A 55,983-nucleotide genomic window follows, 5' to 3' on the forward strand; every position below is an offset into this window, starting at 1 on the left:
GGTCATCGAGGGCACTGTGATCCGTCTGCAGGTCGAGTCCCTGCCCAGCGGCGCGAGGCCGAAGCCGATGTGGCTGTGGTGGTCGGGCACCGACGCCACCGCCACCCAGGTCGACCTGCTCTGGCAGGTCTTCCTGCGGCGCTTCGACATCGAGCACACTTTCCGGCTGTTCAAGCAGACGCTGGGCTGGACCTGCCCGAAGATCCGCACTCCTGAGGCGGCTGACCGGTGGACTTGGCTGATCCTCGCCGTCTACACCCAGCTGCGGCTGGCCCGCCCGCTGGCGGCCGACCTGCGCCGACCGTGGGAGAAGCCAAGTCCGCCGAACAGGCTCACTCCGGCTCGCGTCCGCCGCGACTTTCGGCACCTCCGCCCGCAGGTGGCCTGCCCCGCCAGAGCACCGAAACCCTCCCGCCCCGGCCCGGGACGACCACCCGGCCGCAAGAACACCCGCCCCACCCCGCGTCACGACGTGCACACAGTCTCCAAACCAAGCGCCGGGAAGCAGCGAACGAAGAAGTCAACGAACCCACGACCCCGCCGCACAGGTTAAAGATCAAGCTAGGGCGTGTTGCGAAAGTCCCGTCGTTCGCCCGAAGGGCGGGCCTCGCGGCGTCAGGTGCGTGCTCTCGGCGTGCCGGGCGGAAGCCCTCGTACTGGATGTACTTGGGGTTTCGCCCGGTGCGGCGAGAGTGCGTGCATGGCGTCGCGAGGCAGGCGGGACTTTCGCAACACGCCCTAGCCGACCACCCGTCCGTTGAGCACGACCCGCCGCGGCGTCGCCAGCACCCGTACGTCCTCCCGCGGGTCGGTCTCGTACACCACGAGGTCGGCGGGGGCTCCCTCGTCCAGCGCGGGGCGTCCGAGCCAGGTCCGGGCGGCCCAGGTGGCTGCCGAAAGGGCCTCCAGGGGCGGGATCCCGGCGGTCACCAGCTCGGCCACCTCGCCCGCGGCCAGGCCGTGGGCCAGCGAGCCCCCGGCATCGGTGCCGACGTACACCGGGACACCGGCGTCGTACGCCGCCCGCACCGTGTCGTAGCGCCGCTCGTACAGCCGGCGCATATGGGCCGACCAGCGGGGGAACTTCGACTCGCCGCCGTCCGCCAGTCCCGGGAACGTCGCGATGTTCACCAGCGTCGGCACGATCGCGACCCCCCGCTCCGCGAACAGCGGGATCGTCTCCTCCGTCAGCCCCGTCGCGTGCTCGATGCAGTCGATGCCCGCCTCGACCAGGTCCCGCAGCGAGTCCTCGGCGAAGCAGTGCGCCGTGACCCGGGCACCGAGGCGGTGGGCCTCCGCGATCGCCGCCTCCACCGCCTCCCGCGGCCAGCAGGCCGACAGGTCCCCCACCTCACGGTCGATCCAGTCGCCCACCAGCTTCACCCAGCCGTCGCCGCGCCGTGCCTCCTGGGCGACGTAGGCGACCAGGTCGTCCGGCTCGATCTCCCAGGCGTAGTTGCGGATGTAGCGGCGCGTGCGCGCGATGTGCCGGCCGGCCCGGATGATCTTGGGAAGATCGTCCCGGTCGTCGATCCAGCGGGTGTCCGACGGGGAACCCGCGTCCCGGATCAGCAGCGTGCCCGCGTCCCTGTCCGTCAGCGCCTGCTTCTCCGAGACGTCCTCGGGGACCGGGCCGTGCGCGTCGAGGCCGACGTGGCAGTGCGCGTCGACCAGGCCGGGCAGCGCCCAGCCCTCGACGGTACGGACGTCGCGGGCCCCGGCGGGGCGGTCGTACGAGATCCGGCCGTCGACCACCCACAGCTCGTCGCGGACGTCCTCGGGCCCGACGAGCACCCGTCCCCTCACGTGCAGCACCGCGTGATCGCTCATGTACTGCACCTTAGTTGGCGTTCGCCTGCTACTGCTTCCGGCCGACCTGGTCGGAGGTCTCCTCCTCCACCTCGGCCCTCGCGGGGTCCAGGAGCCGGGAGAGGAAGTGCCGGGTGCGCTCGTGGCTCGGGTCGCCGATGACCTGCTCGGGGGTGCCGTCCTCGACGATCACGCCGCCGTCCATGAAGACGACGCGGTCGGCGACCTCGCGCGCGAAGGTCATCTCGTGGGTGACGACCATCATCGTCATGCCCTCCTGCGCCAGCCTGCGCATCACGGCGAGGACGTCGCCGACCAGCTCAGGGTCGAGCGCCGAGGTCGGCTCGTCGAACAGCATCACCTCGGGGCCCATGGCGAGGGCGCGGGCGATGGCGACACGCTGCTGCTGACCGCCGGAGAGAGAGGAGGGGTAGGCGTCCGCCTTCTCCGACAGACCGACCCGCTCCAGGTTCTCGGCGGCGATCTTCGCCGCCTCGGCCTTGTCCCGCTTGAGGACCCGGCGCTGCGGAAGCGTGAGGTTCTCGGTCACCGTGAGGTGCGGGAAAAGGTTGAACTGCTGGAACACCATGCCGATACGGCGGCGTACGGCGTCGATGTCCACATCCGGGTCGGTGACCTCGGTGCCGCCGACGAAGACCTGGCCCTTGGTGGGTTCCTCGAGGAGGTTGACGCAGCGCAGCAGGGTGGACTTGCCGGAGCCGGAGGGGCCGATGACGCAGACCACCTCGCCCTGGCCGATCTCCAGGTCGATGCCGCGCAGCACCTCGTTGTCACCGAAGGACTTGTGCAGGTCGCGGACCGTGATCTCGGGGGTGCTGCTCACTTGGTGGCTCCCTGGGCCTTGGCCTCCATACGGCGGACGACGAAGCCGAGCGGGATCGTGACCAGCAGGTAGCACAGGCCGGCGACCAGGATCGGCGTGGAGTTGGCGGTCGTGCTGGCAAGGTCGCGGCCGAACTTGGACAGTTCGCGCTCCTCCAGCGTGACGCCGAGGAACAGCACCAGCGAGGAGTCCTTGAAGAGCAGGACGAGTTCGTTGGTGAGCGGCGGGAGGATGATCCGGAAGGCCTGCGGGACGATGATGGAGATCATCGCGCGAGTGGGCGAGAAGCCCAGCGAACGCGCCGCCTCCATCTGGCCCTTGGGCACGGCCTGGATGCCCGCGCGGATCGTCTCCGCCATGTACGCGGCCGACACCAGGCCGAGTGCGAGGGCGACCTTGCCGTACGTGCCGCCGATGATCTCCGTGCCGGGGAAGGCGAGCGGCACGGCGACACCGACGAAGATGAAGATCAGCAGCGCGGGCAGGCCGCGGAAGATCTCGATATAGACGCCGGCGACCCAGCGGTACGGGCCGACGGACGACAGCCGCATCAGTGCGAGGAGCATGCCGAGCACCAGGCCGACGACGAAGCCGGACAGCGTGTACAGCACGGTGTTCTTCAGCGCCAGCGTGATGACGTCCGGGAACATCTGCCGGGCGATGTCCACCTGCGCGAACTGGTTCTGCAGCCGTCCCCAGTCCGCCGTGAGCGCGAAGGCGATCACGGCGGCGACGAAGACGGTGTACTGGACACCGCGCGACACCCTGCGCTTCTGGGTCCGGGTCAGCCCCTTCCTACGGGGCTGCGCGTCGGCCCTGGCCGTGTCCGTCGTGTGGGTCATGAGGCGGCGGGCGAGGCGACGGACGGGTTGTAGGGGCCGATCCACTGCTCGTACAGCTTCTTGTACGTGCCGTCGGCCTTCGCGTCCTTGATCGCCTTGTTGATGGCGGCGAGGAGCTTGGTGTTGCCCTTCTTCACCGTGAAGCCGTACTGCTCACCGGTGTTGATGTTGCCGACCAGCTTGAAGGCGTCGGCGTTGGCCTTGTCCTTGAGCCAGCCCTGCACGACCGGGTAGTCGATGACGACCGCCTGGACCTGGCCGGTGCGCAGGCCGTTGAGGACGGCGTCGGAGGACTCGAAGGAGATCGGGTCGAAGCCCTCCTTCTTCGCGTAGTCCTCGCCGGTGGTCTGCGCCTGGGCGCCGAGCTTCCTGCCCTTGGCCTTGACGTCGGCCAGCGAGGTGATGCCGCTCTTCTTGTCGACCAGGACGGCCTGGGTGGCGTCGAAGTAGGGGTCGGAGAAGTCGACGTGCTTCTTGCGCTCGGCGGTGATGGTCATGCCGGCCGCGGCGAGGTCGCACTGGCCGGAGTTGAGGAACGCGCCGGTCTTGAAGTTCTCGAACGGCGTGTCGACGATGGCCTGCTTCACCCCGAGGTCCTTGGCGACCAGGTCGATCATCGAGACGTCGAAGCCCTGCACCTTGCCGTCGATCTCCGACTGGAAGGGCGGGTACGGCAGGTGGGTGCAGGTGGTGAGCTGACCGGCCTTGACGAGTTCCACCCCACCGGCGGCCGACTTGCCGGCGCTGCCGCCGCTGCCGCTCGAGGTGCAGCCGGCCACGAGCAGTACGCCGGCCGTCGCGGTGGTGGCGGCCAGGATGCGGGCCCGGCGCCCGAAGAGCGTGTTCACGGAGGACCTCTCTGTGGGGAATCTCGACTTCCCCTGTGGGGGGATGAGCGGGTTCCGATTATAAGGAGCAGTTTGGGTTCCTCAAACCAATCCGATGGCCGGAGGGCCTTCTCACCTCAGAAGCGATCGGCAAACGGGTGACGACGGCCGCCGGTTACCCTCAAGACCGTCATCGACACCGACATCGACATCGCACCGACGTCGCCCCCCGCACCGACACCGACACCGACACTGTCGGCCTCCGCGAGCGAAGAGAGCACCGCCGTGACCCATCCCCTCCTGGACCTCCCCCCGCTGAGCGCCGCCCGCTTCGCCTCGATCGAGGACCGGGTGGCGCGGCTGCTGTCCACCGAGCAGGACGTCGTGATCATGCAGGGTGAGGCGCTGCTGCCGCTGGAGGGGGCGATCCGTGGGACCGCCGGGCCCGGGACGACCGCCCTGAACGTGATCACGGGGCCGTACGGGCAGACCTTCGGCGACTGGCTGCGGGACTGCGGGGCGACGGTGCACGACCTGGCGGTGCCGTTCCACACGGCGGTCACGGCGGAGCAGGTCCGTGAGGCGCTCGCCGAGCACCCGGAGATCGACTTCGTGTCGCTGGTGCACGCGGAGGCGGCGACCGGGAACACGAACCCGGTGGCGGAGATCGGGGCGGCGGTGCGGGAGCACGGCGCGCTCTTCTATCTGGACGCCGTGGCCTCGATCGGTGCGGAGCCGGTGCTGCCGGACGCCTGGGGGGTGGACCTGTGCGTGATCGGGGCGCAGAAGGCGATGGGCGGGCCGGCGGGGGTGTCGGCGGTGTCGGTGAGCGAGCGGGCGTGGGCGCGGATGGCGTCGAACCCGGGGGCGCCGCGCCGGTCGTATCTGTCGCTGCTCGACTGGAAGGAGCGCTGGATCGACGGCGGCCGGAAGGCGCTGCTGCACGCTCCGGCGCAGCTGGAGATGCTGGCGCTCGAGGCGTGCCTGGAACGCCTCGAGGCGGACGGACTGGAGACGGTGATGGCCCGGCACCGGTCCGCGGCGGCGGCGACGCGGGCGGGGGCGGTCGCGCTCGGTGGCGGTCTGGAGCCGTATGTGTACGAGGCGTCGGAGGCGGCGCCGGTGGCCACGACCTTGCGGGCACCGTCCGGTGTGGTGGCGGCGGAGCTGGTCGCGCGGGCGCTGGAGGGTGACCCGGGGGTGCCGTTGGCGGCGGGCGGGGGTGCGCTGGCGAAGGAGATGATCCGCGTCAACCACTACGGGGCCGACGCGACGGCGGAGGCGGTTTCGGCGAGTGTCGCTGCGCTGGGGGCGGCACTGGGGGAGCTCGGGGTGGATGTGGACGTGGAGCGGGCTCGGGGGGTGGTCGGGGAGGTGTGGGGCTAGCTGTGCGTCGGGGCGGGAACCGAGGGGTTCTCGCCCCCGCCGCCCTCACCCTTCCCATCCCCGGGGGCTCCGCCCCCGGCCCTCAACCGGGGACCGCGTCTCCTGACCCTGCCGGGGCTGCCACCTCCAGCCCTGAGAGCCGCCGCCACCCGGCCGCGCCCGCGTCTCCGCACCCAGCCGCCCACGGCCTCGCTTCAGGGACCCGCCCAGACGCCCCGCGTCGTCGAAACGCCGGACAGGCCGATAGCGCCGCCCGGGATCCGACTCCCGTAGTCGCCGCAGATCGGACTTGCCGGGAACGAATCGGCGGAGTGACCGGAGCCTGGAATCGACATTGCCCTCCGGGCTTCTTCCAGGTAATTCTGGAATTCCATTCCAGGTAGCTCCCCGTATTCTTCTGCCCGCTCTTCTCCGACCTAAACGCAAAGATTCTGCGAACACCGTCCGGGGTAATTCGGGCAGATCTCGTGTGTGTTACCGGGGTGTGATCGACTCCACAAGGCAGGCGTTTCGTCCGGTAATGTCGGCACATATCCTCAGCAACCGCAGCCGGTCCGCGCGTACGTACGCGCCCGCGCGATAACACATCCTCCGCCCATCCGTAACCCCACCCGGCGATGCAATTTCGAATTTCCATGGGTAAATTCAATCGGCATGACCGCCGCACAAGCAGACCTGTCAGCGGAATTCCTGGAAGTGTCGGAGGGGCTACGGATCGACCGTCCGGAGGTGGCGGACGGTGCCGCTCTCTGGCGTATCGCCAAGGACTCCGAAGCCCTCGATCTGAACTCCTCCTACAGCTATCTGCTGTGGTGCCGTGACTTCGCCGGCACCTCGGCCGTGGTGCGCGCCGAGCCCGGCGGGCGGCCCGTCGGGTTCCTCACCGCGTACCTGCGGCCCGAGCGCCCCCGCACCCTCCTCGTGTGGCAGGTCGCCGTGGACGCCGCGTACCGCGGGCGCGGCCTAGCCGCCCGCCTGCTCGACGCGGTCGCGGCACGGGTCGCCGCCGAGCACGGCGTCACCGCCATCGAGACCACCATCACCCCGGGCAACACCGCCTCCGAGCGGCTGTTCACCTCGTTCGCCGACCGGCACGGCGCGACCGTCGAGCGTGAAGTGCTCTTCGACACGCGCCAGTTCCCGGACGGACCGCACGACCCGGAGGTCCTGTACCGCATCGGGCCCCTCAAGCACACCGCCTGATCCCCCCACCCCCATCCCCACCCCCAGTCCGACTCCCCCTCCCCCACACACCGAGGAGCGTTTTCGTCGTGACCATCACCCAGCCGGACCTCAGCGTCTTCGAGACCCTCGAGTCGGAGGTGCGCAGCTACTGCCGCGGCTGGCCCACCGTCTTCGACCGCGCACAGGGCAGCCGCATGTACGACGAGGACGGGCACGAGTACCTCGACTTCTTCGCCGGCGCCGGATCACTCAACTACGGCCACAACAACCCCGTGCTGAAACGGGCGTTGATCGACTATCTGGAGCGGGACGGCGTCACCCACGGGCTCGACATGTCCACCGTCGCCAAGCGTTCCTTCCTGCAGACCTTCCAGGACGTGGTGCTGCGCCCGCGCGACCTGCCCTACAAGGTCATGTTCCCGGGGCCGACCGGCACCAACGCCGTCGAGTCCGCCCTGAAGCTGGCGCGCAAGGTGAAGGGACGCGAGGCCATCGTGTCGTTCACCAACGCCTTCCACGGGATGTCCCTGGGGTCGCTGGCCGTCACCGGCAACGCCTTCAAGCGCGCCGGCGCCGGCATCCCGCTGGTGCACGGCACGCCGATGCCCTTCGACAACTACTTCGACGGCACGGTCCAGGACTTCCTCTGGTTCGAGCGGCTCCTGGAGGACCAGGGATCCGGTCTGAACAAACCCGCCGCCGTGATCGTCGAGACCGTGCAGGGCGAGGGCGGCATCAACGTCGCGCGCCCCGAGTGGCTGCGCGCCCTCGCCGAGCTGTGCGAGCGGCGGGACATGCTGCTGATCGTCGACGACATCCAGATGGGCTGCGGCCGCACCGGCGCCTTCTTCTCCTTCGAGGAGGCCGGGATCGTGCCGGACATCGTCACCGTGTCCAAGTCGATCAGCGGCTACGGGCTGCCGATGTCGCTGTGCCTGTTCAAGCCCGAGCTGGACGTCTGGGAGCCGGGCGAGCACAACGGCACCTTCCGCGGCAACAACCCGGCGTTCGTCACGGCCACCGCCGCTCTGGAGACCTACTGGAGCGACGGGTCCGCGATGGAGAAGCAGACCCGGGCGCGCGGCGAGCTGGTCGAGCGCGAGCTGGCCTCGATCACCGACGAGAACCGCGCCGACGTGAAGGAGTACCGCGGCCGCGGGCTCGTGTGGGGCCTGGAGTTCCACGACAAGGAGCGGGCCTCGCGGATCGCGCGCCGCGCGTTCGAGCTCGGGCTGCTGGTGGAGACCTCGGGTCCCGAGAGCGAGGTCGTCAAGCTGCTGCCCGCCCTCACCATCACCCACGACGAGCTGGACGAGGGTCTGGGCATCCTCGCCCGCGCCGTCCGCGAGACCGCCTGAAAACCCCTCAAGAGGAGGCACACAGTACCGTGATCGTCCGTTCGTTCAAGGACATCGAAGGTACCGACCGGCATGTGAAAGCCGCGTCGGGCACCTGGGAGAGCAAGCGCATCGTCCTCGCCCGGGAGAAGGTCGGCTTCTCCCTGCACGAGACGATCCTGTACGCGGGCACCGAGACGTCGATGTGGTACGCGAACCACATCGAGGCGGTCGTGTGCGTCGAGGGCGAGGCGGAGCTGACCGACAACGAGACCGGGAAGACGTACACGATCACGCCCGGGACCATGTACCTGCTGGACGGGCACGAGCGGCACACGCTGCGCGTGAAGCAGGACTTCCGCTGCATCTGCGTCTTCAACCCGCCCGTGACCGGCCGTGAGGACCACGACGAGAACGGCGTCTACCCCCTGCTCACCGAGGAGGTGTGAATCACCGATGACCCTGACCACCAGCACAGCCGTCACCGATCTCTACCCCAGCCGCGGCGCCACCGAGGTGTCGGTCCCGCGCCAGGACCCGGTCGTGTGGGGCGCTCCGGGTACGCCGGGGCCGATCTCGCTGACCGACCTCCAGGCGTACGAGCGCGACGGCTTCCTGGCCATCGACGAGCTGATCACCGAGGACGAGGTCGCCGTCTACCGGCAGGAGCTGGAGCGGCTCGTCACCGATCCGGACATCCGCGCCGACGAGCGGTCGATCGTGGAGCCGAAGTCGAAGGAGATCCGGTCCGTCTTCGAGGTGCACAGGATCAGCGAGGTGTTCGCGAATCTCGTGCGCGACGAGCGGGTCGTCGGACGGGCGCGGCAGATCCTCGGCTCGGACGTGTACGTCCACCAGTCGCGGATCAACGTCAAGCCGGGCTTCGGTGCCAGCGGCTTCTACTGGCACTCCGACTTCGAGACCTGGCACGCCGAGGACGGTCTGCCGAACATGCGGACGGTGTCCGTCTCGATCGCGCTGACCGAGAACTACGACACCAACGGCGGCCTGATGATCATGCCGGGGTCGCACAAGACGTTCCTCGGCTGCGCCGGCGCCACGCCCAAGGACAACTACAAGAAGTCGCTGCAGATGCAGGACGCGGGCACCCCGTCCGACGAGGCGCTGACGAAGATGGCCTCCGAGTACGGCATCAAGCTCTTCACGGGCAAGGCCGGTTCGGCGACCTGGTTCGACTGCAACTGCATGCACGGCTCGGGCGACAACATCACCCCGTTCCCGCGCAGCAACGTGTTCATCGTCTTCAACAGCGTGGAGAACGCGGCGGTGGAGCCCTTCGCGGCTCCGGTCCGGCGCCCTGAGTTCATCGGGGCGAGGGATTTCACGCCGGTGAAGTGAGCCGGGCCCCGGCCGGGGCCCGGGGGTCGCCCCCCCGGAGATCACAGCATCGGGGCGAGGGATTTCACACCGGTGAAGTGAGCCGGGCCCCGGCCGGGGCCCGGGGGTCGCCCCCCGGAGATCACAGCATCGGGGCGAGCGACTTCACACCGGTGAAGTGAGCCGAGCCCCGGCCGGGGGGTCATCCCGTGAAGTGACCCCGGGTGCCCGGAGCCCGTCGTGCGAGGGGCTCCGGGCACCGCCGGGTCAGCCGGACAGCACGTCCAGCAGGCGATCGACGTCGGCGGGCGTGTTGTAGAGGTGGAAGGCCGCCCGCAGGTTGCCCGCCCGGTTCGAGACCTCGACGCCCGCGCGGCTCAACTCGCCCTGCCGGTGGCCGAGTCCGGGCAGGGACACGATCGGTGAGCCCGGTGCGGGGACCGGTTCGTGGCCGAGTGCGCCGAGGCCCTTGAGGAACCGGTCGGCGAGGGCAAGGTCGTGGGCCCGTACCCGCGCCACGCCCACCTCCTCCAGCAGCTCCAGGGAGCGGCGGGCGCCCGCGTACGAGAACAGCGCGGGGCTCTCGTCGAACCTCCGCGCGGAGCGGGCGAGTTCGGCGACCGGTCCGTAGCAGCTGTCCCAGGGCTCCTCCCCCGCGACCCAGCCGGCGAAGAGCGGGGGGAGTGAGCCGAGGTCCTCCGGGACCACCAGGAAGGCCACGCCGCGCGGGCAGAAGAGCCACTTGAAGGCGACGGCGGCGACATAGTCGTACGCGTCCGCGTCGAGGTCCAGCCAGCCGACGGCCTGGGACGCGTCCACGTACGTACGGGCGCCGTGCTCCCGGGCCGCCGCGCCGATGGCGGACAGGTCGGCGATCCGGCCGTCGGCGGACTGCGCCGCGCTGACCGCGACGAGGGCGGTGCCGGGCCGTACGGACTCGGCGATCCGCTCCAGCGGCACGGTGCGGACCCTCAGGTCGCGGCGCATGTGGAAGGGGTTCACCACCGAGCTGAAGTCGCCCTCGGCGGTGACGACTTCGGCACCCTCGGGCAGCGAGGCGGCGATCAGCCCGGTGTAGACGGCGACCGAGGCCCCAGCGGCCACCCGGCGGTCGGGAACCCCGGTCAGCCGGGCGAAGGAGGCGCGTGCGGCCTCCACGTCGGCGAACATGTCGGTGGGCTGCCCGACGGCGGCCGACTCCACGGCGGTCCGCAGGGCCTCCACCGTGCGGGCCGGCAGCAACCCGGTTCTCGCGGTGTTCAGATAGGTGTTCTTCGGGGCGAACTCGGCGCGGACGAGGGTCTCGAAGGTCTCCATGGGACCACTGTGCGGCCCGTGGAAGTCCCAGTCCATCGCCTATTTGTGCGTGGTTCCATCAAGGAGCCCTTATATGTCCGCCTGACCTGCGGGTCCTCAGTGCTGCGGCACCGCGCAGCCATCCGGGCCGCAGGCGTCCGCGTCACCCTCGTCGATCAGCCGGAGCGGCGGACGGTCGCCCCAGGCCTGGGTCAGCGCCTGCGCGAAGACCTCCGCGGGCTGGGCGCCGGAGACGCCGTACTTCCGGTCGAGGACGAAGAAAGGGACGCCGTTCGCGCCCAGCTCGGCGGCCTCGCGCTCGTCGGCGCGCACGGCGTCGGCGTAGGCGGTGGGGTCGGCGAGGACCTTGCGGACGTCCTCGGCGGCGAGCCCGGCCTCCACGGCGAGCTCCACCAGCCGCTCGTCGCCCTCGGTGAACAGGGACCGCTCCTCGGCGAAGTTCGCCCGGTACAGGATCTGGATCAGCTCGTCCTGCTTGCCCTGCTCCTTGGCGAAGTGCAGCAGGCGGTGCATGTCGAAGGTGTTGCCGTGGTCGCGGCCCGTGGTGCGGTACTCGAGGCCCTCGGCGGCGGCCTGGGCGCCCAGGTTGTCCTCACCGGCCTGGGCCTGCGCCTCGCTCATCCCGTACTTCTTGGCGAGCATCGTGAGGACCGGCTGCACGTCGTCCTTGGCGCGGTGCGGGTCCAACTCGAAGGAGCGGTGCACCACCTCGACCTTCTCCCGGTGCGGGAAGGCCTGGAGCGCCTTCTCGAAGCGGGCTTTTCCGACATAGCACCAGGGGCAGGCGATGTCGGACCAGATCTCCACGCGCATGTCTTCGGCTTCTCTCCAGGTCGTACGGGTACGGAGCCTCCCTCCGCAGGCTGTGTGAACGTTCAAGCGCTCGGTTTCATTCCCCCGCGACACCGGGGACGGTGTACCGGAGGTGGACGTGGTGGTCGTCCTCGGCGCGCGGGTTCTCAGGGTCGGGGACCCAGCCGTGGCGGGCGTAGAAGACCTGGGCGCGCCGGTTGTCCACGTGCACGTCGAGGACGGCCGTCCGCTTGCCGTCGGCCTGCCACTCCTCCACGCAGGCCGCGTGGAGTTCGGTGCCGATACCGCGGCGCCAGTGACCGGGGTCGACGTGGAACTGGAAGAGCTTGACCATGTCGGCGGGGGCTCCCTGCGGGGTGCGGAAGGACGCGATGCCGACGAGGCGCCCGTGTTCGACCGCGCACAGCACATGCCCGTCGGGCCGTTCGATGGCGTCCCGCCAGGCGGCGAGCCAGTCGGTGCCCTCCTGCGGCAGCCCCTTGGGGTAGTACGTCGCCCGGGCCCGCACGTGCAGATCGGCCACGGCCGGCGCCTCGGCGGGCAGGGCGGTGCGGATCACCCGGCTCCCGGTCACACGCTCTTCGATCATGCAACGGAGGACGTGGCGGCGGCCGGGGCGGTTCCGAGGCGGCTGAACTGGGCGCGGTAGGCGCTCGGCGTCAGGCCCGTCCGGCGGACGAGATGAGCGCGCAGCGAGTCGGCGGTGCCGAGGCCCGAGGCCTGGGCGATCCGGTCCATGGGGAGGGTGGTCGTCTCCAGGAGTTCCTTGGCCCGCTCGATGCGCTGGTGGAGCAGCCACTGCAGGGGGCTGACCCCGCTCTCGGCGTGGAAGCGGCGGGTGAGGGTGCGCACGCTGACGCCCGCGTGCCGGGCCAGGTCGGTGAGCGTGAGCGGCTTGTCGAGGTTGCGCATGGCCCAGCCGCGGGTGTCGGCACAGGCGTTGCCCTGTTCGGGTGGCAGCGGCGTCTGGGTGAACTGGGTCTGGCCGCCGGGGCGCACGGGGGCGACCAGGGCCAGCCGGGCGACCCGGTTGGCGACGGCGGCGCCGTAGTCGGTGCGGATGATGTGCAGGCACAGGTCGATTCCGGCGGCGTATCCGGACGACGTCACGACCTGGCCGTCCTGGACGTACAGAACGTCTCCCTGGAGGTCCACCTCCGGGTACCGCGTGCGCAGCTCATCGGCGTGCTCCCAGTACGTCGTGGCGCGGCGGCCCGCGAGCAGGCCCGCCTCGGCGAGCAGGAAGGCGCCGGTGCAGATGGAGGCGATGCGCTTGTTCGCTGCGGCCGCCCCGCGCAGGGCGGTCACGACCCGCGGGTCCGGCGCGTAGGCCGATCCGGTGCCCGCGACGACCACCGTGTCGGCCTCTCGCAGGGCCTCGAGGCCGTGGCACACGTACAGGTCGAGGCCGCCGGTGGTGGGGACGGGACCGGGCTCCGGGGCGCAGATGACCACCTCGTAGCCCGGGCGTCCGTCGACCTCGGTCTTCGTGAACAGCAGCTCGGGGATGGCGAGGTTGAACATCGAGACGGGGGACGCCGCGATGACGGCGACCCGGCGGACCCCTCGCTCGTCGACCATGGCCAAAACCTCCGGACGTATGGCATTCGGGCCACTACTGTACGCCGCCGGAGATCCGCACAGTGAAAACATGTCGACGAACCAGACGATGACGAAGGCACAAGCAGGCCGTGCCAAGCGGCAGTTGCGATCGGCTTCGCCCGCGCTCACCCTCACCGCCGCACTGCTCGGCTTCGCGATCATCACGCTCGACGCCTCCGTGGTGAACGTGGCGCTCCCGGCGATCGGGACCGAGCTGAAGTCCGGTCTGTCGGGGCTCCAGTGGGTCGTCGACGCCTACACGCTGGCGTTCGCGGCGCTGATGCTGTCGACGGGGGCCTTCGCGGACCGGGCCGGGGCGAGCCGGGCCTTCGGGGCGGGCATCGCCGTGTTCACTCTGGCGTCGGCAGCATGCGGAGGAGCACCGAACCTGGCGATGCTGATCGGGGCACGGGTGGTGCAGGGCGCGGCGGCGGCCGTGGTCTTGCCTGCCTCCCTCGCGCTCGTGCGTCAGGCGTACCCGGACGCGGCGCGGCGGGCGCGCGCTGTGGCCGTGTGGGCGGCGGGCGGTTCGGTGGCGGTCGCCCTGGGCCCGGTGGCCGGCGGGGCGCTGACGACGGCGTGGGACTGGCGGTGGATCTTCTTCGTCAATCTGCCGGTGGGCGCACTGGCGCTGCTGTTGCTGCTCCGCACACCGCGCTCGCAGTCACAGCCGGCGCCCTTGGACGTCCCCGGTCAACTGACGGCGGTCGTCGCGCTCGCCGCGCTGACCTTCGCGGTGATCGAGGGCGGTACGACGGGCCTGGTGGCGCTCGCGGTCGCCATCCTCGCGGGTGTGGCGTTCAAATGGATCGAGACCCGGCAGGCGCACCCCGTCGTACCGCTCGGGCTCTTCCGCAGCCGGAACGTCCGTGTGGCCGTCGCGGCGGGGGCGGCGTGCAGCGTGGCGTTCTACGGTGTGGTGTTCCTCTTCTCCTTGTTCTTCCAGCAGGTGCAGGGGCGTTCCGCGCTGTCCGCCGGGCTGATGTTCCTTCCGATGACGGGGCTGATCTCGGTGACCAACATCCTGTCGGGCAAGCTGGCGGGGCGGTACGGCGCCCGGTTGCCGATGCTGCTGGGACAGTGGCTGGCCGTGGCGGGGCTGCTGCTCCTGCTGTCCGTCGACACGTCGACGCCGTCCGCCGCGGTGGCCGTCCTGCTGGTCCCGACGGCCCTGGGCTGCGCCCTCACGGTGCCGCCGCTGACGGCGACGATGATGGAGGCGGTTCCCCCGGAGCGCGCGGGCCTCGCGGCGGGCGTGCTGAACTCGGCCCGTCAGGTGGCCGGGGGCCTGGCCATCGCGGTGTTCGGTGCGCTGGTGGGCCGGGGCTTCGAGGCCGGGATGCGGTGGGGGCTCGCGGTGTCGGCGGTGCTGTTCACCACGACGGCCGTGGCCACGCTGCGCCTGCGGCGCCCGGCCGGCTCGTCATGAACCGTCCCGCAGGTCCTGCGGCCAGTGCGGGCGGTACTCGATCCCGTCGTACGTCACCACACAGCCCTCGCCCATCGGCGACTGGGCCATGAAGCCGACCAGCGCCGCGTCCGTCTCCTTCTCGTCGCCCAGGGTGAACAGCCGGACGAACGTCCACCGCTTCCCGTCCCGCGAGGCGTGGAAGGCGAAGGCCCGCCCGGTACGGCTGACCCGGAGCCACACCGAACTCCCCTCCACGGCGAAGGAGTTCGCGTCGTCGGAGTGCCCCCGTGTCACCACGGTGCACACGGTGGGCACGTCCGGCGAGTACTCCAGGCACAGCTTCGCCCACGCCCGCTCGCCGACGTGGACGTAGAGCACACCGGCGTCGAAGGCCGCGGCGAAGCCGACGGTGACGCGGGCGATCAGCTGGAAGTCCCCTTCCGGCGCCCCGAGCAGCCGGGGCGCGTCGGAGGCGGCGTCCAGGGACTCACCGGTGGGCGGCACGAAACGATCCTGCCGGGCCCCGGCCCAGCCGGTGAGCACCCCGTCCTCGTACGACCAGTGGCCTTCGGGCCCGTACGTACGAAGGAGGAAAGGGAGTTCGGGAAGTTCGAGGTCCATTGGCAGAGTGTCCCAGGTGCCGAGGTAGGGGGCAGTGCTTTTCGGGGGCGTGGGGATGCGACGCCCCGCGCGGCTTGGCCGCGCGGGCGCGACCGACCGCGGAGGCGCCGCACCCCGCAACGCCCCTACGGCACAAACCGCGATGAAACGGTCACCGCTCCAGACGGCCGTTGAACCGCCGCGGCAGACCCAGCGGGTTGTCGTCCCGCAGCTCCGGCGGAAGCAGGGCCTCCGGAGCGTTCTGGTACGCCACGGGCCGCAGCCACCGCTCGATCGCCGTACCACCGACCGAGGTGGACGTGGACGTGGTCGCCGGGTAGGGACCACCGTGGTGCTGAGCGGGCGCCACCGCCACCCCGGTGGGCCAGCCGTTGACGAGGACGCGCCCTGCCAGCGGGGTCAGCTCCTGCAGGATCTCCGCGCCACGCCCCTCCCCCGCCGCCTCCTCGCTCGACAGGTGCACCGTCGCGGTGAGGTTGCCGGGGAGCCGGCCCAGGACTCGCTTGGCCTCGTCCTCGTCCTCGTAGCGGGCGACGACCGTGATCGGGCCGAAGCACTCCTCGAGGAGCAGGTCGTGCTCGCCCTCCGTGGTGAGCTTCTCGGCCGGGACGGTGAGGAAGCCCGCGCTCACGGTGTGCTCGCCGCCCGGGCCGGCGGTGACCGGGGACTCCACGTCGGGGAGCGCCGCGCGCTCGGCGACCCCGGCGACGAAGTTGTCGCGCATGCGGTGGTCGAGCAGGACGCCGGCGTCGGTGTCGCTGACCGCCTCGGTCAGGGACTTCACCAGGCGGTCGCCCGCCGCTCCCGTGGGGGCGAGGACGAGGCCGGGCTTGACGCAGAACTGGCCGACGCCCAGCGTCATGGAGCCCGCGAGACCCGCGCCGATCGTCTCGGCGCGCTCGGCGGCGGCGGCCTCGGTGACGACCACCGGGTTGAGCGAGCCGAGTTCACCGTGGAACGGGATCGGGACGGGGCGGGCGGCCGCCGCGTCGAAGAGGGCACGGCCGCCGCGTACGGAGCCGGTGAACCCGGCGGCGGCGACCAGCGGGTGCTTGATCAGCTCGATGCCCGCCTGGAAACCGTGGACGAGACCGAGCACGCCCTTCGGGATGTCGTGCCGCTCGGCGGCGCGGCGCAGGGCCGCCGCGACCAGTTCGGACAGGGCCGGGTGGTCGGGGTGGGCCTTGACGACGACGGGGCAGCCCGCGGCGAGCGCGCTCGCGGTGTCGCCGCCGGCCACGGAGAAGGCGAAGGGGAAGTTGGAGGCCGAGTACACGGCGACGACGCCCAGCGGGACCTTGTAGCGGCGCAGGTCGGGGATCGGCGGGGTCGCCGTGTCGTCGGGGTGGTTGATCACGACGTCGAGGAAGGCGCCCTCGTCGACGATGTCCGCGAAGGCACGCAGCTGGTAGCAGGTGCGGGCGAGCTCGCCGCCCAGCCGGACCGGACCGAGGGCGGTCTCCGCGTCCGCCGCCTCGACGAGGTGGTCCTTGGCCGCCTCCAGCTCGTCGGCGGCGGCGCGCAGGAACGCCGAGCGGACCGTGCGGTCGGCGAGGGAACCACGCGCGTCGTGGGCGGCCCGGACGGCGGCGTCCACCTCCTCAGCTGTGGCCTCCACCGCAACCTGTTCACGCTGCTTCCCGGTTCGGGGGTCGACACTCCAGACTGGTGCTGCTGCCACCGCGGGTCCCTCCAGATGTCATGCCGCAGTTCTTACGTCATCCACCGAGGACGTTCGATATACTGAACGCTGTCTCTGATGATGAATATGCTGCTCGGAGACTATTTCCCGGCGAACGAAGGGGTCAAGGGCGATGTCGGCAGGCGAGACAGGCGGCGGGGCGCAGGTCAAGTCCGCGGTGCGGACGGTCGAATTGCTCGAGTACTTCGCCGGCCGCCCCGGCATGCACTCGCTGGCCTCCGTGCAGGAGGCCGTCGGATACCCCAAGTCCAGCCTGTACATGCTGCTTCGCACGCTCGTGGAGCTGGGCTGGGTGGAGACGGACGCGACGGGCACGCGGTACGGCATCGGGGTGCGGGCGCTGCTGGTCGGCACGTCGTACATCGACGGCGACGAGGTGGTGGCGGCGGCCCGCCCGACCCTGGACCGGCTGTCGGACGACACGACGGAGACGATCCACCTGGCGCGCCTCGACGGCACGAACGTGGTCTACCTGGCGACCCGCCAGTCGCAGCACTACCTGCGGCCCTTCACCCGGGTGGGGCGCCGGCTGCCCGCGCACTCGACGTCGCTGGGCAAGGCGCTGCTGAGCACGTACACGGACGAGCAGGTCCGCAAGATGCTCCCGGAGACGCTCCCGGCGCTGACCGAACACACCCTCACGGACCGTGAGAAGCTGATCGAGGAGCTGCACCAGGTCCGGGAGCAGGGCTTCGCCGTGGACCGGGAGGAGAACACGCTGGGGCTGCGCTGCTTCGGGGTCGCGATCCCCTACCGCACCCCGGCCCGCGACGCGATCAGCTGCTCGGTCCCGGTGGCCCGCCTGACCTCGGCCCACGAACAGATGATCAAGGACGCCCTCTTCGACGCGAGGGACCGTCTGACGCTCGCCACCAGGAGGCTGTGAACCATGGAGGTCGTGCTCCGCGAGGTCCATGACAGCGACCTGCCGGTCTTCTACCGGCAGATGAGCGATCCCGAGGCGGTCCGGATGGCCGCCTTCACCCCGGAGGATCCTGCCGACCCGGACGTCTTCGACGCCCACTGGAAGAAGATACGGTCCTCGTCCGACGTCCTCGCCCGCACGGTCCTGGCGGACGGCGACGTGGTGGGGAGCGCGGCGGTGTACGGGGAACCGGGCGAACGCGAGGTGACGTACTGGATCGACCGCGCGTACTGGGGGCGGGGCGTGGCGACGGCCGCGCTGCGGGGGCTGCTGGCTCAGGTGCCGGAACGCCCGCTGTACGCACGGGCGGCGGCGGACAACGCGGGGTCGCTGCGCGTGCTGGAGAAGTGCGGGTTCCGTGAGAGCGCGCGAGCGAGGGGCTACGCGCAGGCGCGGGGCGAGGAGATCGACGAGGTCGTGCTGACGCTGGACGCCTGAGCCGTTCATGAGCGCGGGATGAGAAAAGGGGCGTTCGGGAACGATCCCGCCCGTCCCGTTCGTCTTCCCTGGCGCGATGAACAAGACGATCAGGCGCGCATCCGTCTTCGTGCTGGCCCTGGTGTTCGCTCTGCTGGTCAGGGCCACCTGGGTGCAGTTCTACGACGGCAAGGCGCTCGCGGACGACAAGGACAACCGGCGAGGCGCGATCGAGACGTACTCGCAGCCGCTGGGGAACATCATCGTGGCCGGGAGGTCGGTCACCGGCTCGGCGCGGACGACCGGCGGCGACCTCGCGTACAAGCGCACCTACACCAACGGCAAGCTGTACGCCTCGGTGACGGGCTACGCCTCGCAGAGCTATGCGCCGACCCAACTCGAAGGCATCTACCAGGACCTGCTCGACGGCACGGACCCCCGGCTGAAGACCGTCATGGACACGATCACCAACCAGCGGGCCGAACCGGGCAACGTGGTGACGACGATCGACCCGGACGTGCAGAAGGCGGCGTACGGCGCACTCGGCGACAAGAAGGGCGCCGCCGTCGCGATCGACCCGAAGACCGGCCGCATCCTCGCGGTCGTTTCGACCCCGTCCTACGACCCGTCGTCGCTGACCGACGCCAACACCGCCGGGACGGCCTGGAAGCAGCTGAACGCCGATCCGGACAAGCCGCTCACCAACCGCGCGCTGCGCCAGCCCCTGCCGCCGGGATCGACGTTCAAGCTGGTGGTGGCGGCGGCCGCGCTGGAGGACGGACTCTATTCGTCGGTGGACCAGAAGACGGTCAGCCCGAACCCGTACCGGCTGCCGCTGTCGACCGACGAACTGTCCAACGAGAACCCCTCCGCCCCCTGCGGCAACGCCTCGATCCGGGTGGCCCTGGAGTACTCGTGCAACAACGTCTTCGCGAAGATGGCCGTCGACCTGGGCGGGGACAAGGTGAGGGCGATGGCCGAGAAGTTCGGCTTCAACGACGACCAGCTGGACGTGCCGGTGCGGGCCTACACGAGCGTGTACCCCTCGAAGATGGACCAGGCGCAGACGGCCCTGTCCGGTATCGGCCAGTTCGACGTGACCGCGACCCCGCTGCAGATGGCCATGGTGTCCGCCGCCCTGGCCAACGGCGGTGAGCTGGCCGATCCGCACATGGTGTCGCAGATCACCGACAGCGGCGGCGATGTGCTGAAGGACTACGACAACGACACGTCCACGAAGCGGATCGTCAGCTCCTCGACCGCCGCCCAGCTGGAGTCCGCCATGCAGACGGTCGTCGAGAAGGGCACGGGTACGAACGCGCAGATACCGGGCGTCACCGTGGGCGGTAAGACCGGTACCGCGCAGCACGGCGAGAACAACAGCCAGGTGCCGTACGCCTGGTTCACGGCGTACGGCAAGTCCGACGCGACGGGCAAGGAGGTCGCGGTCGCGGTGGTGGTCGAGCAGTCGGACGCGGCACGTTCCGAGGTGAGCGGCAACGGGCTGGCGGCGCCGGTGGCCAGGGCCGTGATGCAGGCGGCGCTCAAGAGTTGAGTGCTGGAAGCCCCCGGCCGGCGATGTCCCCGCCGGGGGTTCGGCCCGCGGCGCGACCGCAATCCAATGCGGCGTCCTCCGGGAATCACCGCACGCCGAGGATCTGCTCCACCGGGTCGATCGCGAAGTACACCAGGAACAGCGCCGAGACGCCCCACAGCAGCCAGTTGACCTCCTTGGCCTTGCCGAGGACCGTCTTGATGACGACGTACGACAGGAAGCCGGCGCCGATGCCGTCGGTGATCGAGTACGTGAACGGCATCGCGGCGATGGTGAGGAACGCCGGGATGGCGATCTCGTACCGGTCCCAGTCGATGTGCTTGACGTGCGTCATCATCAGGAAGCCGACCGCGATCAGGGCGGGCGCCGCCGCCTGGAGCGGCACGATGGTCAGCAGCGGCGTGAGGAACAGCGCGAGGCCGAACAGGCCGCCGGTGATCAGGTTGGCGAACCCGGTGCGCGCGCCCTCGCCCACGCCGGCGGCGGACTCGATGTACGCGGTGTTGGAGGAGGCGGAGCCCACGCCGCCGGCGATCGCGGCGGCGCCGTCGATGAACAGCACCCGGCCGATGCCCGGCACCTGGCCCTGCTCGTCGAGCAGCCCGGCCTCCGCGCTGATGCCGACGATGGTGCCCATGGCGTCGAAGAAGTCCGACAGGATCAGCGTGAAGATCAGCAGGACGACGGTGATGGCGCTCGTTTCACCGAAGGCGCCGAACAGGCTGAAGTGACCGACGAGCCCGAAGTCGGGGGCCGCCACCACCTTGTCGGGGAGCTTCGGGGTGGTCAGTCCCCAGCTCTTGATGTCGGCGACGGCGTTGATGACGATCGCGACGACCGTCATGGTCACGATGCTGATCAGGATGGCGCCCTTCACCCTTCGGGCGAGCAGCGCGATGGTGAGCAGCACGCCGAGACAGAAGACCAGGACGGGCCAGCCGGTCAGGCGCCCCACGGCGCCCAGTTGCACCGGCACGGTGGTGTTCGCGGCGTCCGGGATGCGGCTGACGAACCCGGCGTCGACGAAGCCGATGAAGGCGATGAACAGGCCGATGCCGACGCCGATGGCCTGCTTCAGCTGTTGCGGGATCGCGTTCATGATGGCTTCGCGCAGTCCGGTGAGCACCAGGACGCAGATCAGGACGCCCTCGATGACGACGAGGCCCATGGCGTCGGCCCAGCTCATCAGGGGGGCGAGCTGGAAGGCGACGACGGCGTTGAGACCGAGGCCGGCGGCGATGGCGAGCGGCAGGTTGCCGCCGACACCCATGATGATCGTCATCACACAGGCCACCAGCGCGGTGGCCGTGACCAGTTGGCCGGTGTCCAGTTGGTGACCGAACTTGTCCTTGGCGCTGCCGAGGATGATCGGATTCAGGACAAGGATGTAGGCCATCGTGAAGAACGTGGCGAGGCCGCCGCGTATCTCACGACCGAAGGTGGAGCCCCGTTCGGAGATCCGGAAGAACCGGTCGAGGCCGTTGGCCGCCGGGGGCGCGGCACTTGACCGGCCGGCCACCTTCTGTGTGTCGGGCATGACAGGACTCCTTGTTGCCTGTTGAACCGGTGCGGGATGCTGGCTGGATTGTTCCCGTGGTGAGCCCGTTTCAGGTTTTCTCCGTGTTACGGAATCGGAGAATTCGGCCCGCCATACGACGTTCGAAGCTCCGTACGGACGCTGCTACGCTTCCGGATCTCGTCCCGGACCGCACTCCGGACGTCCACATGGCACTTACACCACATACACAGGTGCCCGCAGAGGTGCCGGAGCCGCAGCGAGGAGAGGTCGCCCGTGGGCACTGTCGTCGACGACGCCGCCTCCGTGGAGTTCCACGCCTTCTTCGAGCGGCACTACGCCGAACTCGCCCGGCTCGCCCATCTGCTGACCGGTGAGGCGGACGCCGCGGACGACCTGGCGGCCGACGCGCTGCTCGCGCTGTGGCACCGCTGGGACCGGGTGCGCGCCGCCGACCACCCGGTCGCGTACGCGCGCGGGGTGGTCGCCAACCTGGCCCGCACCCGGATCCGCAGCGCGGTGCGCGAACGCCGCCGGATCACCCTCTTCTGGTCCCAGCGCGAGGAGAAGGCCGAGAACCCGGACGTCCCGGCGGTCGTCGACGTCCAGGAGGCCCTGCGCCGCCTGCCGTTCCGCAAACGGGCGTGCGTGGTTCTGCGGCACGCCTTCGACCTCTCCGAGAAGGACACGGCGCTCGCGCTGGGCATCTCGGTGGGTACGGTGAAGAGCCAGACGTCGAAGGGGATGGCTGAATTGCAGCGGCTCCTGGGCACCGTCGAGGCCCCCCGGCGCGTTCACGCCGCGGTGGTGCGCACTGGAGGAAGGGACCGATGACTACGCCGCGGGACGACGAGCTGCGCGCCAGGCTGCACGCGGCGGCCGAGGCGCACGAGCCCGACCGCGCGCGCATCCTGGCCCGCGTCGAGCGCGGCATGGCCGCGCCGTTCCGTCCGAGCCGCCGGGCGACGCGTCCGCCGCTGTGGGGCTGGGTGCGGGTCGTGGGCGCCACGGCCGGGGTCGCGGGCGTCCTCGCGGTGGGCGGCTACGCGGTCGCCTCGGCGGTCAAGGACGACACCCCCGCCCAGCAGACGGTCGCCGTCTCGCCCACGCCGACGCCGTCCCCGGCCGCGACGAGCCGCGCACCCGTCCGCCCGGCCGAGCCGACCCCGGGCAGGGGCGCGTCCCACGCCCCGGGCGGGCAGAGCCCTTCGGCGTCGGCGTCCCCGAAGGCCCCCGCGACCACCACTCCGCCGGCCGCCTCCGGCGTCCAGGACGGTCCGCTGTGGTCGGACGGCTCGGTGGACCCGCACAGCAACGACTTCTGGGCACAGAGCAACCTGACCCTGAGGACCAGCGAGCCGCTCACCTCGCTCACCGTCGAGTTGAAGGTCGCGCAGACCGGCGGGGTGTCCTCGACGGGCTCCTGGCGGTCGCTTCCGGAGCAGGACTTCACCTTCACGGTCGCCGAGAAGGACGGCTTCCTCGTCTACACCTGGGTGCTCCGACAGGGCCGTACGGCCCCGGCGGGCCAGTGGGTGTTCGCGGGGCAGTACGACCACGACCGCGGCGGCCGGGACGCCAGGGGCGACAGCTACACGATGACGGCGACGGCGGGTGGTGAACACCTCGCGGTGAAGGGCGACTTCGCCGCGCAGGGCGACGGCGCGGGCGGCGGCTCGTAGGAAGCGGCGGCCAGGAGGCACACGAAGGCGCCCCCGCCGGTTCCGGTCGGCGAGGGCACTACCTGGTCGCCGCCGTGGCCCAAGAGGGTTGCCGCACAGCTCCCGAAAGCGATCGAAATTTTCGGTCCCCCCGCACCCCTCACACACCGATTGACCTTCTGTCCCTCACTGGTGACACTCCGATGGCAGTGCAGCCAACAGAATCCATCAGACTCCCACAGGATGTGTCATGCGACCCCGCACCGCCCGCACGCTCCTGGTCCCCCTCCTCGCCCTCCTGCTGGGCCTGCTCGCCGCGCCACCCAGCCCCGCACACTCCGGAGCACCGCCCGTGAACCACCCCAAGTACGCCGGCTACCTCTTCGCCTACTTCACCGGCGAGGGCACCGCCGACGGCGAACAGATCCGCTACGCGCTCAGCCGCGGCAACGACCCGCTGCACTGGCGGGAGCTGAACGGCGGCAAGCCGGTGCTGACGTCCACGATCGGCGAGAAGGGCCTGCGCGACCCGTTCGTCATCCGCTCCCCCAAGGGCGACAAGTTCTACCTCATCGCCACCGACCTGCGGATGTACAAGAACAGCAGCGGCAGCTGGGACCACGTCCAGCGCCACGGCAGCAAGTCGATCATGATCTGGGAGTCCACCGACCTGGTCCACTGGACCGACCAGCGCCTGGTGAAGGTCGCGCCCGACAACGCGGGCAACACCTGGGCGCCCGAGGCCTACTGGGACGACTCGCTCGGTGAGTACGTGGTCTTCTGGGCCTCGAAGCTGTACGCCGACGACGACCCGGACCACACGGGCTCGACGTACAACAAGATGCTGTACGCGACGACGAAGGACTTCCGCACCTTCAGCGCGCCCAAGGTCTGGGACGACCCCGGCTACTCGGTGATCGACTCCACGGTGGTCAAGTACAAGGACACCTACTACCGCTACACCAAGGACGAACGGGACCCGTCCTCCAGCTCCCCCTGCTCGAAGTTCATCACCGCCGAGAAGTCGACGTCGCTGACCTCGACGAAGTACGACTTCGTCGCCGACTGCGTCGGCAGCGGCGCGATGGACCGCGGCGAGGGCCCGACGGTGTTCAAGTCCAACACCGAGAAGAAGTGGTACCTGTTCATCGACGAGTACGGCGGCCGGGGCTACGTCCCGTTCGAGACGACCGACCTGGACTCCGGCAAGTGGACCCCGTCAACGAACTACCAGCTGCCGGCGAGCCCCCGGCACGGAACCGTGCTCCCGGTGACGCAGGCGGAGTACGGCCGCCTGCTGGCCGCCTACCCGGCGACCGGCACCTCGGTGGTGGACGCGACGGCGCACGGCCAGAAGGGGTACGCGGTCGTCACCGAGGCGTCGGGCAAGGTGGTCCTGCCGATGGACCCGGACGCGGACCTGCGGCACCTGGCTCCCAGACTGTGGCTGGGCGAGGGCGCGACCGTCACCCCGCCCTCCGGCACCCGCCGTGACTTCCGCACCCCGCAGACGTACAGCGTCACTGCCGCCGACGGCACGAAGCGCACCTGGACGGTGGAGGCGGTGCCGACCCGCAGCCCGGTCCTGCCCGGCCTGAACGCCGACCCCGACGTCGCCTACCTGGACGGCCAGTACTGGATCTACCCGACGAGCGACGGCTACAACGGCTGGAGCGGCACCAGCTTCAAGGCGTACTCGTCGAAGGACCTGGTCCACTGGAAGGACCACGGCGTCATCCTGGACCTCGGCCCGGACGTCTCCTGGGCGGACAAGTACGCCTGGGCGCCGGCGATCGCCGAGAAGAACGGCAAGTACTACTTCTACTTCTGCGCCGAGCAGCAGATCGGCGTGGCGGTGGCCGACACGCCCGCGGGCCCGTTCAAGGACGCGCTGGGCAAGCCGCTGGTCGCCAAGGGCGGGAGCCTGAAGGGCCAGATGATCGACCCGGCGGTCTTCACGGACGACGACGGCCAGTCGTATCTGTACTGGGGCAACGGCCACGCGTACGTCGTCCCGCTGAACGCGGACATGACGTCCTACGACGCCTCCAAGGTGAAGGAGATCACCACGGACGACTTCCGTGAGGGATCCTTCGTGGTCAAGCGCAACGGCACGTACTACTTCATGTGGTCCGAGGACGACACCCGCAGCGAGAACTACCACGTCGCCTACGCCACCGGCCCGTCCCCGCTCGGCCCGTGGACCAAGCGGGGCACCATCCTGTCCAAGCGCCCCGAGTACGGCATCCTCGGCACCGGCCACCACTCCGTGGTGAACGTGCCCGGCACCGACGACTGGTACATCGTCTACCACCGGTTCGCGCTGAACGGCCCCGGGAAGTCGGGCGGGGACGGCATGCACCGGGAGACGACCGTCGACCGCATGGAGTTCGCGGCCGACGGCACGATCCTCCCGGTGGTGCCGACCCTGCGGTCGGTCCCGCCGGTGCGGTCTAGCTGACGAAGTACGTCGGGTTGGGCAGCTTGTACGTCCGGTCGGCGTAGCCGCCGTCGAGGTCGGAGTACTGGTCGCCGAAGTTGGCGATGATGTCGTACCCCAGGTCCTCGATGTGCTCGCGGGTGCCGGACTTGTACTGGACGGTGGTGCACTTCCAGGCGCCCGGGGCGGCGCAGCCGCTCAGGTAGGACGGCGGGTTGGCCGCGTCCTTGAGGAACATGTGGTCGGCGTCGAGGTTCACATCGGCGCCGACCTTCTTCAGGTTCTCGACGGCGGCGGAGCGCTGCGCCTCGCTCAGCCCCGAGTTGTAGAAGACCTCGACGCCCTTGGACGCGGCGTACCGGACGAGTTCGGGGCTGCCGAAGACCGCGGGACGGTCGGCCTTGTTCACGTACGCGGCCCAGGTCGCCGAGTTGTACGTGTAGTTGTAGCGCTTCTCGTAGTCGAGGCTGAGCAGCAGCGTGTCGTCGATGTCGAAGACGACGGCCGGCTTCTCGCCCCGGTGGTGCGCCTTGCGGGCGGCCTTGTCGATGTAGCGCTTGGCGTCGGCGTCGATGCGCGCCAAGTCCTTGGCGTACGGGCTGTCCGGGGACGCCTGGTAGACACCGCTTGCGTCGGCCGTGGTGCCGTAGTAGGTGTCGATGTCCTTCACCAGGAGCCCGATGTTGTAGGGCTCGTGGGTGGAGTTCGCCGTCGACTGACCGGCGGTGGCCGCGCCGGCGCCGTAGAGGGCCCCGCCGGCGAGGGCACAGGCGGCGACGAGGGCCGCGATACGAAGTGGCTTATGCATGACAGGCTTTCTACGCGCGTCACCACCGTGAGCGCGAGGCCCGTTGCCCGATCGATACCTTCTCGACCGGCCAACGGGCCCAAGCGGTGCCACTTCCGGGTCAGTTCATGGTCGCGCCGATGGTGGTGCTGCCCGTGGTCAGGAACGTGGTGTCGGGCAGGGAGCCGTCGGACTTGCGGGCGTTGTACGTGGTCGACGCGTCCGTGGACCTGAAGGCCGGGGTCGAGACGCCGGAGTCCCAGTTGTTGCCGGCCGACGTCACCTTGGAGCCCTTGCTGACCAGGCCGCTGCCGTTGCCGACCGCCAGGTTCTTGCCTAGCTTGGCGGAGCTGGTGGCGAAGTAGTAGCCCCACTTGGCGTTCGCGTAGGCAGTGGTGCGGTTGATGACGATCGCGCCGGTGTTGGAGTTCTCCGTGAAGCCGTTGCCCGCATTGTCCCAGGCGGCGGAGTTGTTGACGACGTGGGCGACGGTCACGCCGTTGCCGCCCAGTTTGTAGCCGTTGCCGTTGCCCTCGAAGGCCGGGTCGTTCCAGCGGTTCTTGCCGTTGCCGAAGGACCACGTGTGCTCGATGGTGACGGAGGACGAGAACGACCACAGGTCGATGCCGTCGTCGGAGTTGTTGTAGAGCCGGGCTCCCGTGACCAGGTTGCCGGTGCCCGAGCCGAACTTGATGGCGACACCGTCGGCGTTCTGACCGTGGTTGGCCGCGTCGTAGTTGCCGTAGGAGTCCAGGTTCTTGACCGTGTTGTTGACGGTGCCGTCTCCGGTGAGCGTGAAGCCGGAGTCGCCGCCGTTGATGGTCTTGATGTTGTTCCAGTTGGTGCCGGTGCAGGACTGGCAGACGACCGCGCTGTCCGGGGAGTTCTGGAAGGTGATGTCGGAGACGTTCCAGTAGTCGGCGGTCAGTTTGAAGATCCATGAGCCGGAGGGCAGCTTGGAGCCGTCGATCTTCACCGTCTCCGAGCCGTACGCGGTGAGCGTGATCGGCGTCGAGGACGTGCCGTTGGCCGTGGACTGCAGGGTCGCCGTCGGGTAGTAGGTGCCGCCGCGCACCTGGATGACGGTGCCGGCGGTGGCGTTCTTGATGGCGTTCGACAGGTCGGTCGAGTTGCTGACGACGACCGTCGCGGCCTGCGCCTGGGTGGGGAGCACGGCAAGACCCGCGCCGAACGCCAGGGCGGCGCCCAGGGTGAGAGCGGTGCGACGAGACATGGAGTGCGGTCCTTTCGTCTCGGGGAAGGGTTGGGGGGTGGTGCGTCAGTGGGGTACGCGGGGCCTCCAGTCGCCGAGATAGGTCCGCCGCGTGTGGAGCGCGGCTTCCTCGTCCGTGAGCCGGGGGCGGTTCTCCGGGACGGTGATCACGGCGCCGGGTCCGGTGTTCCGGTACTCGCGGAAGCGCATCGACTGCCAGGGATAGGCGTCCCGCATGTCGGTGTAGGGGGCGACCGCGTCGATGCCGGGTCCTAGCCAGGTGTCCCGGACCACCAGCGACGGCCAGGCGGTCGTCTCGTACGACGGCACCCAGGGCCGGGCCAGCTTGTACGCCCCGTCCTCGGCGCCGGAGGTCACCCGGCAGCGGACCGCGAGGAATCCGCGCGGGTTGGCGCGGGCCGTGGAGGGCGCGAAGACCATGCCCTCCGGCCTGAAGGTGACGTCCCGGTCGAGCGTGTGGAAGTGGCAGCGTTCGAAGACGGCGGTGGCCCGGCCGAACACGAAGTCGACGTCGCCCTCGATGTGGCAGTCCCGGTAGTACTGCCGGTCGAACGACGTCAGGGCGGTGGTGTCCGCGAACAGGGTGTCCTGGTGGGCCAGCAGCCGGACGCGGTGGAAGAGGGAGCGGTCCCCCGTCACGTACGCCGCGACCGCCTGCGTGCCCGTGATCTCCGGGTGGTCGGCGCGCAGCCAGTCGTTGGCGAGGGTCAGGTCGCGCACGGTCAGGCCGGGCGCGGCCGAGGTGAAGGTGGCGGAGCCGGCCGTGCCGTAGGTGCCGGAACCGTCCGGTTTCTGCGTGCCGTTGGCGTTGTCGTAGACGATGACGGTGTCCCGGGGGTCGCCCGTGGCGCCGCGCAGGGTCAGCTCGCGTGCGGCGGCAGGCACGCTGACGACTTCCCGGTACGTTCCCGGGTGGACGACGATCGTCCACCCGGGCCCGGTGACCGCGTCCACCGCGGCCTGTACCGAACCTCCGGGGCGTACGTGCAGGACCCGGGGTGCGGCGGACGCGATGGCGGGGGTGGTGCCGGCGGCCAGCAGGCCGCCGGCGATCCCGGTCAGCAGGGTGCGCCGGTCCATGTCAGCACCCCTTCCACCAGGGGGTCCAGTCGCCGAGGTACGCCTCGCGGGTGGCCGACCGGGCCTCCGTGTCGGTGAGCTGGGGCCGGTTTGCGGGGACGCTGATCGCGGCGCCGGGTCCCGTGTTGCGGTACTCCGCGAACCGCTGGTTCTGCCAGGGGTAGGAGTCGGACATGTTGGCGTACGGCGCTACCGCGTCGATGCCGGCGCCGAGGTGGGTGTCCCGTACGGTCAGCATCGGGCGGGCGGTGGGGTCCGAGCCCGGCACCCACGGACGCGCGAGCTTGTAGTAGGCGTCCGGGGCCTCGCTGCTGATCCGGCTCCTGGTGACCAGGTAGCCGCGCGGGTCGGCCTCGGCGGTCGACGGGGCGAAGACGAAGCCGTAGGGGGCGCCGGACAGGTCCGTCCGGTTCAGGGTGCGGAAGTGGCAGCCCTCGAAGACGGCGGTGGCCCGGCCGAACACGAAGTCGACGTCGCCCTCGACGTAGCAGTCCCGGTAGTACTGCCGGGCGAAGCTGCCGAGCGCCATCGAGTCGGCGTACAGCGTGTCCTGGTGGCCGAGGAACCGGCACCGCTCGAAGGCGCTGCGGTCGCCCTGCACCTTGACGGCGACGGCCTGCGTGCCGGTGATCTCGGGGTGGTCGGCGCGCAGGAAGTCGTTGGCGAAGGTGAGGTGCCGGGCGGTGAAGCCGTCGGCCTGCACGGTGGTGGTGGCCGAGCCGGTGGTGCCGTAGGTGCCGCCGCCCGGCTTGGGCGTGCCGTTGGCGTGGTCGTACACGACCACCGCGTCCCGGGCGTTCCCGGAGGCGCCGATCCAGGTCATGCCGGTGCGGGTGGCGTCCACGACGACCGTCTCGCGGTAGGTCCCCGGCGCGATGACCAGCGTGTACCCGGCGCCGTTCGCCGCGGCGACGGCGGCCTGCACGCCGGTGAAGTCCCCGGCGCCGCCCGGGTGGACGTACAAGGTCTTCCCGGTGAGGCGGGCGGACGGCGAGCCGTACCGCCCGAACGCGGAGTCCGCCCGGGCGGGACCCGCGAGGCCGAGCGCGACGGCGGCGCCGGCACTCGCGGCGAGGAAGGCTCTGCGTCCCACGGTGGCCGCCACGGTCAGCAGGCCTTTCCCGCACCCGCGCGGTGGTCGACGATCCCCGGAACCGCCCGGGCCGGGTCGACCTCGGTGCGCAGGGTCGGCGTCCAGCCGGCACCCGACTGCAGCGTCTCGCCGGGGATCTCCGCGTTGTGCACGGCGATCAGGTCGGTGAGCGTGCCGTTGACGTAGTTGTCGGCGGCGGTGACCGGCGCCTCCTTCCACTTCTTCAGGATCTTCCCGGCGCCGACCCCGTCCCGCAGCGTGAACGCGTTGTGCTCGGCGACGAGTTGGGACTCCATGCCGATGCCGTAGCTGTAGGAGTAGCCGTCGCCCGCGACGAAGTGGTTGTTGTAGGAGTCGACCTGCCCGAAGCGGACGCGCGGTGCGCGCTCGACCAGGTTCGCGAACAGGTTGTGGTGGAAGGTGACCTTCAGGTGCCCCCGGTCGACGGCGGCGGTGGAGGCGCTGTCGCTGTTGCCGATGAGGATCGTCTTGTCGTGGTCGGCGAAGACGTTCCAGGAGGCGGTCACGTAGTCGGCGCCCTTGACGATGTCCAGTTCGCCGTCGTGCTGCTCGTAGATGCGGCCGTAGTAGTACGGCAGCGTGCTGTCCGGGTGGTCGCCGTCGGTGAAGGTGTTGTGGTCCATCCACACGTGGGTGGAGCCGTAGACGACCGCGCTGTCGTACTCGGAGTTCCAGTTGCCGTCGGCGGTGTCGGTCGGGTCCCACTGCGGGAAGCAGTCCAGGGGGCTCTCGAAGGTCAGGTTGCGGACGATGACGTTGTCCACGCCCTTGATCTGGAGGCTGGCGCCCTTGAAGCCGGCGTCCTTGCCGATGCCGACGATGGTGGTGTTGGCCGGGATGTTCGCCTTGATGTAGGCGTCCTGGTTGGCGGCGGAGGCGCGGCGCAGGCCCTCGGGGCTGTTGTCGGGCTCGCCGTCCAGGGTCTTGCTGCGCCCCCACGTCTCGGGGGCGTAGGTCTTCAGGTAGGTGTCGAAGCCGTAGCCGGGCACCGCGAAGGACGCGCAGCTCGGCCCGTCGGCGTCGATCGTGCCCTTGACCTTGACGATCTTCGGGGCGGAGCCGCCGTCGGCGAGGGCGGCCTTGAACTCGTCCCAGGTGGTGACGGTGTACACGTGGGCGGCGTCGGCTGCCGCGCCGCCGGTGGTGCCGGTGCCGTAGGAGCCCCAGCCGTCGTGCGCGGCGAGGGTCTGGCGGCCGAGGTCGCGGGGCTGGGCGGCGTGCGCGGCGGGGCCGGTCACGGTCAGGACGAGGGCGGTGCAGCCGATCAGCGCGGTCGCCGTGACTGTGGCATGGCCATGCCATTTCTGTGGACGCATGGTGCGGCTCTCCTTGAGTGAAGGGGTGGGTCAGGCGGTGGCAGCCGGCGGCCAGGTGATCCAGGACTCGGGAATCTCCTCGTCCAGCCGGCGCACGTCGCGCGGCGCGAGCACCTGCGTACGCAGCAGCTCCCGCGCCACGAGCCGTGCCACGGCGATCGCGCCGGGCGGGTTGAAGTGCGTGTTGTCCTGCTCGGTCGCCGTCCAGTTGAAGTACTTCTTCGTCTCCTCGACCCCCAGCCTCTGCCACAACGCCAGCGACAGCGCCTGGATGTCGAGCAGCGCCACCTGCTCCTGAGCGGCGAGCGCCCGCATGGCCGCCGGATAGTCGCCGTGGGTCGGCATCGCCTTGCCTGCCGCGTCGAACTTGCGTCGCTCGACGGACGTGGCGAGCACGGGCCGCGCCCCGCGGGCCCGGGCCCCGACGATGTACCGGCGCAGGTAGTCCTGGTACGTCGTCCACGGCTCGGTGTACCGGGCGGGGTCGTTGACCTTCTCGTCGTTGTGCCCGAACTGGACGAGCAGGAAGTCACCGGGCCGGATCACCGAGAGGATGGCGTCGAGCCGGCCTTCGTCGATGAAGCTCTTCGAACTGCGCCCGTTCATCGCACGGTTCGCGACCACCAGGTCCTTGTTGAGGAAGAACGGGATGGCCATGCCCCACCCGGTCTCGGGGGCGGCGTCGGCGTACTTCTGGGCGGCGGTGGAGTCGCCGGCGATGTAGAGGGTGCGGCTGCGGCGAGCGGCGGCCTGTGCGGTGCCGGTCACGGCGAAGGCGAGGGGGACGGCTGCGACGCCCGCCGCGGTGACTTGCCTTCTGCTGAGAGACATGACGGTGTCCTTTGCTGAACAGGCGGTCGGGGAACCGAGCGAAGGGGCGCGGGCTGTGTCGATGTGCCGCCCCGCCCCGGTGGGGTGCGCCGGCCAGGGGCGGTCCGCGGGTCCGCTGCACCACGGACCGCCCCACGGCGAAACCTTGCGCGGGACTAACCGTGCTGCTTCTTCCACTCCGCCTGAGCCTTGTCGAGCTGGTCGGCGAGCGTGTCCAGGAAGTCCTTCGCGCTCATCTTCCCGAGCAGCACCCTCTGGAAGTTCGGCTCGTTGTCGGCCTTGGAAACGGTGTTCCAGTCAGGCAGGTAGTACGGCAGCTGCACGATGGTCGTGGAACCGTCGTTCAGCGCCTGGGCGGCCAGCTTCGTGGGCTCGGCCTTGGAGATCCACGCGTCCTGCAGGGCCTCCTTGTTGGACGGGATCGCGCCGGCCGACTCGTTCCACTTGGAGTTCGACGCGTGCGAGACGGCGAACTCGATGAACTTCCAGGCGGCTTCCTTGTTCTTGGAACTCTTGAACAGGCCCAGGCCGTCGACCGGGTTGGAGACCTGGACCCGCTTCCCACCGGGCCCGGTGGGCTGCGGAATACCGCGGAACTTGTCGACCCCGAGCGCCTTCACGTGGTCCTGGTACGACCCGAGGTTGTGGTTCAGCATCCCGATCGTGCCGGAGTCCCACTGCGCGACCATCTTGGTGAAGTCGTTGTTGAGGTCGGCTTCCGGCGTGACCTTCTTGTACAGCGCCGCGTACTTCTCCAGCGCCGCCACGTTCCTCGGGTCGTTCACCGTGGTCTTCTGACCACTGGCGTCCCAGAACGAGGTGATCCCGGACTGCCCGTACATGGCGTCGAGCGCCTGGGCGATGGAGCCCGCGCCACCGCGGATGGTGTACCCGAACTCGTTCTTGCTCCTGTTGGTGAGCTTCTCAGCGGCCTTGTAGAACTCGTCCCAGGTCGTCGGCGCGTCCAGGCCGGCCTTCTTGAAGAGGTCGGTGCGGTAGTACAGAACGCCGTTGTTCGCGGAGGTCGGGATCGAGTACAGCGTGCCGTCCCCGCCGCCGGCGGCCTTCAGCGACTTGACCATGTTGTCACTGAGCTTGCCGTTCAGCGACGACTTGGCGAGCCGCGCGTCCAGCGGCTCGAGCGCCTTCTGCGCGGAGAACCCGGCGAGCATCGCCGCGCCGACGCCGCCGACGTCGGGCAGGCCGCCGCCCTGGATGGCGGTGTCGACCTTGGACTGGTACTCGGTTGCGGGAATCCCGACGTACTGGACATCGATGTTCGGGTTCGCCTTCTCGAAGTCGGCGATGATCTTCTTCCAGATGTCGGTGCGCACACCACCGTTGTTGTCCCAGAAGACGATCTTGCCCTTGCCGCTGCCCTCGGCGCCCTTGTCGCCGCCCGCCCCGCTGCCGTCGTCGCCGCAGGCGGTGGCGGTCAGCGCGAGTACGGAACCCAGGGCGACGGCCAGGGCGGCACGCCTGCTTCTGCGATTGCTGATCTTCATTGGTCGGCTCTCTTCTTCTGGATCCAACGAGTTGCGACGTTGTGGGGGGACGGTTGGGGTCACCGCGCCTCAGCGGCGGTCGTACGGCGCCCAGCCGTCCGGTCCGTTGAGGTAGTGCGCGACGGTGTACGACGCCGCCTCGGCGTCACTCAGCTGCGGCCGGTCGGCGGTGACGGCCGCGCCGGGGCCGTGGTTGCGGTACTCCGCGAACCGCGCGTCCTTCCATGAGAAGCCGCCCATGTCCGTCCACGGTGCGGCCTTGATCGCGGCGGGCAGCTCGGTGTCCCGGATCAGCACCTGCGCGACCGCGTCCGGCTCACCGCCCGGGTGCCAGGGACGGCCGAGGTGGAAGGACCCGGCGGGCGCGTCGCTGACGACCTGCGACCGGGTGATCAGGAACCCGTACGGGTTGCCCTTCCAGGTCGAGGCGGCCGTGATGAAGCCGTTGTTGGTCGTCGACCCGCGGCTGAGCGCCCGGATCACCGAGTGCTCGATGACGGTGGTGGCCCGCCCGTAGACGAAGTCGACGTCGCCCTCGATGTACGAGTCGCGGATGTAGACCCGGCTGAGGGTGGTCAGCTTGGGGCTGTCGGTCATCAACGTGTCCTGGTTGCCCAGGAACGCGGTGTTCTCGAAGACGATCCGGTCGCCGGTCGTCTTCATCGCCAGTGCCTGCTCGCCCTTCAGCTCGACGGCGGCCTCGTCGAAGTCGTTGCTGAAGGTGAGGTTGCGTGCGGTGACGTCGTTCGCGGCGATCCGTACGGTGGCGCTCCCCGTGGAGCCGCCGTACTCGGCGGGCGTGTCGTAGACGATGACGGTGCCGGAGCGGTCGTGTCCCGTGCCCTGCAGCACGATCTTCGGCTTGCTCGCGGGGATGAACACCTTCTCGCGGTACGTCCCGGGCGCCACGGCGATCGTCGCCGGCACGTCGTTGCCGTCGGGTACGGCGTCCACCGCCGCCTGAACGGTCCGGTAGTCGGCCGGGACGCGCAGCGTGACCGAGGCGCCGATCTGCCGCTGTGGGCCGGAGAAGCGCTTGACCAGCGCCGGTACCGCCGCGGCCGGGTCGAGCCGGTAGTCGTAGAACTCCCGCGGGTCGAAGGCCGTACCCCACTCGTCGTGCCGGCCGGTCGTGTTCTTCAGGATCGACCCGCGCTGCACCAACTCCGCCGTGGCATCGGCCTGGTAGGGGTGCCGGACGCCGTCGTAGTAGCTGTTCTCGATGACCATTCTGGTCCTGCCGCGCGACCAGTTCCCGTACGTCCACACCGGGTCGACGTCGGCGACCTGTGCCGACAGGTAGTTGTTGTACAGGTGGGCGTACGCGCAGTTGTCCGCGGAGGGATTCCGCTGCTTCGTGCCCGTGAACCAGTTGTGGTCGATGGTGATCTGCGTCCGGACGTCGATCGTCCAGCCGATCCCGAAGGCCTTGTTGTGGTTGGTGAACTGGTTGTAGGAGACGGTGATGTACTGACTGTCCTTGCGGATGTCGAGCAGCCCGTCGCCCATGTGGGTGAGGCGGTTGTGGTCGATCCAGACGTGGTCGACGGTGTCCATCTGGATCGCGTCGAAGTCCTGCGTCTTGCCGTCCCAGTCGCCCTCGACGTAGGAGTCGCGGATCGTCAGGTTGCGGATGACGACGTTGTGGGTGCCCGGGTCGAGGTGCAGCTCACCGTGGACGATCTCGCCGGTGTCCCCGACGCCGATGATGGTCTTGTTCGACCCGACCACGATGTTCGAGCCGAAGGGTTCGGCAACGATCGAACCCTTCACCCGGATGACGTACGGCTCCTCGGCCGCCGCGTACCTGGCCAGCGAGGCCTGGTCGGTGACGGTGACGACCTTGCCGCCCGCCCCGCCGGTGGTGCCGCCGGCGAGGGAGGCGAAGCCGTGCGGCTGGTCCGTCCAGCGGTCCGCGGTCGAGACGGGCTGCGGTACCGGGGCGGCGTTCGCCTCCCCGATCGCCCCGAGGCTCAGCGCGGCCACGAGGGCGATCACCGCGGCCAGGACCTTGCCGGATCCGGGTCTCGGCAAGCGCTTGCTATCGAGGTGCGTCATTGCGGCTCCCAACAGGCATACGGGTGCGATGGGTTACGAGGCGCTGATCCTGAACTGTGTGAACGTGGCCGCGCCGGCGTGTCCTTTGCCGACTGGCGCGAGGGCGAAGAGGCCGAGCAGGGCGCCGACCCAGCGCCAGGGGGTGGCGGCGAAGACGGGACCCGTTGGACGCGGGCCCTCCCCGATGTCGTAGGAGAAGCGGCAGCGTGCCCCGGGGCCGATGTCGATCCGCAGCCGCGCCCGTCCCTCGGGCGCGGGCCGCGGGTGGTCGGCGTCGCGCTCTCGTTCCGCGACCGCCTCGGCGAACCGGTGCACCAGGTGCACCGTCCCGTCCGCCCCCCGCTGGAGTCCGATCCAGCAGAAAGCGTCACCGAGGACGGCGAGCCCGGCCCGCGCCCCCGCTTCCTCGCTGTCCAGCCGCAGTTCCACCTCGACCGTGCAGGGCATGCCGGGCAGCCGCTGCGTGAGCACGTTCGACAGCTTGCGCAGGTCGTGTGTGTCGGCGGAGCGGACGCAGGTCAGCCGGAGGCCGTCGCCCGAGTGCTGGGTGGCCCAGCCGTCATGAGGGTTGGCCGTCCACTGCCACTGACGGCCGTACCGCCCGCCGGGGAAGTCGTCGTCGGTGGCGGGCGCGGTGGGCGGCTGCGGCGGCAGGTCCGGCCGCCGGTGCACGGCGACGGGGGCGCCGTCGTCGCCGAGCACCGGCCAGCCGTCCGGGCCCCAGCGCATCGGCTGGAGGTGGACCACACGACCGTAGGCGCCGCGCTGCTGGAAGTGCAGGAACCAGTCCTCGCCGGACGGGGTGCGTACCCAGCCGCCCTGATGCGGGCCGTTGACGTCGGTGTTCTCCTGGTCCAGGACGATCTTCTCCTCGTACGGCCCGAAGAAACCGCGCGAGCGGAAGGCGCCCTGCCAGCCGGTCTCCACTCCCCCGGCGGGGGCGAAGATCCAGAACCAGCCGTCGTGCTTGTAGAGCTTCGGCCCCTCGAGCGTGAACCAGCCGGGGATGCGGTCACCGTCGACGATCACCTTGCCCTCGTCGAGGAGTTCGGTGCCGTCGGGGTGCATGCGGTGCCCGGTGAGGCGGTTCTTGATGCCGGAGCGGGACTTGGCCCAGGCGTGGACGAGGTAGGCCTCGCCGGTCTCGTCGTCCCAGAGCGGGCAGGGGTCGATGAGGCCCTTGCCCTCCTTCACCAGGTGGGGGCGCGTCCACGGGCCCCGGATCGCGGGGGCGTTGACCTGGAAGACGCCCTGATCGGGGTCGCCCCAGAAGATCCAGAAGCGGTCGTCGTGGTGCCGGATCGACGGTGCCCACACGCCGCAGTCGTGGCGCGGGGAGGTGAACTCCTCCTCCGGCTCCAGGCGTTCGAGGGCATGCCCGACCAGCGCCCAGTTGACCAGGTCCCGGGAGTGCAGCAGCGGCAGGCCCGGAGCGCGGCCGAAGCTGGAGGCGGTGAGGTAGAAGTCGTCGCCGACGCGGACGACGTCCGGGTCGGACCAGTCGGCGTCGAGGACCGGGTTGCGGTAGGTCTGAGCGGTCATGGGCTCACCGCCTTCCTGACGAGGGCGGCGGCCACGTTCCGGTCGAGGCGGCCGTCGGCGACGACGGTGACGACTCGGCGGACGACGGTCTCGCCGGGTGGGACCGGCAGCCGTTCGTCGTGGGCGAGGGACGAGCCGACGCCCGGATACTCCTCGGTGCGCACGAACCACGGGTCCCGGCGGGTGTCGTCCGTGGCCCCTGCGAAAACCAGCGTCCAGGTGGACCCGGCGAGGGCGAGCCAGTCGGCGGACCGCCCGTGGACATCGGCCTCCCCCTCCTTGTCGGCGGTGAAGACGTCCGGCGCCCCGGATTCCTTGCGGGCGCGCCAGAAGAAGCCGCCGTACGCGGCGCCGGGCCGTCCGTTCGTGGCCGGGCTGCCGATGGACAGCTCGCCCGAAGTGACGTTGGTGAGGGAGAAGGTCAGGTCCAGCGCCCAGGCGTCGTCGGTGAGCTCGGTGGCCGCGACCGTACGGCGCTCGCGCAGTAGATCAGCTCCCCCCGCCACCCAGCGCAGCTCCTCCACGAAGCCGTCGGGGTCGCGCAGCTGGAAGGCGGTGTGTCGCTGGGAGCCGTGGTTGTCCAGCTCGGTCGGACCCTGGTCGCGGACGAAGGTCCGTCCGCCCCAGAAGTTGTGCCCCTCGACGTCGGGAACGGCGACACCGACGCCGAGGTGGTGTGTGTGGTCGGCGGGGCTGAGCTCGGTGACCACCGTGCCGGCCAGGGTGGTGACGGGATGCAGGTACGGACGCGGGGACAGTCGGGCCGGCAGCTCGGGGCGGATGACGTACCGGCCGACGGGGCGGCCCGCGACGCGCAGGACCGCGCTGTTGTTGCCGGTCATCGGGTGCTCACCGCTTTCTGACGGTGCTCCGCGGGCAGCGCCCAGGGGGCACCCAGCTCGGAGTAGAGGCAGAGGGTGTCGGCGGCGGCCGCCACGAGCCCGTCGATGCCGGGCACGACCCTGCGGTTCTCGCCGGGGACGCGGTGCCAGGCGGTGTCCGGCAACGGGGCCGGGTCGGGGGCCTGCCGGATCGCCTCCACGACCTTCATGAAGGCGCCCGTCTCGTCGGGTGTGACGAGCAGTCCGGCGCCGGTGGTGAGGTGTGCGACGAGGTTCTCCAGCAGGTCGGTGCGGCCGTACTCGTACTCCTCCGGGCCGTGGTCCGCGCGCTGGAGCAGCACGCGGTCCTCCTTGTACCAGAAGGTGATCCGGCCACGGCTGCCGTGCACCAGGACGTACGGCTCGTCCGCGCGCTCGGCGCACAGGGTCGCGGCGACGGTGACGGGATGGCCCTGGGCGGTGGTGATCCGGACGCAGGAGGTGTCGTCGGACTCGATGTCGTTGGCGCGAAACAACTCCATCTCGATGGCTGTGACGTCCTCGGCGCGGGTGGTGCCGCCGAGCGCGAGGGCAGTGGCGACCGTGTGGGCGAGCGGGTTGGTCAGCACCCCGTCGATCACGTCGGCGCCGTCCAGCCGCCGCTTGCCCGCCCAGGGCACCCGCCGGAAGTAGGCCTCGTCGCGCACCCACGCCCCGGCCCCGCCGAGCCCGACGAGCTCGCCGATCGCGTCCTGGGCGACCAGCTCGCGGATCGCGGGCAGGGCGTGCGAGCCCAGCGACTGGAAACCGATCTGGCAGGCGACGCCGGCAGCGGCGACCGAGTCGGCCATGCGGCGGAACGCGGCGTACGACGGCGCCGGGGGCTTCTCGAGCAGGATGTGGACGCCTCTTGCGGCGGCGGTCAGTGCCAGGTCGGTGTGGGTCGGGATCGGCGTGCAGATCACCGCGGCCCGGGCGCCGGTGGCGTCCAGCAGGGCGCCGAAGTCGGCGGACTGCTCGGGCGTGCCGAGGCCGTGGAGCTCCTGCGCGGTCAGCGGGGTCAGCTCACAGACGCCGACGAGCCGTACCAGGCCCTTCTTCTGGAGCCGGCGGATGTTCTCGACGTGCCAGCGGCCGTGGCCGCGGGCGCCGGCGAGCACAACAGGCAGTGGCGTACTCATGGGATCCTCCCCGCGCCCGCGCCGCGCGCCACCTCTCGGTCGGCCACGGCAGCGCTGTCGATCGGTCCGTGCAGGGTGGGTGTCCAGCCGACGTCGGCCGTCAGGTCGCGCTCGCTGCCCGAGTTGTAGGCGTTGTGGATCGCGAGCAGGTCGACCGGGTAGCCGTTGAAGAGGGTGCCGCTCTGGTGCAGGGCGCTGCCATTCCAGCTCTTGACCAGGTCGGCCACCTCGACGTGGCTGGGCGTGGTGAAGGCGTTGTTCTCGGCGTAGATCGCGGACTCGGTGGAGACGCCGAGGGAGTAGCGGTACTCCGAGCCCTCCGGGACGAGGTACCGGTTGTCGTAGACGTGCACCTGGCCGAAGCGGACGCGCGGGGCGCGCTGGACGGCATGGCCGCCGAGGCCGACGATCGTCGTGTTGGAGCCGACCGGCAGCACGATCCGCTCGGCCTGCTTGGCCGCCGAGGCCTGGCGGGCTTCCTCCTGCGGGCCGCTGGGTCTGGCGGAACCCCAGGTGCGGGGGTCGTAGGCGGCCAGGTACTTCTTCAGGCCGTAGCCGTCGGTGGCGTAGTCGGCGCAGTCCAGGCGGTCGCCGTCGTCGTCGGTGTCGGCGTCGATGCTGCCGGCGATCTTGATGATCTTCGGGGTGGCACTGCCGCCGTCGAGGGCGCGGACCAGCTCGGCGCGGTTGGTGACCGTGTACACGTGGGCGTCGTCGGCCGCGGCGCCGCCGGTGGTGCCGGTGCCGTACGCGGCCCAGCCGTCGTTCGCGGGAAGGGTGTCGCGGCCGATGTCGCGGGCCTGCGCCTGAGCCGGTACGCACAGCACTGCCAGCAGGGCGGCGGCCGACGAGAGGTGACGGAGTCTCATCCCTTCACCGCCCCTGCGCTGAACCCGGTGATCAGCCACTTCTGGATGAAGGCGAACACGATCACGACGGGTACCGCCGCGATGATGCCGCCCGCGGCAAGCGCGCCGAGGTCCACGCTGTCCGCGCTCATCAGGGTGTTCAGGCCGACGGGGATGGTCTGCTTCTCCTGGTTGTTGAGGAACATCAGGGCGAACAGGAAGTGGTTCCAGGAGTGGACGAAGGCGAAGGAGCCGACGGCGATCAAGCCGGGCCGCAGCAGCGGCAGGACGACCACCCGGAAGGCCCTCATCCGGTTGCAGCCGTCGACCCAGGCGGCCTCCTCCAGGGAGTACGGCACGTTCTTGATGAAGTTGCTGATCAGGATCATCGACAGCGGCAGCTGGAAGACCGTCTCGGCGATGATCACGCTGCCCAGCGAGTTGATCATCCGCACCTCGGCGAAGATCTCGAACAGCGGGACCAGCAGCAGCGCGCCCGGCACGAACTGGGAGCACAGCAGGCCCAGCATGAAGGCCCGCTTGAATGTGAAGTCGAACCGGGCGAGGGCGTAGCCGCCGGCCAGCGCGACGATCGTCGTCATGATCAGGGTGGCGACGCCGACCATGACGCTGTTCTGGAAGTAGGTGCCGAAGCTTCGCTCGGTCCACACCTTCTCGAAGTGGTCGAGGGTCATCGGCCAGGGCACGAGCGACGTCGATCCGGCCGGACGCAGGGCGAAGAGCAGGATCCAGTAGAAGGGGATGAGAGTGAACAGCAGGTAGATCCCCAGAGGAAGGTAGATCTGCCAGCGCGGGACCTCGTCCCAGCCGCGGTGCCGCTTCGCCGGCCGCGGCGGTTCGAGGGTGGTGCGCACCAGGGCGGGCGCGACCTGGGTGGCTTCCTTGACGCTCACTTGTCCTCGCCTCCGAACTTGCTCAGCCGCAGGTAGACGATCGAGCAGAAGAGCAGGATCACGAACGCGACCGTGGTCAGTGCCGACGCGTAGCCGAAGTTGTGGGCGTCCACGCTGGTGTTGGCGATGTACAGCGGGAGCGTGGTGGTCTCACCGGCCGGGCCGCCGCCGGTGAGGGTGTAGAGCAGGTCGACGTTGTTGAACTCCCACACCGCGCGCAGCAGCGTGGACAGCACGATGGCGTCCTTCAGATGCGGCAGCGTGATGTGCCAGAACTGCTTCAGGCGGCTCGCCCCGTCGACCTCGGCGGCCTCGTACAGGTCCTTCGAGACGGACTGGAGGTCGGCGAGGATGAGGATCGCGAAGAAGGGGACGCCGCGCCACAGGTCGGCGACGACCGCCGCCGGGAAGACGGTGGAGGTGTCCGACAGCCAACTCGTGCCGTAGGAGCCGATGCCCATGTCGGCGAGGTAACGGGTGACGCCGGCCTGGGAGTTGTAGAGCAGCACCCAGATCGCGGAGGTCAGCACCCCGGAGACGGCCCACGGGGAGAACACCAGCGCCCGGCCGAGCGCCCGGCCCACGAAGGTCTGGTTGACGATGAGGGCGAGGGCCAGACCGAACAGCAGCTGCAGCCCGACCTCGACGACGACCCACTTGGCGCTGAAGGTCAGCGTGTGCCAGAACTGCGGGTCCTCGGTGAAGGCCTGGACGAAGTTGTCGAAGCCCGCGTAGCCGTTCCGCCACGGCTTGGTGGGGTTGTAGTTCTGCAGGCTGTAGTAGAAGACGCTGAGGACCGGGTAGGCGATGAAGCCCAGCATCAGCAGGGCCGCCGGGGCGATCAGCAGGTACGGGAGCCTGCGCGGCGTGGCGGAGGCACGGCGCCGCCGGGGTGGCGCGGGCGGTTTCGCCACGGCTGCGGCTTGGGCCATGACTGTTCTCCGTTCGCAGTGGGGCATTTACAGCGGGTGCAGGAAGCGCTTGCTACGTACGCATGCTTTGAAGCGCTTCGACAGGTGGAACCGGGGTGCCCGGTACCCCGGGATCCGCGGTGCTGCGTGAGCAGGCCCAGGGGTCGTGCGGTGCGTCAGCCGGCGTACGGGTCCGGGACCTGGCCGGGCCGGGCCAGGAACTCGAAGTCGCAGCCGGTGTCGGCCTGGGTGATCTGGGAGTTGTAGAGCACGCCGTAGCCGCGCTCGTACCGCACGGGCGGCGGCGTCCACTGCGCCCTGCGGCGCCTGAGCTCCGCGTCGTCCACGTTGAGCTGGAGGGTGCGGGCCTCGACGTCGAGGGTGATGCTGTCACCGGTGCGCACCAGGGCGAGCGGTCCGCCGATGTACGACTCGGGCGCCACGTGCAGGACGCACGCGCCGTAACTCGTGCCGCTCATCCGGGCGTCGGAGATCCGCACCATGTCCCGCACACCCTGCTTGAGCAGGTGGTCCGGGATCGGCAGCATCCCGTACTCGGGCATCCCGGGGCCGCCCTTGGGTCCCGCGTTGCGCAGCACCAGCACGCTGTCGGCGGTGATGCCGAGGTCCGGGTCGTTGATGGTGCGCTGCATGGTCCGGTAGTCGTCGAAGACGACCGCGGGACCGGTGTGCTCGAGCAGGTGCGGTTCGGCGGCGATGTGCTTGATGACGGCGCCGTCCGGGCAGAGGTTGCCGCGCAGGACGGCGACGCCGCCCTCGCGGGCGACCGGGTTGTCGCGGGGCCGGATGACGTCGTCGTTGTGGACCTGCGCGCCCGCGATCTGCTCGCGCAGGGTGTCGTGGGACACCGTCGGCCGGTCCAGGTGCAGCAGGTCCGGGATCCGGGAGAGGAACCCGGGCAGGCCGCCCGCGAAGTGGAAGTCCTCCATCAGGTACCGCCGGCCACCGGGCCGGACGTTGGCGAGCACGGGGACCGTGCGCGCGATGCGGTCGAAGTCGTCGAGCGTGAGCTTGACCCCGGCCCGTCCGGCCATGGCGATCAGGTGGATGACGGCATTGGTGGAGCCGCCGAGCCCGAGGACCGTCGTCACCGCGTCCTCGAACGCCTCAGGGGTGAGGATGTCGGACAGCTTCCGGTCCCGGTGGACCAGTTCGACGATCCTCAGGCCCGCGGCGGCGGCCATCCGGTCGTGCCCGGAGTCGACGGCGGGGATGCTGGAGGCGCCCGGCATCGTGACACCGAGTGCTTCGGCGGCGGCCGTCAGCGTGGACGCCGTCCCCATCGTCATGCAGTGCCCGGGCGACCGGGCGAGGCCGCTCTCCAGCTCCTGCATCTCGCAGTCGCCGATGAGACCGGCGCGCTTGTCGTCCCAGTACTTCCACATGTCGGTGCCGGAGCCGAGGACCTCGCCCCGCCAGTGGCCCGGCAGCATCGGCCCCGCGGGCACGAAGACCGTGGGCAGGTCGACGCTCGCGGCGCCCATGAGCAGCGCGGGCGTGGACTTGTCGCAGCCGCCCATCAGCACGGCCCCGTCGACCGGGTACGACCGCAGCAGCTCCTCGGTCTCCATCGAGAGCAGGTTGCGGTACAGCATCGGGGTCGGCTTCTGGAAGGTCTCGCTGAGCGTGGAGACCGGGAACTCCAGCGGGAAGCCGCCCGCCTGCCACACGCCCCGCTTCACGGCCTGCGCGCGATCCCTCAGATGCACATGACAGGGATTGATGTCGGACCAGGTGTTCAGGATGGCGATGACGGGCTTGCCGAGGTGCTCCTCGGGCAGATAGCCGAGCTGACGGGTGCGGGCCCGGTGGCTGAAGGAGCGCAGCCCGTCGGTGGCGTACCACTGGTGGCTTCTGAGCTGTTCCGGCTTCTTCATACGGACCACCCGGCGGCTATGGCGGCGACCTCCGCACGCTCCTCCTCGGGCAGCGCCCTGCTCGGCGGGCGCACGTCCCGGCGGCACAGGCCGAGGGAGGCGAGGGCCTCCTTGACGACGGTGACGTTGTCGGCGGAGCCGTTCGCTGCGCGCAGCTCCTCGAAGCGGCGGATCTGTTCCCAGACCTTCATGGCGGCCGGGTAGTCGCCCGATCGAAGCGCTTCGATCATGTTCAGCGAGACGGACGGGGCGACGTTCACGAGCCCCGAGGTGAAGCCCGTGGCGCCCGCCGAGAAGTAGGAGGGCGCGTACGGTTCGGCGAGGCCCGCCACCCAGACGAACCGGTCCAGACCGGCGTCGCGGGCGAAGGCCGCGAACTTCGCGGCGTCCGGGACGGCGTACTTCACCCCGATGACGTTCGGGCAGTGGTCGGCGAGCTCGGCGAGCCGCGCGCCGGACAACTGGGCGTTGCGGATGTAGGGCACGACGCCCAGTTCGGGCACCGCCTCGGCGATCCCGCGGTGGTAGTCGACCCAGCCGGCGGCCGAGACGTAGGGGTGGACGGGCTGGTGGACCATCACCATCTGGGCGCCCAGCTCGCGGGCGTGCCGCGCGGAGGCGACGGCGGTGGGCACGTCGTGTCCCACCCCGACCACGATCGCGGCCCTCTCCCCCGCCTCCTGGACGGTCAGTTCGGTGACGAGGCGCCGCTCCTCGGGGGTGAGGGCGTAGAACTCGCCGGTGTTTCCGTTGGGCGTCAGGGTCCTCACCCCACCGTCGAGCAGGCGACGCAGCAGGGCCCGGTGGGCGTCCTGGTCCACGCGGCCGTCCTCGGTGAATGGGGTCACCGGGATCGCCACCACGTCGGCCAGGGCCGCCCGCTGGGTCTCGAACGTCGTTGTCATGCCTGACCGTCCTCTCCCTGGGCCCCCGGCTCCGCTGCTTCGGCCGCGGGGAAGGCCCGTCGCACGAACGACGCGATGTGGGCGTGGAGGGCGCTCGCCGCCCCGTCGGCGTCGCCTCCGAGGGCGAGCCGCAGGATCTCCCGGTGCTCGGTGGCCTCCCGCTCCCAGGAGGGGTCGGCGGCCCAGGCGACGGCGGAGACGAGGGCGGCCTGGTCGCGGACCTCGTCGAGCATCCGGCCGAGCAGCGGGTTGCCGCACGGCAGGTACAGGGCGCGGTGGAACTCCCGGTTGGCCAGGGAGCGTTCGGCGGTGTCGCTCGCCTCGTCGGCCCGCTTGAGCGCGTCACGCGCGGCGCCCAGGGAGGCCCCGCGCCGCACCGAGCGCCGCAGCGCCTCCGGCTCCAGGAGCAGCCGGACGTCGTAGACCTCGCGCGCCATGTCCGCGTCCACCATGCGCACCGTGACGCCCTTGTACTGGCTCATCACGACGAGCCCGGTCCCGGCCAGGGTCTTGAGCGCCTCGCGCACGGGGGTCTTCGACACCCCGAACTGTGCGGCGAGTTCGGTCTCCACCAGCGCCTGACCAGGCGTCAGCTGCCCGGTGAGGATGCGGTGTTTGATCCCCTCGAGCACGTACTGCGTGCGGGAGGGGATCGGCGTGGGCACAGAGGTCATGCGCGCCTCTCGGATGTCGCGTATGTGATGTCGCGTATGTGATGTCGCGTATCTGATCTCGCGTATCGCGTCTCATATATGACGTACGAAGTACGACGCGTCGAAGGTAAGAGCGGCCCTGTGTTTCGTCAATGCTTCTGACAAAGGGAGTTGCGGCGACGTGCGGTGACGGGCGGTCACTCGCCGCGTATCGCTCCGACGGGCACAAGTGACGGCTTCCGACGGAGCTCCGTCCGTCACGGCGCCCGACCCGAGGTTTTCTAAGGCACCTGCCCGATCCCGCCCCCGTGTCCTTAGAGCCACGATGACCTGGCATGACGACGACTTGGACGGCGGCGCGCGTGCTGCGCGACCGCGATGCGGGGCTCTGTCTGGCCGGGGTGGTGGTGTCCGGCTTCGGCACGTCGGCGCTGTGGCTGGCGTCCGGGGTGTGGGTCAAGGACCTCACCGGCTCGGACGGCCTGGCCGCACTGTGCCTGCTCGCCATGTGGGCGCCGATCCTGGCAGGCCCCGCCCTGGGCACGCTCGCCGACCGTGTCCGCCGAAAGCCGCTGCTCATCGGCACGAACCTCGGCCTCGCGGCCCTCCTGCTGACACTCTTCACCGTCCAGTCCCGGGACGGGTTGTGGCTGCTGTACGCGGTCCTGTTCGTCTACGGGGCGGCCGGGATCGTGCACGACGCGGCCGAGTCGGCGCTGGTCACCGCCGCCGTCGACGGCTCGCTGCTCGGCGACTTCAACGGACTGAGGATGACGGCCACGGAGGGCATGAAGCTCCTCGCCCCGCTGGCCGGCGCGGGGCTCTACGCGGCGTACGGGGGCCCCTGCGTGGCCTTCCTGGACGCCGTCACGTTCGTGCTCGCCGCGGGCCTGTACGCGCTGCTGCGGGTCCGCGAGGACAGGCCGGGGCCGCCCACCGCCGGATGGCGCGCGCGAACCGCCGAGGGCGCGCGTCATCTGTGGCGGCACGAGCGGCTGCGGCCGCTCGTCCTGGCGGGCGGGACCACCATGCTGTTCGCCGGGCTCAACGGCGCGATGGTCTACGCGGTCGTGGACGGCCTCGGCCGCTCCCCCGCGTACGCCGGGGTGCTCGCTGCCGTCCAGGGCACCGGGTCGGTGCTGGTGGGCACGGTCTCGGGCCCCGCCCTGCGGCGCCTGGGCGAGCGCCGGTTCGCAGCCTGCGGCATCGTCCTGTTCGCCGCCGGCGTGGCGCTCAGGGCGATCCCGTCCGACCCGGTGACGCTCGGGTGCAGCGCGGCCATCGGTGCGGGACTGCCCTGTGTCCTGATCGCGGCGTTCACCGCGGTGCAGCGGGAGACGCCGGGCCCGCTGCTGGGCCGTGCGGCCGCCACGGCGAACACGCTGCTGTTCGGCCCGAACGCGGTCGGGCTGGCCGTGGGGGCGGGGCTCGTTGAACTCGTCGACCACCGGCCGGCGCTGGTGGCGCTGGGACTGGCCGCGACGGTGGCGGTGGCGCCGCTGTTCCACAGCTCCGCGAGTACTTCCCGGACGGCGCCGGGGCCGCCGTCGGACGCCGACTCCGCATGAGGGGTCCGCAGTTCCGTCACGTCCAGGTCGGCGACGACGCAACCGCACCCGTTGCCGCTGCAACTCCGCCAAGGCGCCGGGTCCGGCCGCATCCACCCACGCCTCGGTGCCCCGCCGCACAGCAGACGGCCGGAGCGGAGTGTGTCTCCCGCCCCGGCTCGCCCCGGTTCGTGCTGTTCACGACTTCCAGCCCGGGTTGCGCCCGCTGAGGGCGATGGTGCGGTCGAGGAGCGGGGCGTCCTCCGGGACGGGGACGACCGGGCCGAAGATGCCGCCTTCGCGGCTCGGGTCCTCGGCGGCGGCGGACAGGAAGCCGTACGACGCCCGCAGTGCGGCCGGGTCCGGCTCGTATTCCTGGTCGGTGGTCCGCGCCAGACCCCATTGGTGGACCACCAGTTCGTCGGCCGCGACCGCGCCCGCGACAGCCCCCGGCAGGTCCACGCCGCCCGCCCGGGTCATGCCGGTCCAGGCCGCCGGGTCGCGCCAGGCCTCGGCGAGTTCGTCGAGGACCTTCGGCAGCTCCTCGCGCCAGCCGGGCCCGATGTCCGGCTCGGCGGCGTCCGGAGCGGTGTCCGTGGTAGGGGCCCATATCCTTGCGGCCGGCGTCCCAGAAGGCGACGGCGAGCCCCTGCAGATGGCCCAGCAGGGTGCGCACCGCGTACCCGGGACACGGTGTCGCGTCCGCGAGCCGCTCGTCGCGCACTCCGGCCGCGAGCCGGGCGACGATCCGCGCCTGCGGTCCCAGATCAGACATCGTGTCGGTCACGGTCTCCTCCGGTTCCGCTGCCTCCGGCTGTCACCGGCTGCCTCCGAAGGGGGGACCGGCGCGGTGCGCGAAACTCATCGCTCGGACGCTTCCCGACCGCTCTTCACGACAGCCTGCCGCCTGCCCTGACGTGAGGGTCCGGTACGCGTCCACATCACGGCCCCCCGGGTCGCCACGGTGTTCCTCAGTCGCCCTTGGAACGGGTGCGGCGGGCGTAGGCGCGGGCGGCGCGGGCGCGGTCGCCGCACCGGGTGGAACACCAGTGGCGGCGGCCGTGGCGCAGCAGGTAGCGGTTGCAGGGGGCGGAGCCGCAAGCGGTGAGGCGTTCGGCGTCTGCGCCGGTGAGCAGGTCGGCGGCGTCGGCCGCGAGGGTCGCCAGAGCGTGGTCGACGATCTGGGTGGTGGGGTGTGGGGTCACGCGGTAGGGGCCGTGCCTTTCGTCCCACTGCAGCAGCGGGGCCGTGGGCACCCGGTTCATCGCGTCGTTGACGGCGGCGACGGCGGCGGGGAGTGCGGGAACCGCGGCGACGCGGGAGGCGAGCAGCGTCCTGACCTGTTCGCGCAGCGAACGCAGCTGGGCCGCGCACATCTCCCGCATACCGGCATCGGCGGGAGCGAGACCACGGTCGACGAGCCACTCATTCGCCGCCGCCGGGCTGCCGAGCATGTCGATGAACTGCCCACCGGGCAGGGCGATCACGCTGTTGGCGAGGGCGAGGGAGCGGTACTGCTCCTCACCCGGCGCGGGCGGCGGGGCCGGATCGGCGATCGGGGACTGGTTCACGATTCTCATGGTACGGCTTGCCCGTATCCGTGAGAGGCCGCTAGGGTCTTCTCACGGATGACCGGCCAGCTAACCGTGAGGTGACTTCCATGGCATCTGCTGACATATCCACCGATCCACGGCCCGTCCGCGTCTTCGGCGGCCCGACCGCCCTCTTCGCATACGGTGGCCTGCGTTTCCTGACCGACCCGACCTTCGACGCCCCCGGCGACTACGCTCGGCCCGGCCGGCCGGTCCTGACCAGGACCGCGCCGCCCGCCGGCAGCCCCGCCGACCTCGGCCGCATCGACGTCGTCCTGCTCTCCCACGACGAACACGCCGACAACTTGGACAACTCCGGGCGCGCCCTGCTCGCCGACGTGCCCCTCACACTCACCACTCCAAGCGGCGCGCAGCGCCTCGGAGCCAAGGCCAAGGGCCTGGCCGACTGGGAGTCCGTCGAACTGAACCGCCCCGGTGGCGGAACCGTCACCGTGACCGGCCTCCCCGCCATCCACGGCCCCGGCAGGCGTGAGGAAGTCGAACCTCTCTCCGGTCAGGTCATCGGCTTCCTCCTGACCGGAGACGGCCTGCCCACCGTCTACGTCAGCGGCGACAACGCCTCTCTCGACGCCGTCAAGCAGATCGCCGAACGATCCGGCCCGGTGGACACCGCCCTCCTCTTCGCCGGGGCACCTCGCCTCTCCGGCCTCTACAACGGCGCGCCCCTCGTCCTCGACAGCGCCCAGACCGCCGAAGCCGCCCGGATCCTCGGCGCCCGCCGGATCGTCCCCCTCCACTACGACAGTTGGGCCCACTTCACCGAGGGCCGTGACGCGTTGGCGGCTGCTTTCGCGGAGGCCGGTCTGTCCGAGCGCGTGGATTGGGGCCACAGGGGCTGACCGCACGGGCCGCCGCTGCTTCAGAGCCCCGCGAGAGCGTCCCGTACGGCGTCGAGATCGCCGTCCGACGCCAACCCGGCGTGATACAGCCGCAGTTCGGTCGCGCCCAGCTCGGCGGCGCCCTGGGCGTCCCGCGCGAGTGTCCCCGGGCTGCCGCCCATGCCGGAGACCACGGTGAAGTTGGCCGCGAGGACGGCACCCGTCCGGGTCTGTTCCGCGAACGGGGCCAGCAGGCCGGCACCACCCGTGCAGGGCACCACCACACCGTCCGCCACGGACAGGATGTGCGCGGGGTCGACGCCCGCGTTGGCACCGCAGTGGTACGGGACCGGGTCCGCGTGCAGCAGCACCTGGAAGCCCTCGGGCGCGGCCGCCCGGACCGCCGCCACGGCCTCCTCCTGGAGCGTGCGGGCGGTGGTGTCGCGCCACGCGCGCGTGGCGGCCGCCTTCGCCTCACCGAGGAGCTTCTCCACGCCCGCCCAGCCCCCGTCGGAGGGCGCGCCGCGCCACACCGGCTCCAGTTCTGCCCGTACCGCCGCGGCCAGTTCCTCCGCATCCAGTCCGTGCCGTCCATAGCCATCACGGCAACTCGGGCAGAAGCACAGGGACATGAGGTACTGCCCGGCGTCCCCGAGCGGCACGCCGCCGATCTTGTCGTGGGCGTGCAGGTGCGCCAGTCCGTACCAGCCGAGCGACTCGAGCTCGGTGCCGCGCGCGCCGGGCCGTACGGCCGCCTCGGCCGCCAGGTCGACGAGGTACGCGCGCGTGGCGGGCTGCGCGATGCACGGCGCCCAGGGGTAGCGGTCGCCGTAGGCGTTGACCACGGAGGTGCCGGGATGCTCCTCGCCCAGGCGGGAGTTGTGCGCCAGCACCACCCAGGTGTGCACCTCGAGCCCGGCCGCGATGAGCGCGCGGGCCGCCTCCCCGAAGGCGTCGCCCGGGGCCCAGTCGCCGGCCGGCCAGGGGCGCAGGGTGCGGCCCTCCCAGCGCGCGTCCGCCAGGTAGAGCACGGCCGCGTGGCGGGCGGTCACGATGCGGTGGCGCGGGTGCCGGGGCGTGAGGGCGCGTGTGGAGTGGTAGGCGGAGGCGAGGGTCGCCTGCCGGACGCCCAGCGCGGCGATGCGGTCCGGGGCCTCGGGGTCCCCGTTGACGTCCCAGGGGTAGACGAACGCCGACGCCTTCACACGCCCTCCTCGAGCAGCGCGTACCCGTGGTCGATCAGCGCGGCGAGCTGTTTGACGTGGTCCTCGGACGGCTCGTGCAGGGGCGGCCGCACCTCGCCGACGTCGAGGCCGCGCAGCCGTACGCCGGCCTTGACGAGGGACACGGCGTAGCCGCGGCCGCGGGCGCGCAGTTCGACGAACGGGCGGTAGAAGCCGTCCAGGAGCCGGTTCACCGTGGTGTCGTCGCCGGAGGTGAGCGCGCGGTGGAAGGCGAGGGCGATCTCCGGGGCGAAGCAGAACACGGCGGACGAGTACAGCGTGACGCCGATGCCGCGGTAGGCGAGCTGGGTCTGCTCGGCGGTCGGCAGCCCGTTGAAGTAGAGGAAGTCGCCCGGCGCCTCACTGCGCACGGCGCTGACGATGCGCTGCATCAGGTCCAGGTCGCCGAGCCCGTCCTTGAGGCCGATGACGCCGTCCGTACGGGCGAGCTCCACCACCGTCCCGGGCGTGAACACGGCGTTGTCGCGCTGGTAGACGACGGTCGGCAGCGAGGTCGAGGCGGCCAGCTCCCGGTAGTGCCGCAGCAGCCCCTCCTGGCCCGCGACCACCAGGTAGGGCGGCATGGCGAGCAGCCCGTCCGCCCCGGCGCCCTCCGCGAGCTTCGCGTAGCGCACGGCGAGCGCGGTCCCGTAACCGGCGCCCGCCACGACCGGAACCCGTCCGTCGGTCGCCTCGACGGCCGCCCGTACGCAGGCCTCGAACTCCTCGGGCGTCAGCGCGTGGAACTCACCCGTGCCGCAGCACGCGAACACCGCGGCGGCGCCCGCCTCCACGCCCTTGCGCACATGGGCGCGGTAGACGTCGAGCGCGAGGGAGCCGTCGGGCCCGTACGCGGTGACGGGGAAGAACAGCGGCCCGCTCGGGATGCTGAGTCGAGCGGCGAGAAGGGCTGACGTCACGGGCTCTCCCTTGAACAGGCGCTCCTGCGCGGACCGACGCGCGCTCCCGAGTGGACCACACCCCGGACAGGTGCACGTTTCTGATCCGCGTCCATATTTCTGAACGAATCCACGCTATGGGGCCACCTCAGGGCGGGTCAAGCGCGCAATCAGGCAAGTCAGGGGTGGATTCCGCGCTTCCGCGCCACACTTGACGGGCCAGGCCGACGCTCCCTAGCGTGTCCACGAATGTGAATCCTGTGCACGAATGCGGCCGTTGATCTCAAGGAGACCGAGGATGCCCGCTCCCCGCACCGTTCTGCTCACCGGCGCCGCCGGCGGACTCGGCACCCTGATGCGGGGACTGCTGCCCCAGTACGGCTACCGGCTGCGCCTCCTCGACCTGCGGCCGATCGAGGGCGAGCCGGACGCGATCACCGCGGATCTCGCGGACAAGGACGCCGTGCGCGAGGCCGTACGGGGCGTCGACGCGATCATCCACCTCGCGGGCATCTCCCTGGAGTCCACGTTCGAGAAGATCCTGAAGGCGAACATCGAGGGCACGTACAACGTGTACGAGGCGGCGCGCGAGGAAGGCGTACGCCGGATCGTGTTCGCCTCCTCCAACCACGCGGTCGGCTTCACCCCGCGCCCCCAGGGCGACGATCCGCTGATCCCGATCGACACCCCGCGCCGCCCCGACACCTTCTACGGACTGTCCAAGTCCTTCGGCGAGGACCTGGCCCAGTTCTACTGGGACAAGCACGGCCTGGAGACGGTCTCGGTGCGCATCGGCTCCTGCTTCCCCGAGCCCACCAGCGTCCGCATGCTCTCCGTCTGGATGAGCCCCGAGGACGGCGCCCGCCTCTTCCACGCGGCCCTGACCGCCGAGGACGTCGGCCACACTGTCGTCTACGGCTCCTCGGCCAACACCCGCCTGTGGTGGGACCTGACCACCGCGCGGGCCCTCGGCTACGAACCGCAGGACGACTCCGAGCCGTACGCCGAGAAGCTCATCGCCGAGCAGGGCGAGTTGGACCCGGACAACCCGGCGCACGCGCACCTGGGCGGCCACTTCGTCACGGACCCGCCCATCTGGCCGTACTGAGACGACCGACTCCAAGGGCGGGCGGGCACCGAACGGGCCCGCCCGCGCCGCTTTTCGGGCACGGAAGCTGCCCGATCTCACCCGGCGCCCCGCTCCGCCCCAGGTCCGACGCGGGCACACATCCAGCGAAGCGGGCAGGGTCGGGCACACACGGGCACGCAACAGGCCTGGTCACCGCCGCGCACCCGCTGTAGAACTTCCCCCATGAGCCCTGCCGGGCCCGAACGGGCACCACCGGTTCGGGTGCCCCGGAGGCGAACGAGCGCAAGAGCACGAAAGACAGGTGTCGGCGATGACGGACAGGACCGCGGAGGAACGTCAGCGCGAGATCGTCAAAGCCGCCCGCCGCACGGGCTCGGTCGACGTCACCACGCTCGCCGCGGAGCTGGGCGTGGCGAAGGAGACCGTACGACGCGATCTGCGCGCCCTGGAGGACCACGGCCTGGTCCGCCGCACCCACGGCGGGGCCTACCCCGTGGAGAGCGCCGGTTTCGAGACGACCCTCGCCTTCCGCGCCACCAGCCACGTACCCGAGAAGCGCCGGATCGCGGCCGCCGCGGCCGAGCTGCTCGGGGACGCCGAGACGGTCTTCGTCGACGAGGGCTTCACCCCCCAGCTCATCGCCGAGGCGCTGCCCCGGGACCGGCCGCTGACCGTGGTCACCGCGTCCCTGGCCACCGCGGGCGCGCTCGCGGAGGCCGAGAACACCACCGTCCTGCTGCTGGGCGGCCGGGTGCGGCACGGCACGCTCGCCACCGTCGACCACTGGACGACGAAGATGCTCGCCGGTTTCGTCATCGACCTGGCGTACATCGGCGCCAACGGCATCTCCCGCGAACACGGCCTGACCACCCCCGACCCCGCGGTCAGCGAGGTCAAGGCGCAGGCGATCCGCGCCTCCCGGCGCACGGTGTTCGCGGGGGTGCACACCAAGTTCGGGGCGGTCAGCTTCTGCCGGTTCGCTGAGATCGGCGAGCTGGAGACCGTCGTCACCAGCACGCTGCTGCCCGCCTCCGAAGCCCACCGCTACTCACTACAGGGCCCGCAGGTCATCCGCGTCTGAAAAACCAGCACAGTCCCCCAGGGCACACCCACGCCCGTGCGCGCCCCTTATCTCCCCATTCGTTCAGGAGTACCCCATGCGAACCCAGAGCCGCAGAACACCCCGCGCCCTGTTGGCCGTGGCCGCCGCAGGAACGCTGATCACTCCCCTGCTCGCCGGCTGCTCGGGCGCCGGCGGCGCAGGCGGCGTGGGCGGTGGATCCGCCCACGCCATCAACGTCCTGATGGTGAACAACCCGCAGATGGTGGAGTTGCAGAAGCTCACCGCCGGCAACTTCACGAAGAAGACCGGGATCAAGGTGAACTTCACCGTGCTGCCGGAGAACGACGTCCGCGACAAGATCAGCCAGGACTTCGCCAACCAGGCGGGCCAGTACGACGTCGCCACCCTCAGCAACTACGAGATCCCGATCTACGCCAAGAACGGCTGGCTCCACGCGCTCGACCCGTACGTCAAGAGCGACAGCAGCTTCGACCAGCAGGACATCCTCGCCCCGATGCGGCAGGCCCTCACCGCCGCGGACGGCAAGCTTTACGGCGAGCCCTTCTACGGCGAGTCCTCCTTCCTGATGTACCGCAAGGACGTCTTCAAGAAGAAGGGCCTGACCATGCCGGCCAAGCCCACCTGGCAGCAGGTCGCCGACCTGGCCGCCAAGGCGGACGGCGGCGAGCCCGGCATGAAGGGCATCTGTCTGCGCGGGCTGCCCGGCTGGGGCGAGGTGATGGCTCCGCTGACCACCGTCGTCAATACCTTCGGAGGCACCTGGTTCGACAAGGACTGGAAGGCACAGCTGGACTCCCCGGAGTTCAAGCAGGCCACGCAGTTCTACGTGGACCTGGTCCGCAAGCACGGCGAGTCCGGCGCCGCGCAGTCCGGCTTCGCCGAGTGCCTGAACGACATGACGCAGGGCAAGACGGCGATGTGGTACGACGCCACGTCCGGCGCGGGTTCGCTGGAGGCCGCCGGTTCCCCGGTCAAGGGCAAGATCGGCTACGTCCCGGCTCCGGTGGAGAAGACCGACAGCTCCGGCTGGCTCTACACCTGGGCGTGGGGCATCCAGAAGGCGTCCAAGAACGCCGGCGACGCCTGGAAGTTCATCTCGTGGGCGTCCGGCAAGGACTACGAGAAGCTCGTGGGCGAGAAGGCGGGCTGGGCCAACGTGCCGGCCGGCAAGCGTTCGTCGACGTATGACATCCCGGAGTACCGCAAGGAGGCGGCCGCCTTCGCGGACGTCACCCGCGACGCCATAGCCAGTGCCAAGCCGAACGACCCGGGTGTGCAGCCCCGTCCGGCGCCCGGCATCCAGTTCGTCGACATCCCCGAGTTCACCGATCTGGGCACCAAGGTCTCCCAGGAGATCAGCTCCGCCATAGCGGGCCGGCAGTCCGTGGACAGCGCGCTGAAGAAGTCGCAGGCGCTCGCCGAGGCCGTCGCCAAGAAGTACGAGGGATCATGACCGTCACCACCTCCGCCCGGGTCGCCGCCGCCGCTGCGCGGCCGGCGACCCGGCCGCCGAACCGTATGCGAGCGTGGGCCACCCGAGCGCCCCTGCTGCCCGCCCTGGTCTTCATGATCGTGGTGACCCAGCTGCCGTTCGTGGCCACACTGGTGATCTCGTTCTTCGACTGGAACGCGCTCTATCCGAAGGACCGTCACTTCACGGGCGTCGACAACTACCGCCAGGTCCTCACCGACCAGGACCTGCGCCACTCGGTGTGGACGACGGTCCTGCTGACGGTCACGGTGGTTCTGGTCAGCCTGGTCCTGGGCCTCGGCATGGCATTGCTGCTCAACCGGAAGTTCCGGGGCCGCGGGGTGGTTCGCACGCTGCTGATCGCCCCGTTCCTGGTGGTGCCGGTGGCGGCCGCACTGCTCTGGAAACACGTGCTCTACAACCCTGAATACGGCCTGCTCAATGGACTGTTGCACTATGTGGGCGGACCCCAGCCAGACTGGATCTCCGACAACCCGCTGCCGGCGGTCGAGGCCTCGCTGATCTGGCAGTGGACGCCGTTCATGATGCTGATCCTGCTGGCGGGACTGCAGAGCCGCGACCACGAGCAGATCGAGGCCGCGCGGGTCGACGGCGCGAGCGACTGGCAGATCTTCCGCCACCTCACGCTGCCGCACCTGCGTCGGTATCTGGAGTTGGGAGCCCTGCTGGGCTCGATCTACATCGTCCAGAACTTCGACGCGGTCTTCACGCTCACCTCGGGCGGCCTCGGCACCGCGAACCTGCCCTACACCGTCTACCAGAGTTTCTACCAGGCCCACGAGAACGGCCTGGCCTCCGCCGCCGGCGTCCTGGTCGTCATCGGCTCCATCGTCATCGCCACCTTCGCCCTGCGCGTCGTGTCGTCCCTGTTCCGCGAGGAGGTGTCCCGCGCATGAGCACCGCCGCCGTACGTACCGCGACCGTCCGCACCGCGACCGTCCGCAGCCGCAGCCGCCGCGGAGCGGGGCTCGGCCTGCTGGCCTGGCTGATCGGTCTGCTGTTCTTCCTGCCCATCGCCTGGATGGCCCTGACGTCGTTCCACTCGGAGGCGGACGCCGCGACGAACCCGCC

Annotated in this window: 51 protein-coding genes and 2 pseudogenes (1 of these 53 only partly in view); 20 read left to right on the forward strand and 33 right to left on the reverse strand. The window is 70.5% G+C overall.

Annotated elements, in window-relative coordinates; all coding sequences use genetic code 11:
* Positions 1-553: pseudogene (locus tag ACIRC0_RS12190) on the forward strand (transposase); the annotation flags it as partial.
* 185 nt (positions 554-738) lie between these two features.
* On the opposite strand, the gene ACIRC0_RS12195 reads toward ACIRC0_RS12190, so the two are convergent.
* The 4 genes from ACIRC0_RS12195 to ACIRC0_RS12210 are packed head-to-tail and all read right to left on the reverse strand — an operon-like array spanning position 739 to position 4,343.
* A complete protein-coding gene (locus ACIRC0_RS12195) occupies positions 739-1,830 on the reverse strand; it encodes an amidohydrolase family protein (protein WP_403614760.1) in 1,092 nt (363 codons plus the stop codon).
* A 28-nt stretch (positions 1,831-1,858) separates the two neighbouring features.
* Positions 1,859-2,653, reverse strand: a complete 795-nt coding sequence (locus ACIRC0_RS12200; protein ID WP_403614762.1) for an amino acid ABC transporter ATP-binding protein — start codon at positions 2,651-2,653, stop codon at positions 1,859-1,861.
* Positions 2,650-3,495 carry an amino acid ABC transporter permease gene (locus tag ACIRC0_RS12205; RefSeq protein WP_403614765.1) on the reverse strand — a complete coding sequence of 282 codons (846 nt, stop codon included), beginning with the start codon at positions 3,493-3,495 and terminating at the stop codon, positions 2,650-2,652. The genes ACIRC0_RS12200 and ACIRC0_RS12205 overlap by 4 nt, the downstream gene beginning before the upstream one ends.
* Positions 3,492-4,343, reverse strand: coding sequence for a transporter substrate-binding domain-containing protein (locus tag ACIRC0_RS12210; RefSeq protein ID WP_403614767.1), 852 nt, complete (start codon positions 4,341-4,343; stop codon positions 3,492-3,494). The genes ACIRC0_RS12205 and ACIRC0_RS12210 overlap by 4 nt, the downstream gene beginning before the upstream one ends.
* A gap of 264 nt (positions 4,344-4,607) precedes the next feature.
* Here ACIRC0_RS12210 and ACIRC0_RS12215 point away from each other — a divergent pair, with 264 nt between their 5' ends.
* From ACIRC0_RS12215 to thpD, 5 genes are all read left to right on the forward strand, one after another.
* Positions 4,608-5,708, forward strand: a complete 1,101-nt coding sequence (locus ACIRC0_RS12215) for a pyridoxal-phosphate-dependent aminotransferase family protein (protein ID WP_403614769.1) — start codon at positions 4,608-4,610, stop codon at positions 5,706-5,708.
* A 654-nt stretch (positions 5,709-6,362) separates the two neighbouring features.
* Positions 6,363-6,911 carry a diaminobutyrate acetyltransferase gene (gene ectA, locus ACIRC0_RS12220; RefSeq protein ID WP_403614772.1) on the forward strand — a complete coding sequence of 183 codons (549 nt, stop codon included), beginning with the start codon at positions 6,363-6,365 and terminating at the stop codon, positions 6,909-6,911.
* Positions 6,912-6,979: 68 nt separating this feature from the next.
* Positions 6,980-8,251, forward strand: coding sequence for a diaminobutyrate--2-oxoglutarate transaminase (gene ectB, locus ACIRC0_RS12225; protein ID WP_403614775.1), 1,272 nt, complete (start codon positions 6,980-6,982; stop codon positions 8,249-8,251).
* 29 nt (positions 8,252-8,280) lie between these two features.
* On the forward strand, positions 8,281-8,679 hold the full coding sequence (locus ACIRC0_RS12230) for an ectoine synthase (protein ID WP_403614777.1): 399 nt from the start codon (positions 8,281-8,283) through the stop codon (positions 8,677-8,679).
* Positions 8,680-8,686: 7 nt separating this feature from the next.
* Positions 8,687-9,589, forward strand: a complete 903-nt coding sequence (thpD, locus tag ACIRC0_RS12235) for an ectoine hydroxylase (protein ID WP_403614780.1) — start codon at positions 8,687-8,689, stop codon at positions 9,587-9,589.
* A 246-nt stretch (positions 9,590-9,835) separates the two neighbouring features.
* Here the strand turns inward: thpD and ACIRC0_RS12240 are convergent, their stop codons facing one another.
* The 4 genes from ACIRC0_RS12240 to ACIRC0_RS12255 all read right to left on the reverse strand — a co-directional run bounded on the left by ACIRC0_RS12240 (position 9,836) and on the right by ACIRC0_RS12255 (position 13,279).
* A complete protein-coding gene (locus tag ACIRC0_RS12240; protein WP_403614783.1) occupies positions 9,836-10,885 on the reverse strand; it encodes an aminotransferase class V-fold PLP-dependent enzyme in 1,050 nt (349 codons plus the stop codon).
* A 96-nt stretch (positions 10,886-10,981) separates the two neighbouring features.
* Positions 10,982-11,698, reverse strand: coding sequence for a DsbA family oxidoreductase (locus ACIRC0_RS12245; protein ID WP_403614785.1), 717 nt, complete (start codon positions 11,696-11,698; stop codon positions 10,982-10,984).
* A gap of 76 nt (positions 11,699-11,774) precedes the next feature.
* Positions 11,775-12,287: a GNAT family N-acetyltransferase gene (locus ACIRC0_RS12250; protein WP_403614787.1), complete on the reverse strand. Its 513-nt coding sequence runs from the start codon at positions 12,285-12,287 to the stop codon at positions 11,775-11,777.
* Positions 12,284-13,279: a GlxA family transcriptional regulator gene (locus ACIRC0_RS12255; protein WP_403614790.1), complete on the reverse strand. Its 996-nt coding sequence runs from the start codon at positions 13,277-13,279 to the stop codon at positions 12,284-12,286. The genes ACIRC0_RS12250 and ACIRC0_RS12255 overlap by 4 nt, the downstream gene beginning before the upstream one ends.
* 70 nt (positions 13,280-13,349) lie before the next feature.
* Here ACIRC0_RS12255 and ACIRC0_RS12260 point away from each other — a divergent pair, with 70 nt between their 5' ends.
* Positions 13,350-14,729 carry an MFS transporter gene (locus ACIRC0_RS12260; protein ID WP_403614793.1) on the forward strand — a complete coding sequence of 460 codons (1,380 nt, stop codon included), beginning with the start codon at positions 13,350-13,352 and terminating at the stop codon, positions 14,727-14,729.
* Here ACIRC0_RS12260 and ACIRC0_RS12265 read toward each other — a convergent pair.
* Positions 14,724-15,332: a DUF1349 domain-containing protein gene (locus ACIRC0_RS12265; protein WP_366029780.1), complete on the reverse strand. Its 609-nt coding sequence runs from the start codon at positions 15,330-15,332 to the stop codon at positions 14,724-14,726. The two genes, ACIRC0_RS12260 and ACIRC0_RS12265, sit on opposite strands and share 6 nt — an antisense overlap.
* A gap of 151 nt (positions 15,333-15,483) precedes the next feature.
* Positions 15,484-17,013 carry an aldehyde dehydrogenase (NADP(+)) gene (locus tag ACIRC0_RS12270; protein WP_403614795.1) on the reverse strand — a complete coding sequence of 510 codons (1,530 nt, stop codon included), beginning with the start codon at positions 17,011-17,013 and terminating at the stop codon, positions 15,484-15,486.
* 133 nt (positions 17,014-17,146) lie between these two features.
* Here ACIRC0_RS12270 and ACIRC0_RS12275 point away from each other — a divergent pair, with 133 nt between their 5' ends.
* The 3 genes from ACIRC0_RS12275 (at position 17,147) to ACIRC0_RS12285 (ending at position 19,931) form a co-directional block, all read left to right on the forward strand.
* Positions 17,147-17,920, forward strand: a complete 774-nt coding sequence (locus ACIRC0_RS12275) for an IclR family transcriptional regulator (RefSeq protein ID WP_403614797.1) — start codon at positions 17,147-17,149, stop codon at positions 17,918-17,920.
* Between the two features lie 3 nt (positions 17,921-17,923).
* Positions 17,924-18,397, forward strand: a complete 474-nt coding sequence (locus ACIRC0_RS12280; RefSeq protein WP_403614800.1) for a GNAT family N-acetyltransferase — start codon at positions 17,924-17,926, stop codon at positions 18,395-18,397.
* Between the two features lie 76 nt (positions 18,398-18,473).
* On the forward strand, positions 18,474-19,931 hold the full coding sequence (locus ACIRC0_RS12285; protein WP_403614802.1) for a peptidoglycan D,D-transpeptidase FtsI family protein: 1,458 nt from the start codon (positions 18,474-18,476) through the stop codon (positions 19,929-19,931).
* 85 nt (positions 19,932-20,016) lie between these two features.
* Here ACIRC0_RS12285 and ACIRC0_RS12290 read toward each other — a convergent pair whose 3' ends face one another.
* Positions 20,017-21,468: an NCS2 family permease gene (locus ACIRC0_RS12290; protein ID WP_403614804.1), complete on the reverse strand. Its 1,452-nt coding sequence runs from the start codon at positions 21,466-21,468 to the stop codon at positions 20,017-20,019.
* 255 nt (positions 21,469-21,723) lie between these two features.
* On the opposite strand from ACIRC0_RS12290, the gene ACIRC0_RS12295 reads away from it, so the two are divergent.
* The 3 genes from ACIRC0_RS12295 to ACIRC0_RS12305 all read left to right on the forward strand — a co-directional run bounded on the left by ACIRC0_RS12295 (position 21,724) and on the right by ACIRC0_RS12305 (position 25,569).
* Positions 21,724-22,281 (forward strand): SigE family RNA polymerase sigma factor, encoded by a 558-nt coding sequence (locus ACIRC0_RS12295; protein WP_403614807.1) that lies wholly within the window; start codon positions 21,724-21,726, stop codon positions 22,279-22,281.
* Positions 22,278-23,129: a hypothetical protein gene (locus ACIRC0_RS12300; protein WP_403614810.1), complete on the forward strand. Its 852-nt coding sequence runs from the start codon at positions 22,278-22,280 to the stop codon at positions 23,127-23,129. The genes ACIRC0_RS12295 and ACIRC0_RS12300 overlap by 4 nt, the downstream gene beginning before the upstream one ends.
* Before the next feature lie 229 nt (positions 23,130-23,358).
* Entirely contained in the window at positions 23,359-25,569 is a 2,211-nt protein-coding gene (locus tag ACIRC0_RS12305; RefSeq protein ID WP_403614813.1) for a family 43 glycosylhydrolase, read from the forward strand.
* Here ACIRC0_RS12305 and ACIRC0_RS12310 read toward each other — a convergent pair.
* The 17 genes from ACIRC0_RS12310 to ACIRC0_RS12390 form a co-directional block, all read right to left on the reverse strand.
* Complete coding sequence (locus tag ACIRC0_RS12310; RefSeq protein WP_403614816.1) at positions 25,562-26,356, reverse strand: HAD family acid phosphatase; 795 nt, start codon at positions 26,354-26,356, stop codon at positions 25,562-25,564. The two genes, ACIRC0_RS12305 and ACIRC0_RS12310, sit on opposite strands and share 8 nt — an antisense overlap.
* A 100-nt stretch (positions 26,357-26,456) precedes the next feature.
* Entirely contained in the window at positions 26,457-27,569 is a 1,113-nt protein-coding gene (locus ACIRC0_RS12315; protein WP_403614819.1) for a chondroitinase-B domain-containing protein, read from the reverse strand.
* A 45-nt stretch (positions 27,570-27,614) separates the two neighbouring features.
* Positions 27,615-28,649: a pectinesterase family protein gene (locus ACIRC0_RS12320; RefSeq protein WP_403614821.1), complete on the reverse strand. Its 1,035-nt coding sequence runs from the start codon at positions 28,647-28,649 to the stop codon at positions 27,615-27,617.
* A 1-nt stretch (position 28,650) separates the two neighbouring features.
* The gene (locus ACIRC0_RS12325) at positions 28,651-29,742 is read right to left on the reverse strand and encodes a pectinesterase family protein (protein WP_403614824.1); all 1,092 of its coding nucleotides are present in this window, start codon (positions 29,740-29,742) and stop codon (positions 28,651-28,653) included.
* Positions 29,743-29,756: 14 nt separating this feature from the next.
* Complete coding sequence (locus tag ACIRC0_RS12330; protein WP_403614826.1) at positions 29,757-31,079, reverse strand: polysaccharide lyase family 1 protein; 1,323 nt, start codon at positions 31,077-31,079, stop codon at positions 29,757-29,759.
* A gap of 30 nt (positions 31,080-31,109) precedes the next feature.
* Positions 31,110-31,910, reverse strand: a complete 801-nt coding sequence (locus ACIRC0_RS12335; protein ID WP_403614829.1) for a rhamnogalacturonan acetylesterase — start codon at positions 31,908-31,910, stop codon at positions 31,110-31,112.
* 155 nt (positions 31,911-32,065) lie between these two features.
* Complete coding sequence (locus ACIRC0_RS12340; RefSeq protein ID WP_403614832.1) at positions 32,066-33,415, reverse strand: ABC transporter substrate-binding protein; 1,350 nt, start codon at positions 33,413-33,415, stop codon at positions 32,066-32,068.
* 69 nt (positions 33,416-33,484) lie between these two features.
* Entirely contained in the window at positions 33,485-35,473 is a 1,989-nt protein-coding gene (locus tag ACIRC0_RS12345) for a pectinesterase family protein (RefSeq protein WP_403614835.1), read from the reverse strand.
* 33 nt (positions 35,474-35,506) lie between these two features.
* A complete protein-coding gene (locus tag ACIRC0_RS12350) occupies positions 35,507-37,015 on the reverse strand; it encodes a family 43 glycosylhydrolase (RefSeq protein ID WP_403614838.1) in 1,509 nt (502 codons plus the stop codon).
* Positions 37,012-37,857: a PmoA family protein gene (locus ACIRC0_RS12355; RefSeq protein WP_403614840.1), complete on the reverse strand. Its 846-nt coding sequence runs from the start codon at positions 37,855-37,857 to the stop codon at positions 37,012-37,014. The genes ACIRC0_RS12350 and ACIRC0_RS12355 overlap by 4 nt, the downstream gene beginning before the upstream one ends.
* Complete coding sequence (locus ACIRC0_RS12360; RefSeq protein WP_403614843.1) at positions 37,854-39,017, reverse strand: Gfo/Idh/MocA family protein; 1,164 nt, start codon at positions 39,015-39,017, stop codon at positions 37,854-37,856. Before ACIRC0_RS12360 ends, ACIRC0_RS12355 begins: the two co-directional genes overlap by 4 nt.
* Positions 39,014-39,886 (reverse strand): hypothetical protein, encoded by an 873-nt coding sequence (locus ACIRC0_RS12365; RefSeq protein WP_403614846.1) that lies wholly within the window; start codon positions 39,884-39,886, stop codon positions 39,014-39,016. Before ACIRC0_RS12365 ends, ACIRC0_RS12360 begins: the two co-directional genes overlap by 4 nt.
* On the reverse strand, positions 39,883-40,779 hold the full coding sequence (locus ACIRC0_RS12370) for a carbohydrate ABC transporter permease (RefSeq protein ID WP_403614848.1): 897 nt from the start codon (positions 40,777-40,779) through the stop codon (positions 39,883-39,885). Before ACIRC0_RS12370 ends, ACIRC0_RS12365 begins: the two co-directional genes overlap by 4 nt.
* The gene (locus ACIRC0_RS12375; protein WP_403614851.1) at positions 40,776-41,711 is read right to left on the reverse strand and encodes a carbohydrate ABC transporter permease; all 936 of its coding nucleotides are present in this window, start codon (positions 41,709-41,711) and stop codon (positions 40,776-40,778) included. The genes ACIRC0_RS12370 and ACIRC0_RS12375 overlap by 4 nt, the downstream gene beginning before the upstream one ends.
* A gap of 155 nt (positions 41,712-41,866) precedes the next feature.
* A complete protein-coding gene (araD, locus tag ACIRC0_RS12380) occupies positions 41,867-43,588 on the reverse strand; it encodes an L-arabinonate dehydratase (protein ID WP_403614853.1) in 1,722 nt (573 codons plus the stop codon).
* Positions 43,585-44,493, reverse strand: a complete 909-nt coding sequence (locus ACIRC0_RS12385) for a dihydrodipicolinate synthase family protein (protein ID WP_403614856.1) — start codon at positions 44,491-44,493, stop codon at positions 43,585-43,587. The genes araD and ACIRC0_RS12385 overlap by 4 nt, the downstream gene beginning before the upstream one ends.
* Entirely contained in the window at positions 44,490-45,167 is a 678-nt protein-coding gene (locus ACIRC0_RS12390) for a GntR family transcriptional regulator (protein ID WP_403614858.1), read from the reverse strand. Before ACIRC0_RS12390 ends, ACIRC0_RS12385 begins: the two co-directional genes overlap by 4 nt.
* A 314-nt stretch (positions 45,168-45,481) precedes the next feature.
* Between ACIRC0_RS12390 and ACIRC0_RS12395 the strand changes: the two genes are divergently transcribed.
* Positions 45,482-46,714, forward strand: coding sequence for an MFS transporter (locus tag ACIRC0_RS12395; protein WP_403614860.1), 1,233 nt, complete (start codon positions 45,482-45,484; stop codon positions 46,712-46,714).
* A 177-nt stretch (positions 46,715-46,891) separates the two neighbouring features.
* On the opposite strand, the gene ACIRC0_RS12400 is transcribed toward ACIRC0_RS12395, so the two are convergent.
* The 3 genes and pseudogenes from ACIRC0_RS12400 to ACIRC0_RS12410 all read right to left on the reverse strand — a co-directional run bounded on the left by ACIRC0_RS12400 (position 46,892) and on the right by ACIRC0_RS12410 (position 48,273).
* Positions 46,892-47,350: a TIGR03086 family metal-binding protein gene (locus tag ACIRC0_RS12400; RefSeq protein ID WP_403616462.1), complete on the reverse strand. Its 459-nt coding sequence runs from the start codon at positions 47,348-47,350 to the stop codon at positions 46,892-46,894.
* Positions 47,262-47,468, reverse strand: a pseudogene (locus ACIRC0_RS12405) (maleylpyruvate isomerase N-terminal domain-containing protein); the annotation flags it as partial. The pseudogene ACIRC0_RS12405 and the gene ACIRC0_RS12400, both read right to left, overlap by 89 nt.
* Before the next feature lie 196 nt (positions 47,469-47,664).
* Entirely contained in the window at positions 47,665-48,273 is a 609-nt protein-coding gene (locus ACIRC0_RS12410; protein WP_403614863.1) for an ABATE domain-containing protein, read from the reverse strand.
* A gap of 80 nt (positions 48,274-48,353) precedes the next feature.
* Between ACIRC0_RS12410 and ACIRC0_RS12415 the strand changes: the two genes are divergently transcribed.
* Complete coding sequence (locus tag ACIRC0_RS12415) at positions 48,354-49,145, forward strand: MBL fold metallo-hydrolase (protein ID WP_403614866.1); 792 nt, start codon at positions 48,354-48,356, stop codon at positions 49,143-49,145.
* A 20-nt stretch (positions 49,146-49,165) separates the two neighbouring features.
* Here ACIRC0_RS12415 and ACIRC0_RS12420 read toward each other — a convergent pair whose 3' ends face one another.
* Positions 49,166-50,329 carry a hypothetical protein gene (locus ACIRC0_RS12420; protein ID WP_403614868.1) on the reverse strand — a complete coding sequence of 388 codons (1,164 nt, stop codon included), beginning with the start codon at positions 50,327-50,329 and terminating at the stop codon, positions 49,166-49,168.
* Complete coding sequence (locus tag ACIRC0_RS12425; RefSeq protein ID WP_403614871.1) at positions 50,326-51,267, reverse strand: 5-dehydro-4-deoxyglucarate dehydratase; 942 nt, start codon at positions 51,265-51,267, stop codon at positions 50,326-50,328. Before ACIRC0_RS12425 ends, ACIRC0_RS12420 begins: the two co-directional genes overlap by 4 nt.
* 277 nt (positions 51,268-51,544) lie before the next feature.
* On the opposite strand from ACIRC0_RS12425, the gene ACIRC0_RS12430 reads away from it, so the two are divergent.
* The 5 genes from ACIRC0_RS12430 to ACIRC0_RS12450 all read left to right on the forward strand — a co-directional run.
* Positions 51,545-52,354: an NAD-dependent epimerase/dehydratase family protein gene (locus ACIRC0_RS12430; RefSeq protein ID WP_403614874.1), complete on the forward strand. Its 810-nt coding sequence runs from the start codon at positions 51,545-51,547 to the stop codon at positions 52,352-52,354.
* 292 nt (positions 52,355-52,646) lie between these two features.
* Positions 52,647-53,417 (forward strand): DeoR/GlpR family DNA-binding transcription regulator, encoded by a 771-nt coding sequence (locus ACIRC0_RS12435; protein WP_403614877.1) that lies wholly within the window; start codon positions 52,647-52,649, stop codon positions 53,415-53,417.
* A gap of 76 nt (positions 53,418-53,493) precedes the next feature.
* Positions 53,494-54,873 (forward strand): ABC transporter substrate-binding protein, encoded by a 1,380-nt coding sequence (locus ACIRC0_RS12440; RefSeq protein ID WP_403614879.1) that lies wholly within the window; start codon positions 53,494-53,496, stop codon positions 54,871-54,873.
* Positions 54,870-55,808, forward strand: a complete 939-nt coding sequence (locus tag ACIRC0_RS12445) for a carbohydrate ABC transporter permease (protein WP_403614882.1) — start codon at positions 54,870-54,872, stop codon at positions 55,806-55,808. The genes ACIRC0_RS12440 and ACIRC0_RS12445 overlap by 4 nt, the downstream gene beginning before the upstream one ends.
* A protein-coding gene (locus tag ACIRC0_RS12450) for a carbohydrate ABC transporter permease (protein ID WP_403614885.1) crosses the window boundary here: on the forward strand, positions 55,805-55,983 show its 5' end (the start). 697 nt of this gene lie beyond the right edge of the window; the window shows 179 of its 876 coding nt (coding positions 1-179); its start codon is at positions 55,805-55,807; its stop codon lies beyond the right edge, outside the window. Before ACIRC0_RS12445 ends, ACIRC0_RS12450 begins: the two co-directional genes overlap by 4 nt.

This window comes from Streptomyces sp. NPDC093984 (assembly GCF_044764595.1).
Classification (GTDB): domain Bacteria; phylum Actinomycetota; class Actinomycetes; order Streptomycetales; family Streptomycetaceae; genus Streptomyces; species Streptomyces cynarae.

Excerpts from the sequence above, each read along its gene's own strand:
- ACIRC0_RS12310 (WP_403614816.1), bottom strand. The coding sequence starts at position 26,356 with ATGCATAAGCCACTTCGTATCGCGGCCCTCGTCGCCGCCTGTGCCCTC.
- ectA (WP_403614772.1), top strand. The coding sequence starts at position 6,363 with ATGACCGCCGCACAAGCAGACCTGTCAGCGGAATTCCTGGAAGTGTCG.
- ACIRC0_RS12415 (WP_403614866.1), top strand. The coding sequence starts at position 48,354 with ATGGCATCTGCTGACATATCCACCGATCCACGGCCCGTCCGCGTCTTC.
- ACIRC0_RS12275 (WP_403614797.1), top strand. The coding sequence starts at position 17,147 with ATGTCGGCAGGCGAGACAGGCGGCGGGGCGCAGGTCAAGTCCGCGGTG.
- ACIRC0_RS12335 (WP_403614829.1), bottom strand. The coding sequence starts at position 31,910 with ATGTCTCTCAGCAGAAGGCAAGTCACCGCGGCGGGCGTCGCAGCCGTC.
- ACIRC0_RS12330 (WP_403614826.1), bottom strand. The coding sequence starts at position 31,079 with ATGCGTCCACAGAAATGGCATGGCCATGCCACAGTCACGGCGACCGCG.
- ACIRC0_RS12250 (WP_403614787.1), bottom strand. The coding sequence starts at position 12,287 with ATGATCGAAGAGCGTGTGACCGGGAGCCGGGTGATCCGCACCGCCCTG.
- ACIRC0_RS12345 (WP_403614835.1), bottom strand. The coding sequence starts at position 35,473 with ATGACGCACCTCGATAGCAAGCGCTTGCCGAGACCCGGATCCGGCAAG.
- ACIRC0_RS12365 (WP_403614846.1), bottom strand. The coding sequence starts at position 39,886 with ATGAGACTCCGTCACCTCTCGTCGGCCGCCGCCCTGCTGGCAGTGCTG.
- ACIRC0_RS12430 (WP_403614874.1), top strand. The coding sequence starts at position 51,545 with ATGCCCGCTCCCCGCACCGTTCTGCTCACCGGCGCCGCCGGCGGACTC.
- ACIRC0_RS12440 (WP_403614879.1), top strand. The coding sequence starts at position 53,494 with ATGCGAACCCAGAGCCGCAGAACACCCCGCGCCCTGTTGGCCGTGGCC.
- ACIRC0_RS12245 (WP_403614785.1), bottom strand. The coding sequence starts at position 11,698 with ATGCGCGTGGAGATCTGGTCCGACATCGCCTGCCCCTGGTGCTATGTC.
- ACIRC0_RS12205 (WP_403614765.1), bottom strand. The coding sequence starts at position 3,495 with ATGACCCACACGACGGACACGGCCAGGGCCGACGCGCAGCCCCGTAGG.
- araD (WP_403614853.1), bottom strand. The coding sequence starts at position 43,588 with ATGAAGAAGCCGGAACAGCTCAGAAGCCACCAGTGGTACGCCACCGAC.
- ACIRC0_RS12260 (WP_403614793.1), top strand. The coding sequence starts at position 13,350 with ATGTCGACGAACCAGACGATGACGAAGGCACAAGCAGGCCGTGCCAAG.
- ACIRC0_RS12315 (WP_403614819.1), bottom strand. The coding sequence starts at position 27,569 with ATGTCTCGTCGCACCGCTCTCACCCTGGGCGCCGCCCTGGCGTTCGGC.
- ACIRC0_RS12290 (WP_403614804.1), bottom strand. The coding sequence starts at position 21,468 with ATGCCCGACACACAGAAGGTGGCCGGCCGGTCAAGTGCCGCGCCCCCG.
- ACIRC0_RS12350 (WP_403614838.1), bottom strand. The coding sequence starts at position 37,015 with ATGACCGCTCAGACCTACCGCAACCCGGTCCTCGACGCCGACTGGTCC.
- ACIRC0_RS12280 (WP_403614800.1), top strand. The coding sequence starts at position 17,924 with ATGGAGGTCGTGCTCCGCGAGGTCCATGACAGCGACCTGCCGGTCTTC.
- ACIRC0_RS12240 (WP_403614783.1), bottom strand. The coding sequence starts at position 10,885 with ATGGAGACCTTCGAGACCCTCGTCCGCGCCGAGTTCGCCCCGAAGAAC.
- ACIRC0_RS12360 (WP_403614843.1), bottom strand. The coding sequence starts at position 39,017 with ATGAGTACGCCACTGCCTGTTGTGCTCGCCGGCGCCCGCGGCCACGGC.
- ACIRC0_RS12340 (WP_403614832.1), bottom strand. The coding sequence starts at position 33,415 with ATGAAGATCAGCAATCGCAGAAGCAGGCGTGCCGCCCTGGCCGTCGCC.
- ACIRC0_RS12195 (WP_403614760.1), bottom strand. The coding sequence starts at position 1,830 with ATGAGCGATCACGCGGTGCTGCACGTGAGGGGACGGGTGCTCGTCGGG.
- ACIRC0_RS12285 (WP_403614802.1), top strand. The coding sequence starts at position 18,474 with ATGAACAAGACGATCAGGCGCGCATCCGTCTTCGTGCTGGCCCTGGTG.
- thpD (WP_403614780.1), top strand. The coding sequence starts at position 8,687 with ATGACCCTGACCACCAGCACAGCCGTCACCGATCTCTACCCCAGCCGC.
- ACIRC0_RS12265 (WP_366029780.1), bottom strand. The coding sequence starts at position 15,332 with ATGGACCTCGAACTTCCCGAACTCCCTTTCCTCCTTCGTACGTACGGG.
- ACIRC0_RS12375 (WP_403614851.1), bottom strand. The coding sequence starts at position 41,711 with ATGGCCCAAGCCGCAGCCGTGGCGAAACCGCCCGCGCCACCCCGGCGG.
- ACIRC0_RS12435 (WP_403614877.1), top strand. The coding sequence starts at position 52,647 with ATGACGGACAGGACCGCGGAGGAACGTCAGCGCGAGATCGTCAAAGCC.
- ACIRC0_RS12355 (WP_403614840.1), bottom strand. The coding sequence starts at position 37,857 with ATGACCGGCAACAACAGCGCGGTCCTGCGCGTCGCGGGCCGCCCCGTC.
- ACIRC0_RS12320 (WP_403614821.1), bottom strand. The coding sequence starts at position 28,649 with ATGGACCGGCGCACCCTGCTGACCGGGATCGCCGGCGGCCTGCTGGCC.
- ACIRC0_RS12390 (WP_403614858.1), bottom strand. The coding sequence starts at position 45,167 with ATGACCTCTGTGCCCACGCCGATCCCCTCCCGCACGCAGTACGTGCTC.
- ACIRC0_RS12385 (WP_403614856.1), bottom strand. The coding sequence starts at position 44,493 with ATGACAACGACGTTCGAGACCCAGCGGGCGGCCCTGGCCGACGTGGTG.
- ACIRC0_RS12300 (WP_403614810.1), top strand. The coding sequence starts at position 22,278 with ATGACTACGCCGCGGGACGACGAGCTGCGCGCCAGGCTGCACGCGGCG.
- ACIRC0_RS12395 (WP_403614860.1), top strand. The coding sequence starts at position 45,482 with ATGACGACGACTTGGACGGCGGCGCGCGTGCTGCGCGACCGCGATGCG.
- ACIRC0_RS12410 (WP_403614863.1), bottom strand. The coding sequence starts at position 48,273 with ATGAGAATCGTGAACCAGTCCCCGATCGCCGATCCGGCCCCGCCGCCC.
- ACIRC0_RS12255 (WP_403614790.1), bottom strand. The coding sequence starts at position 13,279 with ATGGTCGACGAGCGAGGGGTCCGCCGGGTCGCCGTCATCGCGGCGTCC.
- ACIRC0_RS12305 (WP_403614813.1), top strand. The coding sequence starts at position 23,359 with ATGCGACCCCGCACCGCCCGCACGCTCCTGGTCCCCCTCCTCGCCCTC.
- ACIRC0_RS12445 (WP_403614882.1), top strand. The coding sequence starts at position 54,870 with ATGACCGTCACCACCTCCGCCCGGGTCGCCGCCGCCGCTGCGCGGCCG.